The sequence below is a fragment of the Nonomuraea montanisoli genome (assembly GCF_013363975.1).
Lineage (GTDB): Bacteria > Actinomycetota > Actinomycetes > Streptosporangiales > Streptosporangiaceae > Nonomuraea > Nonomuraea montanisoli.
Genome location: NZ_JABWGN010000010.1, coordinates 342,951 through 398,257, shown reverse-complemented (window position 1 = coordinate 398,257; position 55,307 = coordinate 342,951). Strand labels below are relative to the sequence as shown.

The window sequence follows — 55,307 nt, the reverse complement described above, 5'->3', positions numbered from 1 at the left end:
CCCTGATCAAGGTCCTCGCCGGAGCCCACCGGCCCGACGAGGGCACGATCGAGCTGAACGGCGTCCCGGCCGCGCCCGCCGGCCCCGTGGACGCCATCCGGCTCGGCATCGCCACCATCTACCAGGAGCTCGACCTCGTCGACGGGCTCACCGTGGCCGACAACATCTTCCTCGGCCACGAGCACGCCCGCCTCGGCTTCACCGACCGGCGCGCCGCCAACCGGGCGGCCGGCGAGGTGCTGACCCGGCTCGGCCACCCCGAGATCCGGCCGTCCACCGAGGTCGGGCGGCTGCCCCCGGCGGCCAAGCAGATCGTGTCCATGGCCCGCGCCCTCTCGCGCGAGGCCCGCCTCATCGTCATGGACGAGCCGTCCGCCGCGCTCGCCCACGACGAGGTGGCCAACCTGTTCCGGATCATCCGCGACCTCACCGCCCGCGGTGTCGCCGTCGTCTACATCTCCCACCGCATGGAGGAGATCCGCGAGATCGGCGACCGCGTCACCGTCCTGAAGGACGGCCGCACCATCGCGGTCGGCCTGCCCGCCCGCGACACGCCCACCTCCGAGATCGTCTCCCTGATGACCGGCCGCGACGTCGAGTACGTCTTCCCGCCCCGCGCCGCCCGGCCGCCCGGCGAGGAGGTGCTGCGGGTGGAGGACCTGTCCTCGCCGGGCGCCTTCGCGGGCGTGTCGTTCTCGGTGCGCGCGGGCGAGATCGTCGGGCTCGCCGGGCTGGTCGGCTCCGGCCGCTCGGAGATCCTGGAGGCGGTCTACGGTGCCCGCCGCGCCACCGGCCAGGTGCTGGTGGGCGGCCGTCCGGTCCGCCGCGCCGGCCTCCTCCGGTCCGTACGGCGGGACGGCCCCCTGCGGGCGCTGCGCCGCGGCGGCGTCGTCGAGTCCGTACGGCTCGGCATGGGCCTGGCCCCCGAGGAGCGCAAGGCCCAGGCCCTGCTGCTCGACCAGAGCGTCACCGCCAACATCACGCTGGGCGGGTTATCCGGCTTCGCCAGGCTCGGCTGGCTGGACCGGGCCCGCGAGCGCGCCGAGGCCACCCGGCTGGCCGAGGCGCTCGACATCCGCCCCCGCGACCCCGAGCGCCCGGTCAAGACGCTGTCCGGCGGCAACCAGCAGAAGGCCGTGCTCGCCCGCTGGCTGCTCGGCGGGCGCCGGCTGCTGCTGCTCGACGAGCCCACCCGTGGCGTGGACGTGGGCGCCCGCGCCGAGCTGTACACCGTCATCCGCCGCCTGGCCGAGGACGGCATCGGCGTGCTGCTCGTCTCCAGCGAGGTGCCCGAGGTGCTCGGCCTGGCCGACCGCGTCCTCGTGCTGCGCGAGGGGACCGTCATCCACCAGGGCGACGCCCGCGACCTCGACGAGCACCGCGTCCTCGACATGATCATGAATGGGAGGGCCGCCTGATGGCCGAAGCAGGAAGAACGGTCGCGGAGGCCCCCGCGACGACGGCCGCCCCCCGCTCCTTCGAGCTGCGGCACCTGGGCCTGTTCGTGGCGCTCGCGCTGCTCGTGGGCGTCGGCCTCCTCACCCGGCCCGCCGCCTTCGCCACCGCCGACAACCTGGTCAGCATCCTGTCGCTGGCCGCCACGATCGGCGTCATCACCGTCGGCGCCACGTTCGTCATCATCGGCGGCGGCATCGACCTGTCCGTGGGCGCCGTCATGGCGCTGGCCTCGGTCTGGGCGACGACCGTGGCCACGCAGGAGTTCGGGCCGGTCGTCATGGCGATCTGCGCGATCCTCGTCGGCACGGGCGCCGGGCTGGTCAACGGGCTGCTCGTCGCGTACGGGCGGCTGGTGCCGTTCATCGCCACGCTCGCCATGCTCGTCGCGGCGCGCGGCCTCGCCCAGCGCATGTCCGACCGCAGGACCCAGCTCGTCCGGACGGACAACCAGGCCATCGTGGACCTCGCCACCACCCGGGTGCTCGGCGTGCCGCTGCTCGTCTACGTCTTCGCCCTCGTCGTCGTCCTCGGCTGGATCCTGCTCAACCGCACCACGTTCGGGCGGCGGACGTACGCGGTGGGCGGCAACCCCGAGGCGGCCCGCCTGGCCGGCATCGACGTGCGGCGGCACACCATGCTCCTGTACGCGCTGTCCGGCCTGTGCTGCGGCATCGCCGCGATCCTCATCATGGCCCGCACCACCACCGGCTCCTCCACGCACGGCGACCTGTACGAGCTGGACGCCATCGCGGCCGTCATCATCGGCGGGACGCTGCTGACCGGCGGGCGCGGCACGATCGTGGGCTCCATCCTCGGCCTTCTGATCTTCACCATCATCACCAACCTGTTCATCCTCAACGGCCTCAACACCAGCGACCAGCTCATCGCCAAGGGCCTGATCATCGTCGTCGCCGTCCTGCTCCAGCGACGGAACCTGAAGGAGAGAACGCCATGACCGACAAAGTCGCGCGCCGCGGATTCCTCGTCGGCGGACTCGGCGGAGCCGCCCTGTTAGCGGCCGGCTGCACCAGCAACGAGCCGTCGGCCGCCCCCGCCGCCAGCGCCGCACCCGTGCCCGCCCCGTCGGCCGGCGGCAACGACCAGCCCGGCACCAAGGTCACCATCGGCTTCTCCGCCCCCGCCGCCGACCACGGCTGGATCGCCGCCATCGCCAAGAACGCCGAGGCCGCCGCCAAGCAGTACACCGACGTCGACTTCAAGCCCGTCGAGCCCACCAACGACATCAACCAGCAGATCTCCGCCGTCGAGTCGCTCATCGCGGCCAAGGTCGCGGCGCTGGTGATCCTGCCCAACGACGGCCAGCAGCTCAACCAGATCGCCCTTCAGGCCACCCAGGCCGGCATCCCCGTCGTCAACCTCGACCGCGTCTTCCCCGACAAGCTGGCCTACCGCACCTGGATCGGCGGCGACAACTACGGCATGGGCGTCGCCGCCGGCCACTACATCGGCAAGAAGCTCAAGGACAAGGGCGTCACGAACCCGGTCATCGTGGAGATCCAGGGCATCGCCACCCTCCCGCTGACCCAGGACCGCAGCAAGGGGTTCGCCGACGCGCTCAAGACGTACGGCTTCAGCGTGACCGCCAAGCAGGACGCCAAGTTCACCGTCGAGACCGGCAACCAGGTGGCGACCAGCCTGCTCCAGGCGCACAAGAAGATCGACGCAATGTGGAACCACGACGACGACCAGGGCATCGGCGTGCTCGCCGCCATCAAGGAGGCGGGACGCAAGGAGTTCTTCATGGTCGGCGGCGCCGGCTCGCTCAACGCCATGAAGGAGATCCAGTCCGGCTCGTCCGTGCTGGAGGCGACGGTCACGTACAGCCCCACGATGGCCTCCTCGGCGATCAAACTCGCCCGGCTCATCGCCCAGGGGAAGGGCATGAGTGACCTCGTGGAGAACCAAGTTCCGCAGTCCATCACGCTCGCGTCGGAGACCATTACCAAGGACAACGTCGAGAAATACCTGCCACTCGGCTTCGAGTCCTGATCGGGGGCTGCATGTCAGAAAAGATCGGCATCGGCGTGGGCATGGTCGGCCACGCCTTCATGGGCCGCGTCCACTCCCAGGCCTGGCGGAGCGTCGGGGCCTTCTTCGACCTGCCGCTCGCGCCGCGCATGGCGGTGCTGGCGGGCCGGTCGAGGGAGCGCACCTCCGCCGCCGCGGCCCAGCTCGGCTGGGCCGACGTCGAGACCGACTGGAGGAAGCTGGTGGAGCGCGACGACGTGCAGATCGTCGACATCTGCACGCCCGGCGACTCCCACGCCGAGATCGCCATCGCCGCGCTGGAGGCGGGCAAGCACGTCATCTGCGAGAAGCCGCTGGCCAACACCGTCGCCGAGGCCGAGGCCATGGTCCGCGCGGCGGCCGCGGCGCCCGGCAGGAACATGGTCGCCTTCAACTACCGCCGGGTGCCCGCCATCGCCCTGGCCCGGCGGTACGTGGAGGAGGGCCGGCTCGGCGAGATCCGGCACGTGCGGGCGCAGTACCTCCAGGACTGGATCGTGGACCCGGGCTTCCCGCTGGTGTGGCGGCTGCAGAAGGACAAGGCGGGCTCCGGCGCGCTCGGCGACATCGGCGCGCACATCATCGACACCGCCGAGTACGTCACCGGCCAGCGCGTGGTGGGCGTCTCGGCGCTCACGGAGACGTTCGTGAAGGAGCGTCCCCTGGCCGAGGACTCGGCCGGCCTGGCCGCCACCACAGGAGGGGCCGCCACGGGGGCCGTGACCGTGGACGACGCCGCCCTGTTCATCGGCCGGCTCTCCGGCGGCGCGCTCGCCTCGTTCGAGGCCACCCGCTTCGCCACCGGCCGCAAGAACGCGCTGCGCATCGAGCTCAACGGCTCGCTCGGCAGCCTCGCCTTCGACTTCGAGGCCATGAACGAGCTGTGGGTCAGCGAGGGCGACTCCGGCTTCGCCCGGATCCTCGTCACCGAGCCCGGACATCCGTACGCGGGAGCCTGGTGGCCGCCCGGCCACGGCCTCGGCTACGAGCACACCTTCACCCACGAGATCAAGGACTTCCTGGAGGCGATCGCCGAGGACCGCGATCCCGCCCCGTCGTTCGCCGACGGTCTGCGGGTGCAGCAGGTCCTGGCCGCGGTCGAGCGGAGCGCGGCCGACGCCAGCCGCTACACAGTCGTGCAGGACGCATCAGTCGTGGAGGACGCATCATGAGACCGGTCACGTTGTTCACGGGCCAGTGGGCCGACCTGCCGTTCGAGGAGGTGTGCCGGCTCGCCGCCGAATGGGGTTACGACGGCCTGGAGATCGCCTGCTCGGGCGACCACTTCGACGTCGCCCAGGCGGTGTCCGACCCGTCGTACGTGGAGCAGAAACGCGCCCAGCTCGACAAGCACGGCCTCAAGGTGTGGACCATCTCCAACCACCTCGTCGGCCAGGCCGTCTGCGACCACCCCATCGACGAGCGGCACAAGGCCATCCTGCCCGCCCGCATCTGGGGCTCCGGCGACCCGGAGTCGGTGCGGCGGGCGGCGGCCGAGGACATGAAGAACACCGCGCGCGCCGCCGCCCTGCTCGGCGTCGACACCGTGGTCGGCTTCACCGGCTCGTCGATCTGGCACACGGTCGCCATGTTCCCGCCGGTGCCCGCCTCCATGATCGACGCGGGCTACCAGGACTTCGCCGACCGCTGGAACCCCATCCTCGACGTCTTCGACGAGGTCGGCGTACGGTTCGCGCACGAGATCCACCCCAGCGAGATCGCCTACGACTACGTGACGACGCAGCGCACCCTGCAGGCCATCGGCCACCGTCCCGCGTTCGGCCTCAACTGGGACCCGTCCCACATGGTCTGGCAGGACCTCGACCCGGTGGCGTTCATCCTCGACTTCGCCGACCGCATCTACCACGTGGACTGCAAGGACACCCGAGTCCGGGTCGGCGACGGCCGCCGCGGCCGCCTGTCCTCGCACCTGCCGTGGGCGGACCTGCGGCGCGGCTGGGACTTCGTCTCGACGGGCCGCGGCGACGTGCCGTGGGAGGACTGCTTCCGGGCGCTCAACTCGATCGGCTACTCCGGGCCCATCTCCATCGAGTGGGAGGACGCGGGCATGGACCGCCTGGACGGGGCCAGGGAGGCGCTGGGCTACATCCGCCGGCTCAACTCCATCACCCCGCCGGTGACCTCGTTCGACGCCGCCTTCTCCACCACCTGACGCTCCGGCGTTTTCGGGGGCCGCATCCTTCAGGGGCCCAAGGGCAAGGTCCTCACGGAAGGGGCGCGCTGCGCGCGGAATCATGCTCGGGCGTGCCCCCCAGGGGGCTCCGCCCCCTTCGACCCCCTCAAAGGCATGGTCCTCGCTGACGCTCGGGCGCTCTTCCTGCGGGGCTTCGCCCTTGAGGCGAGGGGCTCCCGCCCCTCGCGCACCCCGGCCCGGGCCGGAAAGGGACTCGCTCCACAACGGACCGGGCACTGCCGGAGAGCTTTGGGGGCCAAGTCCGAGATCTCATCGACTGCTGTGATCGAGGAGGGTCGTGACCTCTTGCCGGGCGTCGCGCCCCGCGCGTCCCTTGAGGGTGGTTCGTATCCTTACTGGTAGAGCGGCTGCGTGAAAGGTTACGGCTTATCCTTTCATCGACGGGGCGTCCATGAAAGGTTTGCTCCTATGGCTCACTACCTTGAGGCCTCCTGGCCGGTGGCGTGGGAAGCTCCCAGCAAACGCGATCGACGCGGCGGCGCCTACCGGCCCTACCTTCCCGATCCCCTGACGGGACACGCCCTGACAGTGGCGCCGGATGTCGCAGAGCAAGCCGCACAAGCCGAGACGCTCGTGCGGCGGTTGGTCGCGCACCCAGTGGGCCATGGCGTGGACGGTCTCGCGCGTTTTCTTCTCAGGTCTGAGGCCATCGCGTCGTCCAGGATCGAGGGATTGCAGGCTTCGCCGCAGCAAGTCGCCCTCGCGGAACTGGCGGCCCGGGAGGCAGGCGTTTCCCATGGGTTCACCGCGACTGCGGCGCTGGTCGCCAACAACGTCACGGCCCTTCGCCGTGCGGTGACGGACTTGGTCGCCGCCGAGGCGGTCACCCTCGCGGACGTCATCGGCCTGCACAAGGCATTGTTGCCGGACGAGCGCTACCACGGCCTGCGAGAGGTGCAGAACTGGGTCGGAGGAGGTCATTGGCATCCGTTGGATGCGGAGTTCGTTCCGCCTCCGCCCGCACATGTTCGCCCGCTGATGGACGATCTCGTCACCTACATGAACGGCGCCCAGCATGCGCCTCTCCTGCAGGCCGCGCTGGTGCACGCGCAATTCGAGACGATCCCTCCATTCACGGATGGCAACGGACGGGTGGGTCGTGCGCTGATCCACACGGTGCTCACACGGCGAGGCTTGACACCCAGCGCGATTCTCCCGATCAGCCTCGTCCTGCTCACCCGATGCGATGCCTATGTGGCGGGTCTCACGACTTTTCGCCATGCAGGAGACGCAGGCTCGCCGGAGGCAGAGTCGGGCGTCAACGACTGGCTCCGAGTCTTCTTCGCCGCGTCCATCACAGCGGTGGAGCAAGCCGAGAGATTCGCCGACGAGCTGAAGGAACTCCATGGCGAGTGGCTGGAGCGCCATCGTGCCTTCAGGGAAGGGGAAGGGCTCCGAGCGGTGCCCCGAACGGGCTCGGCGGTCGCCCGTCTGCTGGATCTCCTCCCCGCCGTACCGTTGGTGACGGCCCGCACAGTGCAATCGCTGCTGGATGTCACCCATCCGGCTGCCCGACAGGCGCTGGAGGAACTGGCCGGGGCGCGTATCCTGTTCCCCAAACAAGTGGAGCGGAACACCACCGGCTATCTCGCTCGGGAGATCTTCGACCTTCTGACGCTGACCGAACGCCGCTTGGCCAGCACGCGCTGGGACACCCGCGAGACCCCGCCACGACGAGTCGTACCGGCTCGTCCGCAACGGTGACCGGTCCCTCCGTCATGCTGCCGGCGACCTGAGTTGAAAAGCTCCGCGGATCGAGGTCATGCGGCCGTATCGCTGATCACCAGCTCGTCCGCCATGACGACCATGCGCGTCTCACCCCGATCGAGTGCTGGCCGGATCCCGACCTCCAGCTCGATCGGCTGATCGACGATGCGCTGAACCCCGCGGACCGACTGGCCGAGAAATCGACTCATCGGGAAGCCCTGCGCGCGGGACCGATGATGACCAGGCCGTACTCCTCCATGTCGTAGGAGTCGCGTGGCTGAGATGTCGGTGGGCGCCCGTACCATCGCAGCCACGCGGTGATCACACCGGCGATGGCCGGTTCCGGCCGACCGAAGGGCGCTCGCTCATGACCGACGTCTACACCGTCTCCATCGACGCCGTGGATGGAGCGACGTTCCGCGGGCGCGTGCACATCGTCAGCCCCGACGTCGTCTCCGTCTCGCACGAGGCCCACCACTTCGCCCCCTGAGGGGAGAGGGCCGTGAGGCGTCGTGATGAGAGGGCGGCCCGATCGGAGGCTCACGAGGTTCGACGACGACCCCGAAAGGACGGATCTTGATGGACGAGGCGCGCGATCGCACGCCCGCACACAGCCTGCCGCGAGAAGCGGTGGACATCGACGAGGCCGTCGACTTCTTCGCCTCCTACCTGGACGCCGAGTACGCCGAGCGCCTGGCCGTCCTCTTCGAACCGGACGACGTCCTGCGGAGCCGGCGGGAGATCAGCGAATCGTTCATGCATGAGTTGCCCGGTACCAGCATGCGCTCCGTCCTGGGCCGTGCTCCGACGTCCGCGGAGGAGTTGGCGCGGATAGCGCGTTCCGCGGCACGGTCCGTTCAGCGCGCCCACCGGGTCCTGTTCCTGGTCGAGGAGTACGACAACCCCTCGTTCGGGCAACTGTTCGCGGGGTACGTCAGCGGCGCGACCCCCTCGCGCATCGGTTCCTTCGGATTGCTCCTGTACGCGACGGTGATCAACGGCCGGTTGAAGATCATCGGCGACCGTGCCAAGGACTACGACGCATCCGAGTGGACGCACGGCCAAGGAGCCGAGATCGGCACCCCGGGCACACCGCGGCGCGTGCGCCCCCTCGTCGAGCCGGAGCATCCGGATCACCGGCGGTACCGGGCCACCGTGCGCGACGGGGCTCCCTGACCGGGCGCCGGCTACTCGTCCGCGGGTCCGAGCAGGTCGCGTACCTGCTCGGCCTGCCACGGCACGTCCTCCGCGGGCCAGTTCGCGCTCAGCCTTCCGAGCAGGTCGCGATGCTCCTCGAACGTCTCCTCACCGCACAGCCCCCAGGCGGCGGCCGCCTGGATCTCCACCTCGGGACACTCCGTCACGCGCACCAGCACAGGAGCCGCGTTCGAGCCGGGCGACGCCTCCAGCGCCCTGATGGCGGCCAGGCGGTCACCGAGCCGCACGTCGCGGTCGCAGGCGACGTTCCCCAGCGCCTCCACGAGCCGGGGATCGGCCTCCTCCGCGTCCTCGAACACCGACGACACCGCCTCCATGGCGCAGTCGCGGATCCAGTCGCTCGCGGCCCCCTCGAGGACGTCCGCGAGTGCTTCCAGGACGTCCGGGAGGAGTGCGGCCCTGCTCGCCCCGGCGAAGCGCAGGGCGCTCAACGCGCTCAGATGGTTGGCCCCGACATCGGCGTCGGGGGTGAGCTCGGCCGGCGACGGGGGCTGCCGCAGCGCCTCCCCGACGCGGTCGAGGACGAGCGACGCCTCGGCGTTCCTGGCCTCCTCGCCGAAGTGGTGCTCGATGCCGGCCGGGTTCCACCAGTGGTCCAGCGCGATCCCCACGGCCACCTGGTCGCCGCTGCCGAGCAGCGTGCGCAGGGCGCGGTGGCAGGCCTCCTGGGAGGTGGGGGCCCGCAGCTCCCGGTGGGCGCGGTGCAGGCCGGGGTCCGCGAGCCGGAGCGGTGCCCAGTAGGCGCTGTGCAGCGCGCCGAGCACCAGACCGACGACGTCGCTGCCCCAAGGACGCGCGGGCGAGCGCTCTCCCCAGCTCTCGGCCACCTCCACGAGCAGGTCGCGGTACCTGCCGAGGCCGCCCGTCCGGACCAGGTAGTAGGTCGCGTATGCCTGCGCTCTCGCGTCGTCGCCGCGTACCAGCCGCAGCAGCACGTCATCGGCCTGCGCCCCGAGCCCGTCGGCCAGGACGCGGATCGCCTTCTCCTTCACCGGGGAGAAGCGGGGCCAGGGACCGGACAGCAGGTCGCTCAGGGCGTCGACGATCCGCTGGTCCTTCACCTCCGCCTCGTCGAGCACGCCGTACGCCATCCAGATGGCCTTGTCGAGCACGCGATCCGTGGCCGCCCGCGTGAGGAGGTCTGCGACCAGGTCCGCGTCCGACGGTGTGGCGTGCTGTGCGCTGATCAGGTTCAGGGCGCTCACGTGGTTGGCGCCCGCGCCGCACTCCGGGGACAGCTCGGCGGGGGAGGGCGGCTGCCGCAACACCTCGCGGGCGCGGGCCAGCACCTCGGGCAGGTGGCGCTCGGCGGACTCCTCGTCACTGAGAACCCGGCGCAGGCCCTCCCCGTGCTCGTAGTGGTCGAGCGCGATCCCCACGGCGACCGGGTCGTCGCTGCGGAGCAACGTGAGGAACGCCTGGAGGCACGACTCGTCGTCGGCCGGGAACATCAGCTCCCGGTGCGCGCCGCGCAGCTCCGGGTCAGCCGGTTCGGCGTCGGTCCAGTGGAGGCTGTGGAAGCCCGCGAGCTGTTCGCGCACGATGCTCGTGTCGCGTCCCGCGTCCTCCGGCCAGGACGCCACGAGCCGCTCGACCCGTTCACGGTGGGTGCGGATCCGGCCCGGCATGGTGAGCCGGAGCGCGGCGCTGATCTGCAGATCCAGCTCGGCCGACTCGCTCGCGCGGACGAGCGCGTCCTCGACGTCAGGGGTGTCGGCGCGGTCCAGGGCCGAGAGGGCGCCGCGCCGCTCGTCCACGTCCCGGCTCTCGTCGAGGACGATGTCGATGAGCACGGTCAGCAGCCGCCGGTTCGGCTCGGGCTCGCCCAGCAGGGCGGCCGCGGCCGCGGACAGGCCCGTCTCCAGCACGTCCGGGTCCGTGGCGCCGTCGAGGGCGTCGGCGATCAGGTCCGCGTCCTCGTGCTCGGCGAGGTTCCGCATCACGTTCAGGGCGCTCACCCGGGTGCCCGGCCCCGCGGGGCGGCTGAGCAGACCGCGCGCGACGGAGAGCACCTCGCCGGCGAACGGTTCGAGCGGGTTGTCCCCGCCGAAGCGCGTGAGCGCCTCCTGGTGCTGGTAGTCGTCCAGGGCCGCGCACACGGCGGTGGGGTGCTCGCTGCGCAGCAGGACGGCGAACGCGCGATGGTACGCCTCGGGCCCGCTGGGCGTCGTCAGCTCGGCGAGCATGTCGTCGAGCTCGTCATCATTCAAGGTCATTTGCCGACAGGCTTCCAGAACGTCCCGGCCCGCGCCTCCCTTTTGCCTTGTGTTTGCCTTGTGCGGGACGCCGCCCGCTGCCGCGGGTGAGGGGGCGTACTGCGGGAGACTGGGGGAGTGACCACCGAGAGCGCCCGTCCGGATCCGCCGGCGACCAGTCCCTCCATCGTGCTGCTCACGCTGGCGCACCGCGTCGAGTCCGAGCTGGGCGCCGCGCTCTCGCCACTCGGGCTGACGGTCAGCCGGCTCGGGTTGCTCGGGCACATCGCGGGGGTGCCCGGGGCGTCGTTCAGTGACCTGGCGCGGATGTCGGGCATCACCGTGCAGAGCGTGCACACGGCGGTGAAGGCGCTGGCGGGGGCCGGGCTCGTACGGGACCGCAAGGCCAGGGCGGGATCGGCGTCGACGCTGGAGCTCACGCCGGAGGGCGCGCGGCTGATGGGGGAGGCGATGAAGGCGGTGGAGGACGTGGACGAGCGGCTGTTCGGACCGGACGCGGACCCGATCCAGCGGCGGATCGCCGACACCGTACGGGCCGCCTTCACCGGGCTCTCCCCGAGCCCGCCGGACGGCACGACTGGCCGCACGCCGGACGGCTCGACGGGCTGATGGACGCCGACCAGGCGCGCCGGCTCTTCGGCGGGCAGCGCGTCGCCCGCCTGGCCACCGTGGACGCCGCCGGCGCGCCGCATCTGGTGCCCGTCACCTTCGCCCTGACCGGAGACCGGGTGGTCATCGCGGTGGACCACAAGCCCAAGACCACGACCCACCTGAAGCGGCTGCGCAACATCCGGGCGAACCCCCGGGTCGCCCTCCTCGCCGACCACTACGACGACGACTGGACGCGGCTGTGGTGGGTGCGCGCCGACGGCACGGCCCGCGTCCTCGCCCCGGACACCGCCACGAGCGGACCGGCGATGGACGCGCTGGTGGAGAAGTACGAGCAGTACCGGCGTACGCGACCCGCCGGACCCGTCGTCCTCGTGGACGTGACGCGCTGGTCCGGCTGGCGCTCGTCGTGAACGTCAACGGACGTCACCAAGCGCATGCGAACGAACACTCTGGGTGAGGTAAAGTGGCGAGGTGGCTTACGAATCCCCCGCCGGCCCGCTCACCCCGGGCGGCTTCGACACCCAGCGCGACGTCGCCGCAGGCCTGCCGCTGTTCCTCGTCGAGCAGTGGCGCGCCTCCGACCGCACCGACGGTGAGGCACGCCGCCTGCTGAGCCGCCACGAGACGCGCGGATACTCCGTGGTGTCCGACTCGGCGGGGCTCACCCGGCTCAGCCAGCGGCTCGGGCTGCTGGAGGTGCTGGCGCTCATCGACCGGCCGAAGCGGATCCTGCACGCGTGCGCCAGGGCCGCCGGCGGGCGTGCGGTGGGGGTGTGGGCCGCCGACAACGCGCAACTGTTCCATCCGGAGACGGTGGAGGCGTCCACGCTGCTGTCCGCCCTGCTGACGGCGCAGGACGAGATCCGGCGCCACTGCGAGGTCCGCATCGGGATCGGCGCGCACCTCGGGTCCTACTACGAGCTGGCGGGCGGGCTGTACGGGGCGGAGGCCGACGCGGTCGAGGAGTTCGCCGAGAACGACACCGAGGGCGGGGAGATCGCGGTGACGCAGGCCGTGGTGGACCGGCTGCCGCACGGGCATCCCTTCACGCTGCGGCCCAAGGACGGGGTCGGCGGCCTGGTCGGGCCCGTCCACCAGGTGCTCGACGGCCCCCGCCTCGACATCGCGGGGCTGGGCGAGGCGTGGGCGGCCGAGGGGTGGCCGGGCGAGTCGGGCGTCACCGGCCAGGAGCACTACCCGATCCCGTACGCCGGCGCCTTCTACGCCGACCTGCTGCTGCTCGACGCCCGCCCCGGCGACGCCGAGCTGGCCGGGCGGCTCGCCGCCGAGCACCTGCGCGAGCGCACCGTCGTCCTGGTCGAGCGGAGCGCCGCCCCGGCCGACACGCCGGAGCTGGAGCTGCTGAGAGGGCTGTCGCTGTCGGCGGCGATGCGCGACGTGGGCCTGCGCCTCCTGCCGTCCGAGGGCGCCGTCGAGATCAAGGTCGCCGGGCCGCTGGGCATCTACCTCTTCGAGGAGCCGGCCCCGGCCGTGCGCTTCGCGCTGGGGATGCGCACGGGGTTGGCCGAGCGGGAGATCGTGGGCCGGATCGGGGTGGCCGCCGGGCCGGTGCTCGCCGGCCGCACCCCCGGCGGCGGCTGGGACGTCGCCGGGGCTCCGGTCAACCTCGCCTCCAAGATGGCCCAGGACCTCGGCACGCCCGGCCGTGTCCACTTGAGCGAGGTCGTGCGCGACGCCCTGGGCGACCACGCTGACCTGGCGGGGTTCGAGGCGATGCGGCGCACGGTGTCGGGGGTGGAGATGACGTATTACGTGGGTTGAGGTCTACGCCGGGTTGAGGTCTACGCCGGGGTGAGGTGCGCGCCGGGGTGAGGTGCGCGCCGGGGTGAGGTCTACGTCGGGTTGAGGTGCGCGCCGGGGTGAGTCCGCGCGGGTTGAGGGGTGCGTGGGGTTGAGCTCCTGCGCAGGTGCGGTGTGCGTGGCTTGAGGACTGCCTGGGTTGAGGTCTGGGCGGGTCAGGGCTGGGGGCGGGGGCTGCGTCTGGAGACGAAGATGCAGAAGGGGTGTCCAGCCGGGTCGGCGTACACGCGCAACGGCTCCTCGGGGTCGTCCACGCAGTCCTGCAGCAGCCGGCCGCCGAGCCTCAGCACGCGTGCATGCTGGATCCGCAGGTCCTCGACCGACGTCACGGTCAGGTCCAGGTGCAACTGCTGGGGCACCGGGCCCTTCGGCCAGGTCGCTTCCGGCAGCTCGTCGACCTGCTGGAAGGCCAGCTGCGGAGCGCCGTCCGGCGCCCGCAGCACCAGCCAGTCGCGGCCCCGCTCGTCGTCGCCGCCCGCTTCGGGCGGCTCGTCACCAGGCCGGTAGACCAGACCCAGCAGAGACCGGTAGAACTCCGCCGACGCCCTGGCGTCGGTGCAGTCGAGCACCACCTGACACAGCCTGGGCCTGCTGTCCTGATCGGCCACTCGAACGCCTCCCCCCGTGCTCGCTTCCGCATCCGCCGACAGGGCCTCTGCTCACAGGGGCTGGGATCAAACGCGAGGAGAGTGTTCGACGATCAGGACGCGGTGACAGGCGTCCATCGGCTCCGGACGATCCTCAGGGGTGAGCCGCTTCGCGTGGCGGAGCAGTGGCCGCCTTGCGCTGGCCGGTGACCCAGGCGGTGATCACAAAGGCGGCCAGGGCCGCGCCCACCATGACGATCGCCTGGATCATGTCGTCGTGAGACGCGGACCACAACACCCACGGGAGAACGAACATCAGCACAACGGGCAGGAGGACGGGGGTGAGCAGCGCGACACTCCTGCGTCCCAGCGGGGATCGTGCGGCCATCCCGCAGATGATCGCCGTCAGACCGAGTGCAACCACCTCCAAAGCCAGCCACGACACGTCTACGGCCAGCCGGACCCTCATGGCCGTGGTGGCCACCAGAGCGACGGCGTACCAGCTCAGGATCCTGCGCCCGCCGACCAGTCGCACTCCGCGCTGCGGGTGGGCTGTCCCCGTCAACAGCACGGCCACGGTCAGGTACGGGAGCAGGGCCAGCACCACGGGGAGAGTCTCGCTGAAGCTCCAGTGGCCCGAACCCGGGATGATCATGTCCGCGCACAGCCAGATGGTCCATGCCCACGCCAGGACGGCCGCGGTCCACCTGCGACCGCGCCAGGCCAGCACCCAGGTCGCGATGGAGAGCGACAGCCCGAGGAGCTGTTCGATGAGCCGGCCCGGACCGAGAGGCATCGCCGGCCCCGTTCCGACATGCAGCTCGATCTGGTGGATCACTCCGGGGAGCCGCAGGGCGATCAGCGCCAGCGGGCCGAGGGCCGCGGCGACGCGTGCCGCATCACGCCACCACAGCAAGGACTGCCGGCTGATGGGCCGGCGTAAGCGGAGGGCGGCCGCCCCGATGAGCAGATCGGTCACGTCGCGAGGGTGCGGGCGGCGGCGGCCGGGCTCCGCCGTCTCCATGAGCACGCCGAGCATCTCCTCCTCGTGCCTGGCGCGATGATCGCGAGGGTAGAGGCGGAGAAGGCGGCGGTAGCGTCGTTCGAGCTCGCTCACGCGATGCCTCCGGCCTGGCGGGTACGCAGCCGGGTGACCGCTGTCCGCGCGTTGCGCTGCAGGCGCGCCGCTTCTTCGGCCAGGCGCAGACCGCCTTCCCCGGTGAGCCGGTAGTAGCGGCGGAGCCGTCCGTCGACGATCTCCTCCCGGTCTTCCGCGATCAGTCCTTCGGACTGCAGCCGGTCCAGGGCGGCGTACAGGGTGCCGGCTCTCAGCCGGACCTCACCCTGGGAGATGCGTTCGACGTCGGTGATGATGCCGTAGCCGTGCTGGGGCTCATGCGCCAGCGAGGTCAGGATGAGGAACGAAGGTTCCTGCAAGCCACGTGACTTGGACATAGGATCTTTATATACCGATGGTCGGCATATGCGAAGCCTTCGCCGTGCAGCTACTGGATCTTCGCTGTGGGGGTGGGCGTCGTGGTGAGCCGGGCGCGGGACAGCGCGCGGTATCGGACGAGTCGGAAGGCGGCCGTCGTGAGGCCCGCCGCGGCCGCCACCGCCAAGGTGATCGTCAGCGGCGCCGGGAAGTACGTGAGCTGCGCCCATGTGATCGTCCTGCCGTTCGACAGGAACGAGACCAGGTCCGGGTACGCCGCCAGCAGGGCCGAAGGCAGCAGCACCGGCACCAGCCGCAGCCCCACCCGCCACGTCCTCCGCGGCCCCTCGGGAGTCCTGGCCCGCTTCGACGTCATGGGCTCCTGGGTAGTCCTGGCCCGCTTCGACGTCCTCGTGGTGAGCCGTCGGGTCGCCCAGCGGCGGGAGCGGGCCGCACCCAAGGCCCCGAGTCCGGCCGCCACCAGTGCGATCACCCCCAGCACCAGCTCGAACAGCTGCCTGTCGCCCCCCGGCACCTCCGGCGCCGTGCCCTCGCTCAGGTCGGCGAGCCCGCCGGCGATGGAGAACGTGGCGTCCGCCAGGGCGGCGCTGTTCGCCATGACCGCGAAGCCGTACCCCGTCTCGGGGACGATCGTCTCGACGGCCGTGTAGGTGAACAGGTTGCCCGAGTGCGTGAGCCGCCTGGTCTCGTCGTCGATGCCCCAGCCCATGCCGTAGTCGCTCACCTTGCTCGGGGTGTGCATGGCGGCCAGGCTCGCCGGGCCGACGAGACGGCGGCCCCCGCCGTTCTGGGCGATCAGCCAGCGGCCCATGTCGGCGGCCGTGGTGATGACGCCGCCGCTGCCGCTGCCGTCCAGGAACGCGGGCAGCTCGGGGCGCGGCAGCCACAGGCCGTACACCGAGTTGTAGCCGTCGGCCGGCCGGACCTCCAGGTCGCTGACGGCGCTGGAGCGCATGCCGAGCGGCCCGAAGACCCGCTCCCTCATGAAGTCGCCGAACGCGCGGCCGCCGGCCGCCTCCACCAGGCGGGCCGCCAGGTTGTAGTTGACGTTGCAGTACTCCCAGCGGGTGCCGGGCGTCGCGCGCAGCGTGGCGTCACCGAGCTTGGCGACGTACTCCTTGAGCGAGCCGCCGGTGTCCAGCGCGCGGATGTCGGTCGTGGTGTCGGACAGGCCGGACGTCTGGTTCAGCAGGTGCCGTACGGTGATCGTCCGGGCGCGCGGGTCGGCCATGCGCAGTTCCGGCAGTTGCTCGACCACGGGTCTGTCGAGGGCGAGCTTGCCCTCCTCCACGAGGATCATCACGGCCATGGCGGTGAACGACTTGGTCACCGAGGCCACCCGCATGGGCGTGGCGGCGCTGACCGGCCTGCCCTCGGAGTCGTGGCCGTAGCCGGCGGCGTGGACGACCCGGTCGCCGTGGGTCACGACGACGGACAGGCCGGGCACGCCCGTGGCGTCGAGGGCGCGGTTGACGTACGCGTCGATGGCGGCGGGGGAGAGCTCGGGTGCCTCCGCCGTCCATGTCGTCGCTGTGGACGCCGCCGGCGCGGACGGGACGGCCAGGCCCGTCATCAGGGCGAGGGAAAGGATCTTCACTGGTGGCGCTCCGTTCGAGGTGTCACCCCGGAGAACCTAGAGATCGCGACCGGTCCCGACATCGGCCGTCCGGCCAGCCGCGCCCCTGACGAAAGTCAACCCTCGACCCGGGCGCGCGGTCCCGGGCACCCCGCGCCGGAGCGCCTGTCGTGACTGAGCGTTTGACTCGATAACGCATTGCTCTGTGAGATAGGTCATAGTCCCCTATTTTCGGCCTGTCCGGATATGTCGCGTGATATTCATGTGACCTGAGCGCGATCATGCTCTCTTTCGCAGAACGGGGAACCATGCACTCACGCACACGCGGGGGCGCCTAGCACACGGGGTAGGCCGGCGCCGCGCGCCGGCAGCACGGGGTCAACAAGGCTGAGGGCGCGTCTGACCAGGCGCCGCCCGTCGATGCCGCCTGTCCAGATTTACGGCGATTTATCAAATCTTAAATCACAAAATCTGAACAATTCATCACCATTCGTCATCTGTACTACTGAGGATGAGAATTGCGTATTTCGCTTACGGGGAAGCTCGCTCTCGGTCTGCTCACCGCGGCCGTACTCACCAGTGGCACCGCGTTGGAGGCCGCCGCCGCCGCCACGCCGACGCCGCCCTCCGACACGGCGCAGAGCGCTGAGGCCGCCGAGGCCGCCATGGACACCGCCTCCCAGCAGGCGGCCAGCACCGGCCAGGCCGTGGCCGTCCCGGCTCTGACCAACGAGAACAGCACCACCGTCGCCAACCCCGACGGCACCTTCACCGAGAACATCAGCTCCGGCGTCGCCCAGATCAAGCAGGGCGACAAGTGGGTGCCGATCGACACCTCCCTCGTCCAGAGCGGCGCGGTGTTCAAGCCGCGCGTCTCCCGCGCCAACGTCGAGGTCTCCGCCGGCGGCGACGCGCCGCTCGCCAAGATCGTGGACGACGCCGGCCGGGAGTTCGCGGTCAAGTGGCCGACCGCGCTGCCCAAGCCGTCCGTCAACGGCAACGTCGCGACGTTCGCCAACGCCGCCGGCCCCGGCGCGGACCTCGTCGTCACCGTGCTGCCCACGGGCTTCCGCCACGACGTGGTGCTGCGCGCGAAGCCGACCGGCCCCCTGGAGCTGCGCATCCCCGTGCAGACCGAGGGCGTCGACCTCACCGAGGACGCGAACGGCCGGCTTCTGCTGACGAGCACCGCCGGTGACGGCAAGGTTGTCGCCTCCGGCGCGCGGCCGGTCATGTGGGACTCCAGCGGTCACGGCAAGCCGCGCGGCGACGCCCTGAAGGAGATCGACTCCACGGTCGAGACCCAGAACGGTGTCAAGGTGCTCGTGCTCAAGCCTGACGCCGGCTTCCTGGCCGACCCCAAGCGGCAGTACCCGGTCACGGTCTTCCCGTCGATCACGCTTCCGCAGGTCGAGACCGACTCGGACGTGGCCAGCACCTGGGCCTCCCACCCCGGCGACCCGATGATCATCGCGGGCACCATGCCGTGGGAGAACGGCCAGGGCGGCGACGTCATGCGCAGCTACGTCAAGTTCAACACGTCCAAGATCAAGGGCAAGAAGGTCATCCTGGCCAGCCTCGGCATGTGGAACCTGGAGACCAACGCCTGCGGCGTCGCCGTCGGTTCCGGCCTCACCGCCGAGCGGGTCACCAGCCCCTGGGACGAGCACGACTTGAACTGGGACAACAAGCCCACGACGACCAGCGAGGGCGCCTCCACGACCCGCGTCGGCCGCGGCCGCACCTGGACCGCGCCGTGCGCCATGGGCGCCGGTTTCCTGGCCTGGCCCGTGACGAACATCGCCAAGGCGTGGGCCGCGGGCGCCCCCGACTACGGCATCCAGCTCCGCGGCGCCGACGAGAAGGAGGCCACCAACTGGCGGGCCTTCGCGGCCTCGGAGAACCAGGACAAGGGCGTCAAGCCCCCGACCCTCGCGATCATCTACACCCGCCGCTGACCGTTCCCCCGCAGCACACCTCGCCGCTGACCTTCCCTCGCAGCGCACCTTGCTGCCGAGCACATGGCGCGAACCTGCCGACCCACCCCTTCCGCAGCGGAGCGCCCGGCGACGGTGTGCGACCCGGCCCCCTCACGCGCGCGCGTGAGGGGGCCGGCCCTCATGAGCGTTCGCCCGCCTTGTCGACGATCGCGCCCCTGAGCTGGGCGTCCCAGCCGAGGATCTGACCCTTGCGCAGCTGACTGCCGTGGTCGTCGTGGTCCCGGGTCACGACGGTGCGGTAGCCGAGGTACGCGTACGTCCTCGGGTCGATGAAGATCTCGTCGCGCAGGTGGCCGCTGACCCGGTAGAGGGTCACCCCGGGCCGCCCGGCCAGGTCGGACGCGCCCTTCTCGTAACGGACGCCGGGGATCCTCGCCAGGGCGCCGTACATCGCGGCGCGGGTCCTGGCGGGCAGCACGGCGTCGCGCATGCCCTGGGCGAGGTACTGGAAGGCGTACATGTCCCGCTCGTCGCGGGTGAGCGGCTCGGGCGTGAACCGGTGGCCGCCCTGCGCCGGGCCGTCCTCCTGCTTCGCGGCCTCCTCGGCGTCGATCTGCTCGTACACGCGGTCCAGCAGCGCGCCGGGGTCATCCGGCAGCGAGAGCAGGTACGGGTACGTCACCTCGTACTCCGATCCCTCCTGCACCTCCAGCCGGCCGTGCTCCATGTAGGCGAAGCCCTTCTCGTCCAGGCGCCGCCAGCTCTCCCGGGTGTGCTTCACCTTCGGCGTGCCGAACAGCCCGGGGCCGCCGTCCACCTGCGTCTGGGCGGTGAGGCTCTTCAGGTAGGCCCACTGGCTCGGCCGGGGGGCGACGTCCGGCTCCGCCGCGGCCCGGGCCGCCGCGTTGCCGGCCAGGTCCCGCGCGTCGGCGACGGGACGCAGCCGCAGGGTCGTGGGGGACGGGGCGCCGGTCGGCGTCGCGCCCGTGCGCGGGGCCGCGCTCACCACGCCGGCCCGGCCGCCGTCCGTCTCGATGCCGTTCATCGTGGTCGCCACCAGGACGGCGGCCGCGGCCGCGCCGGCCAGGCCGAGCCCCCACACCGGCCGGGCGCGGCGGACGGCCGCGAACCGGGCCGGCCTGCGGGTCCGCGACAGGCGCATGTGCGCCGTCAGCCGGGAACGCGCCTCCGAGACGACCTCCGCGGCCGGATCCGGCATCGCGTCATGACGGTCGCGTAGCTGCCGCAGCTCATCCATGGTCGATTACCTCCCGTGCCGTGGGACCCAATGTGGTGCGGAGCCGGCGTCTGGCCCGGTTGATCCGGGAGCCCACCGTGCCGATCGGGATGTTCAGGGCGCGTGCCACCTCCGCGTAACTGAGCTGGGCGCAGGCGACGAGCAGCAGCGCGTCGCGGTCGCCCTTGGACAGCGCCGCCAGCCCACGTGCCAGCTCGGGGCTCAGCCGTTCGGCGGAGACCCGCTCCACTACGCGGTCGTCGTGACTGGCGACGTCGTCCGGGCCGGCGGCGCGGCTGAGCGCGCGGTACAGGCGGATCTCGCTGCGGCGGTGCCGGCCGATCAGGTTCGTGGCGATCCCGTACAGCCAGGCCCGCGCGTCGTCGAAGGCCAGGTCGTAGCGGTGCCGCTGGTCGAAGGCGGCGAGGAACGTCTCGGCGGCCACGTCGTCGGCCGGGCCCGGCCCGAGCCGGGCCGCCACGTAGCGGTGGATGACCGGGAAATACCGATCGAAGATCATCGAGAACCAGTCGGTCTCGCGCAACGACCGCTCGATGATCGACGCATCGGTCATCGCCTCACTCATGCGTAAGGCACGGGCAGGGGACGAGCTCATGCATTCGGCGCCTTTCTGAAGAAGTGATCAGCGCTGATTGCCCGAACCCGTCCATCCTCTTCACGCACTCGCGGAGCGGGCTACCGGTCGGTGGGCCGGAGCAGGAGGGTGACGAAGCCCAGCACGTCGCGGTAGCCGTCGAGCCACATGTCGCGGTGCTCGTCGGCGGCGGCCAGGGCCTCGTCCCCGTCCGGGCCGGGGTTGTCGAGGGCCCAGCGGGTGAGCGTGCCGGTCCAGGACCACTCGTACTCGTCCCACTCGTCGCGCGTGCTGGTGTGGGCGTAGACCGTGGCGTAGCCGGCGTCGCGCGCGCGGGCCACGGTGCCGGCCAGGCCGGCGTACTCGTCCGGGTCCGAGCCGAGCAGCTCCAGAAGCTCCTTGGACGGGGGCCGCTCCCAGAATCCCTCGCCGACCAGCGCGAGCCCGCCGGGACGCAGGTGGCGGCGCACGCCGTCGAGGGCGTCGGCGAGCGCGCCGAAGGCATGGGTGGCGCCCACGCACAGCACCAGGTCGTACGGCTGCGTGGCTTCGAAGGAGTCGGCCGGGACCTGGTGCAGCCGAAGCCGGTCGGACAGCCCCAGGCGGCCGGCGGACTCGGCGGCCGACGCCAGCGCCTCCTGCCCGATGTCCACGCCGTCCGCCGTCGCGTCGGGGTAGAGCTCCAGCGCCCGCAGGAGCCACGCGCCCTCCCCGCAGCCGAGGTCGAGGATGCGGGCGCCGGCGGGAAGCTTGGCGCGGGTGAGCAGGCGGTCGAGGTTCGCCGCGCTGACCGGGGACGCGATCGGGTGGTCGGCGTGGGCCAGGTGACTGATGAGCTGTCGGTGCATTGTCCGCACTATGCCGAAAGCGGCACCGGATCCGCCACGCAAAATTCCAGGTGGTGGGGGTCACGCGGGCCGGCGAAGGCTCTCGTAGTCGCGGAGCGTGATGTTCTCGGCGGCCTTGCGGGCCATGGTGGCGGCCATGTTCTTGCCCGGCAGGTACGGCATCAGCTTGTAGTAGCGATTGAGGAACGAGGCCAGCAAGCGGCTGCCCGGCACCATGAGCTTGGCGACGCCGTCGCCCATCTTCTGGCAGCCCGTCGCGTACCCGCGCATCTCCTGCTCGTAGCGGGCGAACGCGACGCGGTGGTCGCCCCCCGCGGCCGCCAGCTCGCCCGCCAGCACGTACGCGCCGACCAGCGCCAGGCCCGAGCCCATGCCGGACAGCGACGAGGGGCAGTAGGCGGCGTCGCCCACCAGCGCCACCCGGCCGCGCGTCCAGGCGTCCATGTGGACCTGGCCGACCGAGTCGAAGTAGAAGTCGGGTGCGCGCCGCATCTCGCCCACCAGCCGGTCGCTCTGCCAGCCGTTGCCGGTGAACTGCTCGGCGAGGATCTCCTGCTGCCGGGCGACGTCGCGGCGGTTGAGGTCCATGAGCGGCGAGGCGAAGTAGAAGACGGCCTTGGCCTCCGCGTTGTGGCGCGCGCTGTACAGGGCGACGAGCCGGCCCGCCGTACGGTAGGCGTGCCCGGTGTGGTCGAGCCCGAGGTGGTTGGCCGTGGTGAAGATCGCGCAGTAGAGGCCGAGGTGCTTGACGAACCGCTCCTCCGGGCCGAAGGTCAGGCGGCGGGTGTTGGAGTGCAGCCCGTCGGCGCCGACCACCAGGTCGAACCGGCGTGGCGCGCCGCGCTCGAAGGTGACGTTTACGCCGTCGGCGTCCTCGTGGAGCGAGGTGATGGAGTCGCCGAAGACGTACTCGGTGAAGTCCTTGGTGGTGTCGTAGAGGATGCGCCCGAGGTCGCCGCGGAGGATCTCGACGTCGCCCGCGAACAGGTCGGCGGGCATTTTCGCCTGCTGCTTGCCGGCCGCGTTGACGTACGACATGGAGCCCATGCCGGTCTTGGCGCGTTCGACGGCGTCGAGGATGCCCATGCGGCGCAGCACGGTCAGGTGGGCCTCGCCGCGGAAGTCGACGGCGTAGCCGCCGTCACGCAGGGCGGGGGCGCGCTCCACGATCGTGGGGACGAAGCCGTGACGGTGGAGCCAGTAGGCGAGCGCGGGGCCGGCGATGGAGGAGCCGGAGATGAGGACGGTGCGGTTCTTCATGACGCACAGCCTCGGCCGGGGCGCTCACCGCGGGCTCACCGCCGGCTCACCGCCCGCACCACCGGTTCGGGCAGGCCCATCATGCGCAGCGTCTCCGGGGTGGCGGGCGCGACCGTGGCCGCCGACGCCGCCGCCTCACGGTAGCGCGCCTCGGCTCCGGCCCGGTCGCCGCGCGCCTCGGCGACCTGGCCCAGCCCGGCCAGCGCGCGCACCCGGTGGCCGACGCTCTTGATCCAGTGCGGGTCGAGCCGTTCCAGAGCCTCCTGGTACAGCCGTTCGGCCTCCGCGAGGTCGTGCTCCGCCAGGGCCACGTCGCCCAGCCCGCGCAGGGCCGCCGCGAGATAGGTCGAGCCGCCGGCGCGGTGCGCGAGCCGGGCGGCCCGCTCGTAGTCGGCGCGCGCCGCCGCCAGGTCGTCCCCGGCCAGGTGGTCGCCGCGGTTGACCAGCAGGTCGGCGCTGTCCTCCAGCGCGCCGAGCTCCTCGGTGAGGGCCAGCGCCTCGTCGGTCAGCGCGACGGCCTTCGCCCGGTCGCCGACCGCGCCCGCCAGGCCGGCGACCGAGTCCAGGGCCAGCGCCGTGCCCCATCGGTCGCCGAGCGCGCGGTACGCCTCGGCCGCCGCGCGGAACTCCTGCTCGGCGCCCGCGGTGTCGCCCTCGCCGAGCAGCGCGAAGCCGTGCACGTACCGGGCGGCCGCCCTCGCCCACGGATCGGGGCAGTCGCGCTGCGACCAGACCAGCGTGTACGCGGCGCGCGGATCGGTGTCGACGGCGCTGCGCATCATCCACAGCAGCAGGGTGGCCGGGTGACGGCCCGCCCGGTCGCCCTGCCACGCGGCGGCCAGCGCCTTCTCGGCCGCCGCGCGATGCCGCTGCCACACCGGCCGCCCGTCGATCCCGGACGCCGCCAGCAGCACGGCCGTCGCGTACTCCTCACCCGGCAGGTCCCGCGCCGGGTGATCCGGGAGGTCCCGCGGCGGGACGGCCATGGCGTCGAGCAGCGCGATCGCCTGGGGCGCGACGGCCGCGGACGTGCCTCTCAGCCACAGGTACGTCGAGGCGGCGGCGAGCAGCTCCAGAGCCGTCCGCGTCTCACCGGTCTCGACGCTCCAGCGCAGCGCGGCGAGGAGGTCGGCGTGCTCGGCCGCGAGCCTCGGCAGCCACTCCAGTTGCTCGGCCCGCCGCAGGTGAGGGTCGGCGGCCCGCATCAGGTCGAGCAGGCGCCGGGCGTGGGCCCGGCGCACGGTCTCGCCTTCGCCCGCCTCGGCGAGCCGTTCGGCGGCGTACGCGCGGATCGTCTCCAGCATCCGGAAGCGCCCGCCCACGGCCTCCACGAGCGACTTGTCGGCCAGCGACTCCAGCGTCTCGCCGTCGGCCCCGCACACCCGCAGCGCCGACTCCGCCGTCGCGCCGCCGGCGAAGACCGCGAAGCGCCGCGCGGCCCGCCGTTCCGGCTCGGACAGCAGCTCCCAGCTCCAGGCGACCACCGAGCGCAGCGTCCGGTGCCGCCCGGCGGCCGTGCGGCTGCCGCGCGCCGCCACGCCGAGCCGGTCGTCCAGCCGTCCCGCGAGGTCCTCGACGTCCAGGGTGCGCAGCCGCGCCGCCGCCAGCTCGATGGCCAGCGGCAGGTCGTCGAGCGCCGCGCAGATCCGCCGTACCGTCCGCGGATCGGCGGTGAACCCGCGTCGCACGGCCGTGGCGCGGTCGGTGAAGAGCCGCACGGCCGCGTCGCCGTCGAGGCCGCGCACCTGCCAGAGGTTCTCGCCGATGACGCCGAGCGGCTCGCGGCTCGTGGCCAGGACCCGCAGCCGTGGACAGGTCGCCAGCAGCCGGGCCGCCAGCGCGGCGGCCTCCTCGACGACGTGCTCGCAGTTGTCCAGGACGAGCAGGAGCACCCGGTCCGACAGCGCCGAGCTGAGGCGTTCGACCGGGCCCTGCCCGTCGCCCTCGATGACCAGCCCGTTCTCGCGCAGGCCGAGCGCGGCCAGCACCGCCCGCGGCAGGTCGAGGCCGTCGCGCAGCGCGGCCAGTTCCACGAAGCACACGGTGTCGTCGGCGACCGCGGCGACCTCGACGGACAGCCGGGTCTTGCCCACACCGCCGGGGCCGATCAGCGTGACCAGCCGGGCCACGCGCAGCAGCCCGGCGACCTCGCTCACCTCCGCGGCACGGCCGACGAAGCTCGTGAGCTGGGCCGGCGGGGCGGCGGGCGAGGCGGGCCGGGGCGCGCTCAACGCCTCCCGGTGCAGCCCGGCCAGCTCGGCCGAGGGGTCGGCGCCCAGCTCCTCGGCCAGGTGCCGCCGGGTCTCCTCGAACACCTCCAGCGCCGCAGCCTGCCCGTCCTCGGCGAACAGCGCCCGCATGAGCAGCGCCGCCAGCCGTTCGCGCAGCGGATGGCGGCCGACCAGCTCGCGCAGCTCCGGCACGACCGACCGGTGCCCACCCAGGCGCAGCTCGCCCTCGATCCGGTCCTCGACCGCCCCGAGCCGCCGCTCCTCCAGCCGCGCGGCGGCGGCCTGGGCCGTCGGGCTCTCGGCGAGGTCGGCCAGCGCCGGTCCCCGCCACAGCTCCAGCGCCTCGCGCAGCAGCGTGACCGCGCGGCCGGGGTCGCCCTCGCGCAGCGCGGACCGGCCCTCGGCGGCCAGCCGCTCGAACCGGTAGCCGTCCACGTCGTCGTCGTCCCGGACCACGATCCGGTAGCCCGTCGCGGCCCGTTCGATCGCCGCTCCGTCGCCCACGGCCGAGCGCAGCCGGGACACCTGGGAGTGCAGCGCGTGAGCCGACGTGCCCGCGTTCGGGTCGATCTCGTCGGCGAGCCGCTCGGCGGGGACCGCCTCGCCGGGACGGATCAGCAGCAGAGCCAGCAGCGCCCGCCGCGCCGGGCCGCCCAGGGAAACCTCGGTCCCGTCGTCGTGCCACGCCCGGGTCTGGCCGAGGATTCCGAACCGCATGCGGCTGATTATGCCGGGGGGCCGGCCACCTCCCGCCGGGGGTCCCGACGGCTCAGGCGGCCTTGATGGTGGTGCCCTGGGCGGAGGTGAGGCGCCAGGTGCCGGGGGAATCGGCCACGTAGACGTGCGTGTAGCGGCTGCCGGCGCTGAAGGCCGTCCCGTCGGGCTGAGTGAAGTTCATGCCGGTACGCCCCACCACGATCCCGACGTCCCCCACGCGGCGCACGACAGCCTCCTCCGGGAACGACTCGATCGCCGGGAACTGCACGGCGCCGGAGGAGATGGCGTCGAGGAGGACGTCACGGCCCACGACGGCGCCGTCGTCCACGCTCACCAGGACGAAGTCGTCCGTGAGGAGGCCGTCCAGGACCTTCGCGTCCGCGGCGGTCAGCGCCTCGAAGAAGCGCTGGTCGTGGTCGAGCAGGGACTGGCGGTCTGCGCTCATGGGGGTTTCCGTTCCTCGGGTGGTGTCGAGCGGCCCGAGCGTAGACCTTGTCGCCAGTGTCAAGGTCAACCCCGCCGGTCAGGAGCGGACGACGGGCGGGACGGCCCCCCGATCGGCGAGCTCTGGCACCCCTCCGGCCAGTCTCGCCCAGGCCGTCCCGACCGTGGCCGTCCTACCAGCGACTGGCCCTACCAGCGACTGGCGGCGGCGCGGTGGATCAGCTGTGCGTCGTGGGGCTGCTCTTCGCCAGGTGGCGGTCGATGATCTGGTCGAGCTGCGCGACGGCGGGCTCCCAGTCACGGGGCAGCGTGTGGCAGCGGACGGCGTGGTGCCCCCGGTAGCGCAGGGTGTAGGTGAAGTGGTCCGCGACGTCGCAGCCGTCCGTGGAGGAGTTCCACGTGGAGATGGCGCCGAGCCTGCGCCGCAGCAGGCTGAGCTCGTCGGCCGTGAGCTGGAAGTCGGCGGTGACCGCGGCGGAGGCGGCCCGCGCCTGGCCGTCCCGGTCGATCGAAATGCTTCGCTGAATTCCGGCGAACCCGCCCGACTTTTCATAGCCGATCATTTCCTGGGAATGACGGGCCTTGGGCTGCGCCTGCGTTGCGGCCTGCGCGGTCGTGGCCGGCAGGACCGTGATGGCCGCGAAAATGGCCGCGACGGCCAGGTGCTTGAACATGAATATATCCTTCTCCTCGATCGGGAAACGTTTCGGAGTCCCCACGGCGAATTGTGGGCATCGTTGTTCCGGGGCATCCCGGGAGGTCCTATTCTCGCAGGCGCGCGCTAATCTGCTGTTCACGTGACGGCCATGTGAGAATGAGGATCGGGATGCCCCGTGTTCACGAAAGGACCGGGGATCAGGAGGCGAAGAGGACGCCTCCGGTGGCCCGCACCGCCGTGCAGAGGTTCGGATACGTCCGGGCGAATTCGTGGAACTGCCTGTTCCAGACGCCGGTGGCGGTCACGCGCACGGGGGCGTATTCCCTGGTGCACATGCCGGGGTCCTCGGGGATGCGCTCCACCGCGCCGTTCGCGCGACGGAGCTGGTCGCAGGCCGGCGTCGGGTTGGCGTGCGCGCCTCCGTCCGGGCCGCACAGCAGGGTGGCGGCCGGGACGGGCGCGGGATCCCCGCCGGTCACGGGGGTGACTCGGAGAACGTAGACGCCGACGGGGTCGGGCGCGGTCGAGGTGGTCGCCAGGGCGGGGCCGGCGGCGAACAGCGGCACCATTCCGGCCAGGGCGGCCGTGGCGAGCCAGGCCCCGCGACGGTCGGAGTTTCGCTGCGATCGCATGGTGATACCTCCTTGTATCTCTGCCGCGATCAGCGGTTTCGGTGTGGCGAGGCGCTATTGGTGCGCGCCTCGCCATACGGAGAAAAACGCAGGGACCGGATGCCGGTAGGCGCTCCTAAATCCTTGCGCCACGAGATGTTAGGACGATAACAACTGCGGGGGCAAGTCGCCGGTCGAGCGCCGTGCGCGACTCGTTGACCATTCAAGGAAAAACGCGGTTTCATAAAGCTCGACAGGTGACCGTAAAGAGTGTGGGATGTGCGAGTGGACGCCTCGCTCTACCGCTCGTCGAGCGGGTGATCTCATGCGCCGGCGCCGAAGGCTGATGTCCGGATTGTGCGTCGTTTTGCGGAGGACCTATTTCATTCAGTGACAAAGCTCACATTGCGGCCTTATCGCGGCCTGCATTCCTGATCCGCGTCGGCCACGGGCTGGACCACGTCCCAATGCTCGACGATCAGCCCGTCCTCCAGCCGCCAGATGTCCACGACGGCGGTGGCCTGGCCGCCGGACTCGGTCATGAGGTAGTGCATGACGACGTACGGCCCGTCGGCGACGACCCGCTTGAGCTCCAGCCGGGCACTGGCCACCGGCGCGCGCGTGATGAAGTCGACGAAGGCGTCCCGGCCGGACGGGTTGCCGGGGCTGTGCTCGACGAAGTCCTCGTGCAGCAGCGTCCGCAGGACGCCGATGTCGCCCCGGGCGAAGCGCTCGAAGCCGTCGGTCACGAGCCGGCGGTTGCGTTCGGTCTCTTGGTCGGTTGTCATGCCGGCCACGGTGGCAGCCGCGGCCGGGAGCCGTCGATGACATGGGATGTAAGGGGGCGTCCTCTTCTGCGCGGCCGCTCGGGGAGCGGCGCAGTCGCGCACCGATGTTCAAGCGTCGCCGCGACCGGCTCCGAAAGGATGAGGCACGACCTGCCGGCCAGGAAAGGACGACGATGACGGACCAGCCGCACGGGCACACTTTCGAGATCCTCCACCGTGACCCCCAGACCACGGCGAGCATCAGGATGACGGTCGCGATCGCCCGTCTGTCGGAGGCTCAGGGCGAAGGGTTCTCGGAACTGTGGAAGTACACCCAGCAGCCCGGCGTGAGCGTGGAGGGGCAGCCCTTCGTCAGGTACCACACCTTCGAGGAGGGCGAGACGGACGTGGAGGTCGGCGTGCCCGTGGCCGGACGTCCTGTCGGCGCGGGACGGGTCGCCTCCGCCGAGCTGCCGGGCGGCACGGCCGTCGCCACGTGGCACCTCGGATCGCACGACAGTCTGGGCGACACCTACGCCCTGCTGGACGCGTGGCTGAAGGAGCACGACCGTGAGCCGGACGGCGCGGCGTGGGAGGTCTACCACTGGTTCGACCTCAGCGCACAACCCGATCCGTCGAGCTGGCCCGCCCCCGTGACCTGGCGCACCCAGCTGATCCAGCCGATTCGCTGACGCCGGCCGCGTCCGCGCCTCCCGCCGCGAGAGTGCCTGGTCCATGTGTTGCGGAATCGCGATGATTCCGACGACGGTGAAGGCGATCGGGCGGCGAGTCTGGATGTCATGCGGCGACAGGAGCTCGGCAAGGATCCCGGCTTGGGCATGTCCGTCCATGACATCCGCGGCGGAGGGCAGGTCAAGGGCTGGTCGCCGTGGGCTCCGGACATCGGCGACGCCGTGGTGCTGATGCGGATGGGGGGCTTCCGCCGGCACGCTTCAGGGCAGGACTCCTTCCTCGACGCGGCCGGCGGCTACCTGACCAGAGAAGGGCTGGAGGAGCGCTTCGCCTATCCGTCGGCGAGCGAGATCCGCTACACCTGGATCATGCTGACCCCTGACGCCCACGACGAATACGTCGCGGGCGTCCAGGGCGCTCCGGGCTGGATGCTGGCGATCACCGCCCTGCTCGACCTGCGCCATCGCGAGCTGCTGTCCGCCTGCAGGAGAGGCGCTGACCGCCTGGAGGTGGGTGAACGGTTGCAGAGCCTGCTGGCGGCTCTCCCACCGCGGACCGAGCGGCCCGGCCCCGGTGCGCCGCCGACGACGCGGGTGATCCACCGCCGCATGACCATCGCCGTGCAGGAGGCGCTCTCCTGCGGTCACCTCAACGACAGCGTCGTGGACCTGGCCCGGCTGGTCGGCGCCTCGCCCAAGCATGTCGGAAGGATCTTCCGCCATGTCACCGGCCGCACGATCAGCGAGTATCGCAACGAACTGAGGGTGCGGGCCGTGCTGGAGCACATGGCCGACGGCGGCGCCCAGCTCGCCGAGCTGGCCACCATGTACGGCTTCGCCGATCACGCGCACCTGACCCGGACGGTCCGCAAGCATCTCGCCGAGACGCCCAGCGCCCTGCGCGCACGCCTCGACCGCCGTGGCCTCTGACCGTCGCGTGACCCGCTGACCACCGCGCCGACCACTCACGGACTCGCCCCGCTCATCGCCGACGACCATCTCTCCGGGACACGTCGAAGGCCAGGTGCATCCCCACGGGGTCATCCACCGTCATGAAGTCCAGGGTGAGCTGCTCGTTCACCCGCACGGGAGGCGAAGTGCCCGTTGCGGCCCGCCGGCGGCAGCTCCCGCAGATCCATGATGGCCGGGAACCTTGGCGCGTCCCGAGCGTTCTACCGTTCGAGCCGACCTGAGGAGGCCCGTGTTGGACGACCTGGTCACCTACTTCCCGTTGCTGTTCGTGGCGTTCGGAGTGCTGATCCTGCTGTTTTCGATCAAGGGGATGGTGGACGGCAGGCGGTTCGCCCAGCGGGCGGAGCGGGTGCCGGGCGTGGTCAGCGACGTCCGGACCACGTTCACGGGGCAGGGGGAGCACCTGAGGGCGAGACGCCGGCCGGTCCTGACCTTCACGACCCTGGACGGGCAGGAGATCACCACCGAGGCGCGGACCACCTCCGACCTGGGCGTCGGCAACGCCACCGATGTGCTCTACGACCCGCAGGACCCGACCAGGGCCGTGCCCGCGGGGAACATCGGGGGCGGCCCCGGCGGGATCGTCGTCGGGCTCATCGCGGTCATCGTGGGCCTGGCCTTCTTCGCCGGTGTGTCGGGCGCCTTCGCCGGCGTCGGCGGCGGCGCCGGTGACGGCCGTGTCGGTCACGGCGGTTCCGGAACCCAGTGCGAGATGCAGAAGCCCGACGGCACCGTCGAACCCATGGAGTGCCCGCCCGGCCTCTTCGACGACGAGTGAGCTCCGACGAGCGCTCATGACTTCATGACATGGGATGTAATGGCGTCGCCGGCGGTGGCCGCGATAGGACATCGTTCATGTCAGCAGATCCGCCCGTGGGGGAGCTCCTGCGGGAGTGGCGCAGGCGCCGGCGGCTGAGCCAGCTCGACCTGGCCATCCAGGCGGGCGTCTCCAGCCGGCACGTCAGCTTCGTCGAGACCGGCCGGACGATGCCCAGCCGTCCGATGGTGCTGCGCCTGGCCGAGCACCTGGGGGTCCCGCTGCGGGAGCGCAACCGGCTGCTCGTCGCCGCGGGGTACGCACCGATCTTCCAGAACCGCCCCCTCGACTCCGCCGACATGGCCGCGGCCCGCGAGGCCCTTGAGGGCATCCTGCGGGGACACGAGCCGAACCCGGCACTCGTCGTCGATCGCCGCTGGAACCTGCTCCTCGCCAACTCCGCGGCGGATGTCTTCCTGGACGGCGTCGCCCCCGCCCTGCTGGAGCCGCCGGTCAACATGATGCGGCTCGGCCTGCACCCGGACGGGTTCGCTCCGCGGGTGGTCAACCTGGAGCAGGTGCGGAGCTACTTCCTGCCCCGGCTGGCGCGCCAGGCCATGCGTACGGGGGATCCGTACCTGAGCGAGCTGCACGAGGAACTGGTCGCGTACGGCCCGCCGGGCGATGCCGCGCCGCCGGACCCGGCGGAGATCGCTCTCCCCATCCGCGTCCGGCATCGGGGGGCCGAGCTGGCCTTCATCAACACGATCACCACGTTCGGCGCGGCCTTCGACATCACGCTGGAGGAGGTGGCGGTGGAGGCGTACCTGCCCGCCGACCCGGCCACCGCCCGCGCTCTCCGAAGCGGCGACGACGGAGCGCCGGCGACCGGCGACCGGCGAACGTGGCGGTGACCTGCTGAGGGCGATCACCCCAGGGCGGAGGCTCGGACGGACAGGTGCGCTCAGGTGAACCGGTCGACGTCCAGGCGCACGCCGGTCAACGCCTCGACGGTCGCCAGCGCGGTCTGCCAGTCGGGATAGGGCACCTCGGGCGTCACGCCCGCCTCGTCGTCGGCCCTGATCCGTGCCCCCAGCGCACGCAGGGCGCCCAGATGGTCGTCCAGTGCGGCGGGGTCCGGGCCGAAGCACTCCGGGCCGCCGGGAGACGAGACTTGCTGCACCGACGTGACGAGAGCCCCGTCGGCCGCGTAGAAGAGGTCGTGAGTGTTGTTGACCAGCCACCAGAAGCCCCACGCCTGCGCGTTCTCGGTGAGGCGGGTCCACAGCTCGTCCTCGTCCGAGGGGCAGGTGTTCGCCGACAGCACGATCACGCCGTGATCGCTCTGTTCCAGGAGGACGTGCTGGTCCCACAGGTCCAGCATCGTGCGGGAGACCGCCGCACCGGGGTCGGCGCCCAGCCGACGGGCCACATCGGCGACCGTGAGCGGCTCGCCACGTCCGCGCACCACCATCCAGAAGATCGCGGATCTTCCCCATGCGGAGACGACAGGGTAGCGACCGATCACGACACTTCCTGATCACTCGTGATCATGTCCGAATGTGGCCGGTCTCGGGCTGGGAGGCTGCCTACGCTGCCTGGCATGACCTCAGAACGAAGCCGCGAGCTGGTGCAGCAAGCGTGGCGATCATTCTCGACCCGGGACAAGGACCTGATCGGGGCGTTCTTCACCCAGGACGCGGAGTGGCTGGCCCCGCCCGGGAACGCGACCGCCGTGGCGCTCGGCGGATCTCCTCACATGGTGGGCAGGGACGCCATCGTCCACTTCCTCACCGTTGACTTCCCGCGCATGTTCGTCGCCGACGTGGCCCTGGACTTCCACGGCTTCTACGCCGACGGCGACGTGGTCGTGGTGGAGGTGACCATGCGGGCCACGCTGGCGGACGGCAAGCCCTACCGCAACGACTACTGCTTCGTCTTCGAGCTGCGGGACGGGTTGATCCATCAGGTGCGCGAATACATGGACACCGCCGCAGGGCATCGCATGGTGTTCGGAGACGCGTGATGGAAATGCCCGCGCGAGACCAGCACTGACCCGCGACGGCGGTCGGCCGTGGACAGCCCCTGCTCGCGATGTGACGTGTATCACCTGGGGACCCTGTCAGGAAACGGCGGGTCATCCGGTTCAAGTGACGAATCCGAACCGGACGGCAAGGGAGCCGACGATGAGAGTGCTGGTGGCAGGAGCGACCGGAGCGATGGGCAAGGAACTGGTGCCCCGTCTGGTCGATGCGGGACACGAGGTGTTCGCCATGGTCCGCAGCGAATCCGGCAAGGCCAGGGCATCACAGCTCGGTGCAGTACCGGTCATCGCCGATGCGCTCGATCGCGCCCAGGTCGAGGCGGCCGTGCGCCAGGCGGCCCCGGAGGTGATCGTTCACCAGCTCACCGCCATCGGGCACATCGACACCCGCCATTTCGAACGCAGCTTCGCCGCCACCGACCGGCTGCGGATCGAGGGCACCGACAACCTGCTCGCGGCCGCACGCGCCACAGGGGTACGACGGTTCGTCGCCGCGAGCAACGGCGCGTTCACGTACACCCGGACCGGCGGGCCGGTCAAGAACGAACAAGACCCCCTGGATCGCTCGCCGGTCAGCCAGATGGCCTCCATGATTGCCGCGGTCGAGCACCTGGAGAAGGCCGTGCTGGGCGCCGCCTGGACCGAGGGGATCGTGCTGCGCTACGGCGCGTTCTACGGACCCGGCACCTCCATGGCGCCGGGCTCCGCGCAGCTTGAGATGATCCGCAAGCGCAAGTTCCCGGTCGTCGGCGACGGCGGCGGGGTGTGGTCGTTCATCCACATCGCCGACGCCGCCGAAGCCACGGTCGCGGCGGTGGAGAACGGCGGCCGCGGGGTCTACAACATCGTCGACGACGACCCCGCCCCGGTCGCCGAATGGCTGCCGGAACTGGCGGCGATGCTGGGGGCCAAGAAGCCGATGCGTGTACCGCGGTTCATCGGACGGCTGGCCGCCGGAGAGGCCGGCGTCGTGCTCATGACCGAACTGCGCGGCGCATCCAACGCCAAGGCCAAGCGCGAACTGGGCTGGCAGCCGGCACACCCGACCTGGCGTCAAGGGCTTCGGGTGGGGATGTGACGTGCTGAGCGTCGCTCTTCCTGCCTCGGTCGGCACTCCTGGTCGTTCCCGTCTCTCCCGGAGGTCCCGGTCTGGGCCGGGGTACCCCCTCTCAGGAGGATCTTGCTCAGTCGGGCTGGTCGAGCCAGAGGTGCCGTCCTGGCGGCGTTCCTGCCGTGAATCCATGGTGATCAAGGGGGCGAGAGCGGCGAGCATCAGCATCGCCCCGTCATGGCGTCCGGTCAGGTTCAGCAGCGTGCGAGGGGCGAAGCGGGTGGTGCTGGTCCGGCCTCCGCGTTCCTCGCCGGGGCGAGCCGGCAGCTCCGAGCGCGCCGTCTCCCGTGGGCAGGGTAGGCGAGAAATCGGCCGCGGCCTCATAGCGCCGACGCGGCGAGAGGTCATGTGCACGGCGAGCTGGGCGAACACCCCGGTGGCCCAAGTGGCACGGACCTGAGATGCGGGCCAAGTCCCTGCGAATCGGCACGTAAAACATCCACATCTAACCGGGCGGTCCGCCCTCCCGATCTGCAGTCTGTCCAGACTAAGCTCGCCCGGTGATGAGGACCTTCGCCTTCGACATCGGCGAAACGATCGTGCGCGACGACCGCTACTGGAACTCCTGGGCAGACTGGCTCAACATCCCCAGGCACACCCTGTCCGCGCTCGTCGGAGCGGTGGTCGCGAAAGGCCGCGACAACGCCGACGCCGTGCGCCTCCTGCGCCCCGACATCGACCTCGCCGCCGAGTACGCCGCCCGAGAGGCCGCCGGCCGCGGCGAGCACCTCGACGACTCCGACCTCTATCCCGACGTCCGACCGGTCCTCACAGCACTCCGCGAGGCCGGCCACCAGGTGCTGATCGCCGGAAACCAGACCCAGCGCGCCGCCGAACTTCTTCGCGCTCTCGACCTCCCCGCGGACGGGATCGCCACTTCAGGGGAGTGGGGCGTGGCCAAGCCCGATCCCGAGTTCTTCGCCCGGCTCGTGGACCTCGCCGGCGCGGCCGCGAGCGACATCGTCTACGTCGGCGACCACCCGGCCAACGACGTCCTGCCGGCCAAGGCCGCCGGCCTGCGGACCGCGCACCTCCGCCGCGGCCCCTGGGGACACCTGTGGGCGGACGACCCGGTGGCGGCTCCTGCGGACTGGCGCATCACCTCCCTGACCGAGCTCTTGACCCTCCCGATCGAGTAGCCGGGCGTTCTACCAAGGGCAGGGCAGCACTGCGACGGTACGGCTACAGTCCGAAGTGACCGCCTCGAATTCGGAGCGCTCATGCCCGCAGACCCTCGCAGTGGCATCGGAAGGCGCATCGCCTACTACCGACGAGTCGCGCGCCTGTCCCAGCAGCAGCTCGCGGCCGCCTCGAACGTCCACCTGGGCACGATCCGCAAGATCGAACGCGGCGTCCGCGGCGTCGGCGACGGCGTCTTGGAGGCGGTCGCCGACGCCCTGAGGATCGACCCATCGCTCCTCCTGGCCGACCGTGCCCATGCCAACTCGCGCATCCAGCAGGCGCTGCCTGTGATCTCGGCCGCCATCTCTGCCTACGACCTTCCCGACGACGGCCCGATCCGGTCCCTGCCGGAGTTGCGCTCCGCCGTCGACGAAGCCGTGCGCTGGCGCTTGGCCGCGCAGTACGTGCATATCGTCAGCCGCGTGCCAGACCTCCTCGGTGAACTGTTCCGCGCCATGCAGGCCGCACCAGCCGAGCATCGCTCGCAGATCGCCACACTGGTCGTCCACGCATGCCGCGCCGCCGACGCCGTCGCCTACAAGGCCGGGGCCTACGACCTGTCCGCCCGGCTCATCGACCTCATGCGCTGGGCCTCGCCACAGACAGGTGACCCTCTGGTGAGCGCCAGCGTGGCGTACGTGCGCTGCGAGACCTTCTTCGCGGCAGGTATCCACCACCGCGGCCTGCAGGTGTTGGAGAGCGCCATCGACGCCGCGCCGGCACACGATCACGCCACTGCCACCGCGGCCCGCGGCGCCCTGCACATGCGAGCAGCCGTCATCGCCGGCCGGGCCGGCGACGCAGACGCGGCTTACACCCACCTGGCCGAGGCCCGGATTCTTGGCGACCGCGTGTCCGAAGGGGTCTTCTACGGGACAGCGTTCGGCCCGTCCTCGGTGCGCATCCATGAGGTGTCCGTCGCGGTGAGCCTCGGTGCGGGCCATGTCGATCGGGCCCTGGAGCTGGCCCGCGATTGGGCGCCACCAGCAGACCTGCCCGACGAGCGTCGCAGTGGCTTCTACATCGAACTCGCGCGCGCCCAGCTGTGGGTGGGCTTGCCAGACGACGCCTTCGAGAGCCTGAAGGTCGCCAGGAAGATCGCGCCACAGCACACCCGCGACCACCGGTGGGTCCGCGAGGACGCCGCTACGCTACGCAGGCTCAAGCGCGCCGATGCAGAGACTCTGACCGCTTTCGCCGAATGGTGCAGCGCCACCTGACCCAGGTAACCCTCATGGGGTTACTTCTGGCATTGCGCAAAGCCCACCATCTGTCTGTCGGAACCTGACAGACAGATGGGATCGGCTCAATGCCGGAGGCAGCGACGTCCCACGGGGCAGCACAAGTTCCCGTGCCAGAAACGATCAGCATCGCTGGCCTGCACGGCCTGGCCTGCATGTTCTGCGGCGCCGTCAGCCCACCCATGACTGACCATAGCGCTGGCGGGACCACACTGGCCCCCGTCCGAGAGGCGACATGGGAACTTCTCCGCATCCCCGAAGCCGCCGGACACGCTCGCGCCCTCACCCGCGAAGCGCTCTCCTCCTGGGGGCTGGGCACCGAGGTCGACGACGTCATGTTGATCGTCTCCGAGCTCGTCACGAACGCGGTCGTCCACGCCGAGGCGCCGATCGAGCTGCGCCTCATCGTCAGTGACCAGATGCTCAGGGGCGAGGTCGTCGACCACAGCCTGAGCAGCCCCCGACCGGTCGCCGCCGCCCTGGACCAGGAGCACGGTCGCGGCCTGGCCATCGTGGACGAGTACTCCGAGTCCTGGGGCGTCGCCCCTGAGCCCACGGGCAAGGCCGTCTGGTTTCTGAGGAGTCTGAGGGACCTGTCATGACAGGCCCCGCTCAGGTCGCCCTCACTGGTTCGTATGCCGGACGCCAGCTCGCGGTGCTACGCAGCACATATCCCGGATGGGAGATCCAGCGCGTCATCATCACGGCCAACGAAGCCGAGTTCACGGCCAAGCTACGCCGGCCGATCACCGCGGCGATGGCGGCCGCCGGAGTCGAGGCGCAGATCACCGAGCCAGACGCCGCGTCTCTGGCATCCGCGCTCTCCCAGCAGGCGGCGCTGATCCACAACTGCAGGGCCTTCTACACCCGGCCCGACTGAGCGCCCGGGCAGCCACTGTCCACCCAGTGGCCGTCCCGCAGAGACGAAGCCCGACGTTGACCTTCTGCTGTCGGCCATCCCCGCCGACAGGGGCCCGGCGCGGCGGCGGCCTTCCCAGGCGTCCGCCGCGCCAACCCGCACCTTGAAAGGCACCACCTCACGCCACGAAGGGGCCACATCGTGACCATCGCCGAAGCCATCTCCCCGCCCAACCTCGACTTCCTCTGGCTGGAAATCACCGGGCGCTGCCAGCTGGAGTGCACCCACTGCTACGCCGAATCCGGACCCGGCAAGACCCACGGCACCATGACCGTCCGCGACTGGACGAACGTCATCGACCAAGCCGCCGACGCGGGTGTGTGCATGGTGCAGTTCATCGGCGGCGAGCCCACCCTCCACCCCGACCTGCCGGTGCTCATCGACTACGCCCTGGCCGCCGAGATCGAGGTCGAGATCTACTCCAACCTCGTTCACGTCCCCGACCGGCTGTGGGCGACCTTCCGCCAGCCCGGCGTCCGCCTCGCCACGTCCTACTACAGCGACGACCCGGCTCAGCACATGACGATCACTCGACGAAACACTCTGCCTCGCACCGAGGCCAACATCGAGCGCGCCGTCGAGCTCGGTATCCCGCTGCGAGTCGGCATCATCGACCTCGGCGACGGCCAGTGCATCGAGCAGGCGCGTTCCCAGCTCGCCGACCTGGGCGTCACCAACATGGGCATCGACCGCATGCGGCTTCTCGGCCGGCCAGCGCAGCGCGCGTGCAATGCCTCAGAGCTGTGCGGACGCTGCGGCGACGGCATCGCCGCCGTCCTCCCCGACGGCACGCTCAGCCCCTGCCCGCTCAGCCGCTGGCTCGCCGCCGGCAACGTCACCACCACCCCGCTCACCGAGCTGGCGCCGCGCGTTCAGCGACTCGCCGCCACCCACATCTCGCCCGCTCTGCCGGAAGCCTGCAAGCCCCCATGCGAGCCGCAGTGCAACCCGGGATGCAACCCTGGCGTCAACGCCCCTGGCGGCGGCGGCGGCTGCCAGCCCAAGATGTCGTGCAACCCGAACCAGCCCTGCAAGCCCAACAACCCGTGCCAGCCTGACGTCACCCCGAAGAAGTGACCGTGAAGAGCTTCCCGCACCACGTCCAGGACCGCATCGCGCGCCTGTCCAGCTACCTCACCGACGCCGGAGTCTTGCTCAGGCGCGATACCGACAGCGCACACTGGCACACCGCCCTGCGTCAGGTTCGCCGGCATCTGTTCGTCCCAGGCCGCGCCTGGGCAGAGCCGATGGACTCCAGGCCCGAGCACCTGATCGACCTCGACGCCGACGCCGACGCATGGTGGGACGCCGTCTACACCAACTGCGCGATCATCACCCAGCGTGGAGACGGCAGCGTCGACGTCGGCGACACCCGCGCCCCGGCCAGTTCCTCGCTGTCGTGCCCGCACGTGTCGATGGAGTTCCTGCGACTGCTGGCCGTGGAGAACCATCATCACGTGCTGGAGATCGGCACCGGCACCGGCTGGACCGCCGCCATGCTGGCCTGGCGACTGGGCGAGGACCAGGTCGTCACCATGGAGGTAGATCCCGGTGTCGCCGCTGCGGCCGGCAACAACCTCAGCAAAGCAGGACTGCACTCGACCGTGCTGGTCGGTGACGGTGCGCTCGGCGCCCCGGACCACGCACCGTACGACCGACTGCACGTCACCTGCGGGGTGCGCGAGATCCCATGGGCATGGGTCGCGCAGACCCGGCCCGGCGGAGTCATCGTCGCGCCCTACATGCCGGCGCATGGCCAGTGGGGCGAGCAGTTGCACCTCGACATCCTCGACGACGGCACCGCCGTCGGCCGGTTCGTCGGCGGCGCCAGCTTCATGATGATGCGCTCCCAACGACGCCCCAGCCAGTGGCCCGCATACTCCGACGAGGGCGCCTGCGACGACACATTGCTCGATCCTCGCGCGCCCTACCAGGCTCTTGCCCAGGGCTTCGGACTGGCGCTGGCGGCACACGCGCCCACGCTGACGATCACCTCAGCCGGGTGGGAGCAGTGGGGGCCTGCCGAACGAGTCTGGACGCTTCGACTGCGCGACCTGAAGGACACCCGGGCCTGGGCGCTGGCAAGCATTTCTCCTGGAAAGTCTTCGGCCGAGGTGCTCCAGGGGGGCGGCCGAGAGCTGTGGGAGGAGTTCGAGCAGGCGTACATGGAGTGGTTGCGCCAGGGACGTCCTGGTCGGAGCCGCTATCGGTTCACTGTCACGCCCACCGGCCAGGCCGTCTGGCTGGACCAGTGGACCGTGGGCACACTGGTTGGCCGAGGGCGCATGTGAGAGCTGTCACGACAGTGGGTGCCGTCGCGCTGCTTGACGAAGATCCCCTGGCGCTGACGGTCTCGACGAGATCCTCGTTCTTCAGTACTTGGACCGCCTCGGCAGGGTGTCGGGCAGCCCGCACTTTTCCTCGGGTTGGACCAGACTGGGGAGCCGGTCTGGGCCGGGGTGCGCGAGGGGCGGGAGCCCCTCGCCTCCGGGGCGAAGCCCCGGAGGCAAGAGCGCCCGAGCGTCAGCGAGGACCATGCCTTTGAGGGGGTCGAAGGGGGCGGAGCCCCCTGGGGGCACGCCCGAGCGTGATTCCGCGCGTAGCGCGCCCCTTCCGTGAGGACCTTGCCTTTGAGCCCTTAGAGCCCCAAAGCCGTCAGTCCATGATGACGACCTGGCGCAGCACCTCGCCGCCCTTCAGCGCCGCCACCGCGTCGTTCAGGTCCGCCAGCCGGATGCGGGCGCTGATCATGGAGTCGAGGTCGAGCTGTCCCGCCTTGTACAGGGTGGCGAAGTACGGGAAGTCATGCCGGACGTCCGCCTCGCCGTACACGCTGGACAGCAGCCTCTTGCCCTCGAACAGCAGACTGAACGCGGAGATCGACACCATGTCGTCCGCCGCGCCCGCCCCCACCACGACCACGTCGCCGCCCTGCCGGGCGAGCTGCCAGGCGGCCTGGATGGTGGCGCCCTTGCCGACCGCCTCGAAGGCGTAGTCGAAGCCCTGGCCGCCGGTCAGCTCGCCGAGCGCGCCCGCGACGCCGTCGGGCGTGACGGTGTGGGTGGCGCCGACCTTCCTGGCCAGCTCGTGCTTGGACTCCAGCGGGTCGACCGCGAGGATGGTCCTGGCGCCGGAGAGGCGGGCGCCCTGGATGACCGACAGGCCGACGCCGCCGCAGCCGATGACCGCGACCGTCGAGCCGGGACGGACCCGGGCGGTGTTGACGGCGGCGCCGACGCCGGTGGTGATGCCGCAGCCGATGAGGGCCGCCGCCTCCCAGGGCACGTCCGCGTCGATCTTGATCGCGCCCTGCCAGGGGATGACGACCTCCTCGGCCCAGGTGCCGCAGCCGGCCATGCCGAAGGCCATGGTGTCGCCTCCGAAGCGGAAGTTGCCCTTGCTGAAGGCCTCGATGGTGTACTTCATGCACAGGTGCGGCTGGCCCCCCACGCACAGCCGGCACTCCTGACAGGCGGGGCGCCAGCTGATGATGACGTGGTCGCCCGGCTGGACGGTGGTGACGTGGTCGCCGACCTCCAGCACCTCGCCCGCGCCCTCGTGCCCGGGGACGAGCGGCACGGGTTGCGGCAGCACGCCGGACATGGCCGACAGGTCCGAGTGGCAGACGCCCGTGGCCCTGACCCGGACCCGTACCTCGGTGGGGCCGACGGGAGCCAGCGTGACGTCGTCACGGATGTCGAGCTTGTCGTCGCCTACGGCGTGCAGGAGCGCGGCGCGCATGGGGGGTTCCTCCTCGGGGCTGTCCTGGCGGAACGGCTTCGGGGCTGTCCTGGCGGAACGGCTATTCCTCCAGGGAGAGTGCGGCTTTCGGGCAGGACCGGACGGCGTGGCGTACGCGGTCGCGCATCTCGGGTGGCGGTTCGGGCAGCAGGATGTGGAGCTGGTCGTCGTCGTCCACATCGAAAACCTCGGGCGCGAGCCCCATGCACACGGCATTGGCCTCGCAGACCATCTCGTCGACCTTGACTTTCACGTGAGCCTCCTGTGATCCCATGAGACCACCTTGGTGCGCTCCACGACGAATCCGACCCGCTTGCGGCCGGTGTGCTCGACATAGGGCAGCAGGTGCTCGTCGGCCACGCCCGGATTCATCCCGCGCACGACCCGCAGGCCGATGTCGAGGACGGCCGCCCGCTCGTCCACCCGCTCGGCCTTGCCGTAGAGCGTGACGCCGCGCAGTTGGTCGTAGTCGTCACCGGTCTCGATCAGGCACGTCACACGCGGGTCGCGTTCCAGGTTGCGGGTCTTCTGCGCCTTGGCGTAGGTCCAGAAGCAGATGCGCCCACGCTCGTCGAGCGCGTAGAACATGGTGACCAGGTGCGGTGTGCCGTCGGGGTTGATGGTCGCGAGCTGCAGCTTGCGGGCCGATGCGAGGAAGGCGTCGACCTCGTCGCCGGACATCGCGATACGAGCGCGCTGATTCACGTGCCAAGTAGAACAGGTTGCAGAATGCCGGGGCAAGAGGTCACCGGAACCTTGTTCGGTCTTGGGGAGGGATGTCGGTTAGGGTGCGGTTCATGATGATGCCGCCCGATCTTCTGGACGCCGCCGAGAACGCCAAGGGCTTCATGCCGCCGGACGAGGGGCTGGCGCTGTTCGAGACGGCTCTGCGGTACGGCAAGCGCGGACCCATCTGCGAGATCGGTACATACTGCGGCAAGTCGGCCATCTACCTCGGCGCGGCGGCCCGGCAGGCGGAGACCGTGGTCGTCACCGTGGACCACCATCGCGGCTCGGAGGAGATCCAGCCCGGCTGGGAGCACCACGATCCCACGCTGGTGGACCCGCGCTTCGGCAGGATGGACTCCCTGCCCGTCTTCCGGGCCACGATCGCCGCCGCCGGGCTGGAGGACGAGGTGATCGCCGTCGTGGGAGCCTCCGAGCGGGTGGCCCGGCTGTGGCGTACGCCGCTCGGCATGCTGTTCATCGACGGGGGCCACTCGGAGGAGCCGGTGACCCGCGACTACGAGGGCTGGGCGCCGCACGTCGTCGAGGGCGGGGCGCTGGTGTTCCACGACGTCTATCCCGATCCGGCCGACGGCGGTCAGGCGCCGTACCGGGTGTATCTGCGGGCGCTGGAGTCGGGGGCGTTCGAGGAGGTCGACGTACGCGGGTCGCTGCGGGTGCTCGAACGGGTCCGCCCCGGCGTCTGAGGGCCCGTCAGACGCGGCGGTGGCGGTGGGACCAGGCCCGCCGGGTCTCCGCCTGCCAGGCGAGGTAGTCGTCGTGCGTACGGGCGTCATGGCCGAGCGCCAGCAGCGCCCGGTCCGCCCAGGAGGCCGCCTCCTCGGGCTCGGCCCCCGCCAGGATCGGCGCGGCCAGCACCGCCGGGCCGAGCAGGGCCCCTTCACGCACCACGGCCATCGACGCGAACGCGCACCCCTGCGCCAGGCGGGACCGGTACCCGTCGGCGCCCGCCCGCTCGGCCAGCAGCGCCAGCTCCTCGCCGGTGGCGCCGCCCGTGCGCGTGGCGGCGTAGGCGACCCCGGCCCACAGGTCGCCCCGCCGTCCCGCCGGGAACCCGGCGACGCGGTCGGCGGCCGACTCGGCCGAGGCCCGCTCGTGGTGCCACAGCAGCCGGCCGAGCCCCTGGTCGAACGTCGCGCACCGGGCCCGCGTCAGCAGCCCCGGCATGGCCCGCTCGTGCAGCAGCCGGACGCCCGCCTCCAGGCCCCGCTGGAACCCGTACCCGTCCACGGCCAGCCAGCGCAGCAGCGGGTGGCCCCGGCACGCCCCGCGCATGGGCGGCAGGCGCAGCAGCGCGTACCCGCGCCCGGCGCCGAGGTGGACGGCGTGGTGGTGGCGCGCGGCCGGTCCGGAGAGCAGCTCGCGCAGGCGCCGTCCGCGCGACAGCGTGAGCAGGTCGAGCACCGCGCTCGCGGCCCCCGCGCCCTCGCAGGCGAACGTCCACCGCTCCCGGGGCAGTCCGTCGAGCAGCGCCGGGAGAGCTCCGAGGTCGCGGGACAGGGCGGCGTTGAAGCCGGAGACGTACGCGCTCTCGGCCTCCCCGACCCCGCGCCGGCCGGGGTCGGCGGCCCAGGGGCCGGCGACGACCTCGTCGGCGTCGCGGGCCAGGAGCCTGCGCCAGCCGGCGGCCGGAGGCGCGGGCGTCGCGTCGATCCCGTCATGGTGCAAGAACGCAGTCATGCCCGTGTCGCCCACGCTTCCCCCGAAGACGCCTCGTACGGCCACTCCCGACGCTAGTGACCTGGTTGCGCCCGCCAGGTACGGCGCTCCGGCCTCACCGGCAAAGAAACCGCAAAAGCCCTTGCGAACGGGGGATCACGCGCGGGCGGGAGTGCAGCCGCACCGGTCCGGGTCGGACGGCGGCACGGGCGGCGCGCTCACGTCGCGGAACAGCCCCGCGCCCGCCGAGAGCCCCTCCAGCGCGTCCGCCGCCAGCACCACCGCGGCCGCCGTGTAGCCGGACCGCTCGTGCGGGAAGTGCTTGCGGTTGGCGAACTGCCAGCCGGTCCAGTACGACCCGTCCTCGTGCCGTAGATGCTGGATGTCGGTGAACAGGCGCCGCGCCCGTTCCCGGTCGCCCAGCGCGTCGAGCGCCAGCACCAGCTCGCAGGTCTCCGCGCCCGTGACCCACGGCTCGTCCGACACGCACCGGATCCCGAGGCCGGGCACCACGAACGTCGCCCACTCGCGTTCCATCAGCTCGGCCGCCTGCGCGCCGCGCACCGCCCCGCCCAGCACCGGGTAGTACCAGTCCATCGAGAAGCGGCTCTTGTCGGCGAACGCCTCCGGGTGGGCCGCCAGGACGTGCGCCAGCCGGTCGGCGGCCAGCTCCCAGTGCGGCTGCGGGTCGCCGAGGCGCTCGGCCAGCAGCACGCCGCAGCGCAGCGCCTGGTGGATGGACGAGCAGCCGGTGAGCAGCGCGTACGTCGAGGCCCGCCCCTGGGCGTCCCGCTCCCAGACGATCTCGCCGCGCGCGGTCTGCAGCCCCGCGACGTAGTCGAGCGCGGCCTTGACCATGGGCCAGCGCCGCTCGGTGACCTCCCGGTCGCCGGTCACCAGGTGGTGGTGCCACAGGCCGGCGGCCACGTACGCGGCGTGGTTGCTCTCGCCGCCCCGCTCGACGGCGGCGCCGCCGACCAGCTTCATCGGCCACGAACCGTCGTCGCGCTGGTGCCGCTCCAGCCACTCCCAGCCGCGCCGCACCGGCTCCTCCAGCCCGGCGACCGCCATGGCCATGAGGCACTCGACGTGGTTCCAGGCGTCCACGTGTCCCTCGGGCCACGGCACGCCGCCGTCCTCCTGCTGGATCGCCGCGATGCTCAAGGCCGTACGGACGACCTCCTCGCGGCCGATCACGCCGCGGGCTTCCTGACGTAGAGGACCACGCTCTTGCCGATGAGCGGGTTGAGCAGGGCCTCGGCGACGCGGGTCGCGGCGGGGCGCTTCATGATGTCCCACACGAGCAGCTCGTGGTACGCCTTGGCCAGCGGGTGGTCGTCGTTGTTGACGCCGACCGCGCACTTGATCCACCAGTACGGCGCGTGCAGGCCGTGGGCGTGGTGGTGGGGGCCGATGACGAAGCCGATGGACTTCAGCTTGGCCGACAGCTCGGCCAGCGTGTAGATGCGCACGTGGCCGCCCGGGGCGGTGTGGTAGTCCTCGTCCAGCGCCCAGCAGATCCGCTCGGGCAGGAAGCTCGGCACCGTGACCGCGGCCGTGCCGCCCGGCTTGAGCACCCGGAAGATCTCCCGCATCGCGGCCATGTCGTCGGGGATGTGCTCCAGCACCTCGGCGGCGATGACCCGGTCGAAGCTGCCCTCCTCGAACGGCATGTCCAGCGCCGTCCCCTGGACGGTCTGGCCGGTGGCGCCCTCCGGCACCTCGCCGGCCTTGTCCATCGCCGCGAACATGCCGGCCACGCCGTCCAGCTCGGCCTGGTCCATGTCGAAGGCGACCACGTCCGCGCCGCGGCGCAGCACCTCGAAGGCGTGCCGGCCCCCGCCGCAGCCCAGGTCGAGCACGCGGGTGCCGGGCCCGACGGGCAGCCGGTCGAAGTCCACGGTCAGCACTTGATCCGTCTCCTTGTGGTCGGGGAAAAGGGGCTTCTCGGCCGATGGCGGGTCAGCGGGTGCGGCGGTGGGCCGCGATGGCCTCGTGGTACGCCTCGACGGTCCGCTTGGCGACGACGTGCCAGGTGTAGCGCTCCATGACCCGGTCGTATCCGGCGCGGCCCACGCGCTCGCGCTCCTCGGGCGAGTCGTGCAGGCGCCGCAGCACCGCGGCCAGCTCCTCCGGGTCGCCGGGCGCGACCTGGACCGCCGCGTCGCCGACCACCTCGGGCAGCGCACCGGTACGGCTGGCGACCAGCGGCGTGGCGCAGGCCATGTGCTCGACCGCGGGCAGCGAGAACCCCTCGTACAGGGAGGGCACGACCGAGATCTCGGAGGTGGCGATCAGCTCGCCCAGCTCGTCGTCGGAGATGCCGTGGACGAAACGGACCCGGTCCTGCAGCGACAGCTCCTGGACGAGCTGCTCGGTGGGCCCGCCGGGGGTGGGCCTGCTGACCACGGTGAGGTTCACGTCGCGTTCGGTGGCGAGCTTGGCGACGGCGCGCAGCAGCGTGGCGACGCCCTTCATGGGGGAGTCGGCGCTGGCCACGGCCACGATCGAGCCCTTGCGCCGCGGCTTGTCCGGGCGCGGGTGGAAGTAGCGGGTGTCGACGCCGAGGGGGATCAGGCGCATGTTGGCCTGCGGGACGTTGAAGTCGCGGTGGATGTCGGCCAGCGACGACTCGCTGACGGTGAGGATGGGGCTCAGCCGGGGCGCGACGCGGGCCTGCATCTTGACGAACCCGTACCACCGGCGCAGCGACAGCTTCTTGGCGCCCTGCGCGGCCTCCAGCTCGATGCGCCGGTCCACGCTGATGGGGTGGTGGATGGTGCCGACCACGGGGAACAGCTTCTGGATGCCCAGCAGGCCGTACCCGAGGGTCTGGTTGTCCTGGACGACGTCGAAGTCGCCGAGGCGCTTCTTCAGCTCGCGGTAGGCGCGCAGGGTGAACGTCAGCGGCTCGGGGAAGCCGGCCGTCCACATGGTGCCGACTTCCAGCCAGTCGATCCAGTCGCGGTACTCGTGCAGCTTGGGAGTCCTGAACGGGTCCTCGTCGCGGTAGAGGTCCAGGCTCGGCACCTCGTTGAGGATCACGCCCTCGTCGAGCTCCGGGTACGGCTGGCCGGAGAACACCTCCACGTGGTGCCCGAGGGCGACCAGCTCGCGGCTCAGGTGGCGCAGGTAGACGCCCTGCCCCCCACAGGTCGGCTTGCTGCGGTAGGACAGCAGCGCGATCCGCAACGGACACCCCTTTCTCCGCCGGTAGGCACGCTGTGTCCGGCGTGTACCGTGAAAGATGACCTTAGTCCGAAAAGGCTACCATTCGGTAGGTCGTCTGGAATTGTTCCTCATCTCTTCCGCAGGGCGCGCGAACTGCGACGTTGGCATGCCCGAGCGCGGTTCGGTGGAACGTGTTCTAGGCGGATTGATGCTGTGACAAGGCCTTAGCTGTACATTCCCGTCCCAAGCAGACGCGGTAGTGATAGGGGAGGACCCGTTGGCCAGGCGCGCTTTGATCACCGGCATCACCGGCCAGGACGGCTCCTACCTCGCGGAGCACCTGCTCCGCGAGGGCTACGAGGTCTGGGGGCTGGCCCGCGGACAGGCCAACCCGCGCGTGTCGCGGATGCGCAAGCTGCTCGCCGACGTGCAGGTGGTGCGCGGCGACCTCCTCGACCAGGGGTCGCTCATCTCGGCTGTGGAACGCGTCCAGCCTGACGAGGTCTACAACCTGGGGGCCATCTCCTTCGTGCCCATGTCGTGGGAGCAGGCCGAGCTGACCGCCGAGGTCACCGGGATGGGCGTGCTGCGCATGCTGGAGGCCATCAGGGTGTGCTCCGGGGTGTCGCGCGGCGGCACGGCCGCCGGCGGCCAGATCCGCTTCTACCAGGCGTCGTCGTCGGAGATGTTCGGCCAGGTCAGCGAGACGCCGCAGAACGAGCGCACCGGTTTCCACCCGCGCTCGCCGTACGGGGTGGCCAAGGCGTACGGGCACTTCCTCACCCAGAACTACCGCGAGTCGTACGGCATGTTCGCGGTGTCCGGGATCCTGTTCAACCACGAGTCGCCGCGCCGCGGCGCCGAGTTCGTCACCCGCAAGGTGTCGCTGGGCGTGGCCCGCATCAAGCTCGGCCTGGCGGACGAGCTGCGCCTCGGCAACCTGGAGGCGCGGCGCGACTGGGGATTCGCGGGCGACTACGTGCGCGCCATGCACCTCATGCTCCAGGCCGCCACGCCCGAGGACTACGTGATCGGCACCGGCCGCATGAAGTCGGTCAGGGAGCTGGCCGAGGCCGCCTTCGCCGCTGCCGGGCTCGACTGGGAGCGGTACGTCGTCACCGACCAGGCCCTGCACCGCCCCGCCGAGGTGGACCTGCTGTGCGCCGACCCGAAGAAGGCGCGGGTGCAGCTCGGCTGGGAGCCCACCGTGTCGTTCGACGAGCTGGTCGCGCTGATGGTCGAGTCGGACCTGCGCCTGCTGTCGGACGGCGGCGACCCTGACCAGGACAGTTCCTGGCCCTGATCTCCGGCCCGCCTGGATGCGGGCCTTCGGTGCGGGCCATTGACAAAATTGTCTTTTACGTAAAACAATGTTTTTGCGATGAGAGACGTCCTGTACCTGGAAGAGATCGAGCAGGCCGAGGCCCTGCTCAAGCCGCAGCGCGTCGAGGTGCTGCGGCAGCTCGCCGAGCCGCGCACCTGCTCCGAGGTCGCCGAGCGGCTCGGCCAGACGCCCCAGCGCGTCTACTACCACGTCAAGCGGCTGGTCGAGGCCGGCCTCGTCGACCTGGTGGCGGAGCGCAAGGTGCGCGGCGTCAACGAGGGCATCTACCAGGCCGGCGCCCGCGCGTACTGGCTGTCGCCTCGCCTGGTCGGCCGGATCGGCCTGCGCCGGGCGCGCGACGAGCTGAGCCTCGGCTACCTCCTCGACCTCATGGAGGAGGTGCAGGCCGACATCGCGGGTCTCGACCGCGCGGCCTCGGAGCTGCCGTCGATCGGCCTGTCGGGGGAGATCCGCGTACGGCCGGAGGACCGCCGGCAGTTCCTGGACGACCTGCAGACCACGCTGCGGGAGCTGTTCACGAGGTACGGCGGGGCCGAGGGCGACGCCTTCAAGCTCGCCGTCGCCTGCTACCCCGTTCAATCCGACCCGAAGTCCGACCCGAAGTCCGATCTGGAGGAGGAGCGCCATGACTGAGCCGGTGACCCTGCGTGCCCGCGTGCAGGCCCCCGTCAAGGAGGTGCGGCACGCGCTGACCGACCCCGCTGCCATGCGGATCTGGCTGGCCGAGCACGCCGAGGTCGAGCTGCCCGGCCGCTACGCCTTCTGGGGCCGGCACACCCCCGAGGGCGACGCGCCGCGCCAGCGGCTCCTGCACGCCGACGACCGCACGGTCCGCTTCACCTGGACGCTCGGCGGGGTGGAGGCCACCACCGAGTTCGCGGTCGAGGAGGACGGTGACGACGCCACGATCGTGTCGGTGTCGCAGAGCGACTACGACCACCAGGAGGCGATCGCGAACACGAGCATCCGCGGCGTCCTGCAGACGTACTGGTGCCTGGCCCTGGCGAACCTGGCCGAGCACCTGGAGGGCCGCGAGCTCACCCCGAAGATCGACTTCTCCGCGCCGGACATGCGCGCGGAGGTGGTCGTCGACGCGGCGCCGGATGCCGTGTTCGACTCGCTGGTCGACTCGGAGAAGGCGACGCGCTGGTTCGGCTACCCCATCGCGATCGAGCCGCGCGTGGGCGGGCGCTTCGCGATGGGCGGCTTCGACAACCCGAACCCGGCCGTGATCGTCGACCTGGAGCCGGGGCGGCGGCTGTCCGTGGACTGGGGTCCCGTCGGCGTCGGCACCTGGAAGCTGGAGGGCTCCGGCGGGCGGACGCGGCTGACGCTGGTGCAGAGCGGCTTCGAGGGCGAGCTGCCGCCGTACGGGGCGTGGGGCGGGATCCTGGCGGGGCTGTCGGAGCTGCGCCGCTTCCACGAGATCCCGGACTGGCGGCCCATCTGGGTCGGGTAGCGGGCTATCTCCGAAGGTCCTCGTCCGGGGCCAGGCGGGCGAGGACGGTCTCGGCGATCGTGCCGAGGACGTCGATCTGCTCAGGGGAGAGCAGGTCGATGAGGTGCCGCCGCACCGACGCGACGTGCCCGGGGGCGGCCTCCTGGATCGTGCGCAGCCCCTGCTCGGTGAGCACGATCACCGAGCCCCGGGCGTCCGTCTCGCACCCTTCGCGGGCGACGAGCCCCCGCTGCTCCATCCGCCCGATGTGCCGGGACAACCGGCTCTTCGACCAGAGCATCCGGTCGGCCAGCTCGGTCAGCCGCCGCCGATGTCCCTCGGACGAGGTCAGCGCCGACAGCACGTCGTAGTCGGGCGCCGACAGGCCCGACTCGCGGGTCAGGTCCTGGTTCACCTGGGCGTCGAGCAGCAGGCGCATCCGCCGGTATCCGATCCAGGCGCGGAACTCGTCGTCGTCCAGCCATCGGGGCTCGGGCATGCCCACACCCTAACCCATGTCGTTGACGTGTAAACAACTGTGACTTAGGTTTACATGTAAACGAGTTGGGAGGCGTCATGGGCATGTTCGGACTCGGGATCTCCACCTCCGCGGCGGCGGAGGCGGACCCGGTGGGCGACGCGCGGGCGGCCGAGGAACTGGGGTTCGACTTCGTCTCGGCCTCGGACCATCCGTGCGGCAGCGCGCCGACGTACGAGGTGTGGACGATGCTGACCTGGGTCGCGGCGGCCACGTCGCGCGTCCGGGTGGCCACGCGGGTGCTGGGCGTGCCGTACCGGTCGCCGGCGATGGTGGCCAAGATGGCCGAGACCCTGCACCGCTTCTCCGGGGGCCGGCTGATCCTCGGGCTCGGGGGCGGCTACTCGGACGAGGAGTTCCGGGCGTTCGGGCTCGGGGTGCCGTCGCCGCGCGAGAAGGTGGCCGGGATGGAGGAGGCCGTCCGGATCGTCCGGGGGCTGTGGTCGCGGCGGTCGTTCACGTTCGAGGGCAGCCGCTACCAGACGTTCGAGGCCGACCTGGAGCCCAAGCCGGAGCGGCCGATCCCGATCTGGCTGGGGACGTACGGCAGGCGGGCGCTGGAGGTCACGGGCCGGTTGGCCGACGGGTGGATCCCGTCGTACGGGTTCGCGTCGCCGGAGCAGGTGACCGGCCTGCGCGCGCAGGTCCTGGCCTCGGCCGCGGCATGCGGGCGCGAGGTCGAGTGCGTGTACAACGTGCCGGTGCGGATCGGGGCCGCGCGGGAGGCCGGGGACGCCGGTGGCGGGGTCGTGGCGGGGAGCGCCGAGGAGGTGACGGAGCGGCTGGGGGAGTTGTGCGGGCTCGGGTTCGGGTCGATGAACCTCATGCCGGTGGGGGCGGACTTCCGGGACCAGGCGGAACTGCTGGCCCAGAAGGTGGTGCCGCACTTGAGGTAGGTGGGGCGTGCGCCTGAGGCAGGTGGGCACCTTGACGGAAATGTCGGTCTATAGCTGCACAATCCCTTCATGACTGTGGAGAGTGTCGTCCTCACCGGCGCCGCCGGCAATGTCGGCTCCGTGCTGCGCGAACCGCTGCGGGAGCGCCTGCGCCGGCTGGTGTCCGTGGACCGCGTGCCGCTGACCGCCGAGGGACCGAACGAGGAGGTCCGGCAGACCGAGCTGGGCGGTGTCGAGGACGTGATGGGGGTCGTCGAGGGGGCCGACGCGATCGTGCACCTGGCCGGCGTGCCGGACGAGGCGCCGCTCGCCGATCTCCTGGAGGCCAACGTCGTGGGTGCCCACCACGTGCTGGAAGCGGCGCGACGCACCGGGGTCAGGCGCGTGGTGCTGGCGAGCAGCAACCGGCTGACCGGCTGCTACCCGTCCACGGAGACGGTCTCGCCCGAGACGCCGCCGCGCCCCGACGGGCTGTACGGGGTCAGCAAGGTCGCTCTCGAAGCCCTGGGCCGGCTGTACGCCGACAAGTTCGGGCTGGAGGTGGTGTGCCTGCGGATCGGCAGCCTGGAGCCCGTCCCGAGCGAGCCGCGGCACCTGGCCACGTGGCTGAGCCCGTACGACTGTGCCGGGTTCGTCTGGGCGGCGCTGACCCGGCCCGGCGTCACCTTCACCGCCGCGTACGCGGTCTCGGCGAACACCCGCCGTTTCTGGGACCTGGACGACCGGCTCGGCTACCGGCCCCGCGACGACGCCGAGGACTACGCGGACCGGATCCCAGGGGTGGCGGAGTACTTCGCCGGTGAGCCGCTCCAGGGCGGCGAGTACGCGACGGCCGACTACACCCTCCGCCACGGGCTCGGCGAGTCCCCTTCCCGTCGGTAGGCGTCTCGGTGGGCTGTGGACAGGCTCTCGTCGTCCCCAGAACGGCATTCGGCGCCCGGGCGCGGCCCCGCCCCTCGCCATCCTGGGCCCGTGAACCAGAGCAGCGACAGCGGCGACGCGGGTCCCTTCGACATCGGCGCCGCCCCGGCCCCTGAAGGCACCCTCGGCGGATCCGCGGGGGACTCCCCACGCGGCCCAGGCGGATCCGGGCCCGCACGGGGAACCCCGGATGGCCGGCCGGCACCGGCCGCTCCGGATGGTCAGCCCGCACCGGCCGTCCCGGATGGCCTGCCCGCATCGGCCGCTCCGGGTGGCCGGGCCGCGTCGGCGCATCATCCGCCTGCCTCCTCAGGCGGCCGGGCCGCGTCGGCGCGCCAGCCGCCTGCCTCCTCGGGCGGCCGGACCGTGTCGGCGGGCCAGCCGCCTGGCGCCTTGGGAGGCTGCGGCGCATCGGTGCACCAGCCGGCTGCCGCCTCGGGTGGCCGCGGTGGACCCGTGCCCACCTCGCCCCCCAGCACACTGCTCGGGCGGGCGCGGGCCGTGACCCGGGCGGTGCGGCAGGCCGTCGCCTGCCGTCAGACCGCCGCGCACGTGTGGGGGCTGAAGGCGCTCAGCCCTGGCGCGGCCGACGCCGACTGGCCGGTCGAGCTGGTCGCCCCCGGCCACCTGACGCTGCCCGGCTGCGTGACCCACGTCGCCACGCTGCCTCCGGAGGACGTGACCGAGCACCGGGGCGTGCGCGTCACCACCCCCGGGCGCACGGCCCTCGACTGCGCCCGCTGGCTGCCGCGTCTGGAGGCGGTGGCCGCCCTCGACCAGTTCGCGCGGCGCGGGGTGGACCTGGAGGAGCTGTGGCGCCGGGCGCCCTCATGGCACGTGCGCGACACGCTCGCCCTGGCCGACCGCGGCGCGGGCTCGCCGCCGGAGAGCTGGCTGCGGGTCATCCTCGTGGACGGCGGCCTGCCCCGTCCCGCCACCCAGATCCGCGTGCCCCTGCCGGGTGACCGCCACGCGTACCTCGACCTGGGCTGGAAGGCGTACCGGCTGGCGGTCGAGTACGACGGCCAGGAGCACCACTCGTCGGCGGCCGACCAGTGCCGCGACGACACCCGCCGCGCGGAGCTGCGCCGGCAGGGGTGGCGCGTCATCCCGGTGCGCAAGGACGTGGTCCCGGGTCAGACGGCCGCCCTGCTGGAGCACGTCGCCAACGCCCTCATCGAGTGCGGCTGGCGCCCCACGCCGCGCCAGACGACCCGCGTCCTGTCCCGCATCCGCGCCGCCCGCCGCCGTCACCGCTTACCCGGCGCCGTCGGGGAGATATTTTTGACCTTCAGTTCCAGTAAGGCTACGGTGGCCGTATGGCACGCACCAAGGAGTTCGACCCGGACGCCGCCGTGGACAAGGCCATGGAGATGTTCTGGGCCAACGGCTACGCCGCCACCACGCCGCAGCAGCTCGTCGAGGCCCTCGGCATCGGCCGTGGCAGCCTGTACAACGCGTTCACCAGCAAGCGGGCGTTGTACGAGCGGGCGCTCAGGCGCTACTACGAGCGGGAGACGACCCGGCTGCTCCAGGTGCTGGACGGGCCCGGACCGGCGCGGGAGCGGCTGCGCACCGCCCTCGAACTCCTGGTCGCCGCGGCCGTGGACGGGCGGGAGCGGCGCGGGTGCATGGTCACCAACGCCGCCGTCGAGCTGGCGGACCGCGACGAGGTGATCGCCCACCTGGTGCGCCGCACCTTCGAGCGGCAGGAGGCGGCGTTCCGGAGCACCATCGAGGAGGGGCAGCGTGACGGCGACATCAGCGCCGACCGGGACGCGGCGGCGCTGGCCGCGTTCTTCCTGACCACCATCAACGGCATCCAGGTGCTGGCCAAGGCCGACCCCGACCCGCGCCGCCTCTCGCGGTTGGCGGAGACGGCCCTGTCCGTCCTCTGAGCCGTCCGAGTCGCCGGCCTGGGTTTCTCCCAGGTGCTCAGGGGCTTTTGCGTGCCCGTTTTTTGTAACTAGAGTTCAAGAAAGGTGTCCGACCATGGATCTGCAGCTCAAGGACAAGACCGTCGTCGTCACCGGTGCTAGCAAGGGCATCGGTCTCGCCGTCGTGCGGGCGTTCGCCGCCGAGGGCGCCCGGGTGATCGCCGCCGCCCGCACCATGACCGCGGAGCAGGCCGACGTGGTCACCGTGCGGGCGGATCTCACCACCCCCGAGGGTGTGCGCACCCTCGCTGAGGCGGCCGGGGACGCGGACGTCCTCGTGAACAACCTGGGCGGGGTCATGGACGCCAGCATGCGGGCCGGCGGCTTCCTGGACATCGACGACGAGACCTGGCTCGCCACCTTCCAGCTCAACCTCTTCGCCACCGTGCGCGTCACCCGCTCCCTGCTGCCCGGGCTGCTCCGGCGGCGCGGGGTCGTGGTGAACGTGTCCTCCATCGGCGCCCGGGCCGCGTTCAAGCCGATCGACTACGGCACCGCCAAGGCCGCCCTGACGAACCTGACCAAGGGGCTCGCCGAGGAGTTCGGCGGGCAGGGGCTACGGGCCCTGACCGTGAGCCCGGGGCCGACGCGCACCCGCAACTGGGGCGACCCCGACGGCTTCGCCGGTGAGCTGGCCCGGGCGGCCGGGGTGGAGCTCGACGAGTTCCTGGCCCGCGTGCCCGGCCAGATGGGCATCACCACCGGACGGCTCACCGAGCCCGAGGAGACCGCCGCCCTGGTGGCCTTCCTCGCGTCCCCGGTGTCCGGCAACCTCACCGGCGCCGACTACCTCGCCGACGGAGGAGTGATCAAGACCGTCTGAGCGGCTCCACGGGAGCGCGTCAGTTCACCCTGACCGGCAGCTCCTTGATGCCGTTGATGAAGTTCGAGCGCAGCCGCCGCGCCTCGCCGGTGCGGCGCAGGCGCGGGTAGCGGCGGGCGAGCTGCTCGAACAGCACCTTGAGCTCCAGCTTGGCCAGGTGGTTGCCCAGGCAGAAGTGGGCGCCCCCGCCGCCGAAGCCGATGTGCGGGTTCGGGTCGCGGCCGATGTCGAAGACGTCCGGGTCGGGGAAGACCGAGGAGTCCCGGTTGGCCGAGGAGTAGAACACGACGACCTTGTCGTTCTCCTTGATCTCCTTGTCGCCGAGCGTGACGTCCTGGGTGGCCGTGCGGCGGAACAGGTTGACCGGGGACACCCAGCGGACGATCTCGTCGGCGGCCGTGCGCGCCATCGACGGGTCGGCGACCAGGCGCTCCCACTGCTCCGGGTGGTCGGACAGGGCCAGCATGCCGCCCGAGGCGGCGTTGCGGGTCGTCTCGTTGCCCGCCACGACGAGCAGCAGCACGAACAGGTCGAACTCGTTCTCGTCGAGCGTCTGGCCGTGCTCGTCCGGCTGGATGAGCCTGGTGACGATGTCGTCCCTGGGGTTCGCGCGGCGCTGGGCGGCCAGTTCGTTGGCGTACGCGTAGAGCTCCATGGCCGCGGCCCCGCCCTCGCCGCCGGGCGTGTCCGCGTAGTCGGGGTCCTGGGCGCCGATCATCCGGTTCGACCAGGAGAAGAGCTTGTCGCGGTCGGACACGGGCGCGCCGAGCAGCTCGCAGATGACGTACAGGGGCAGCGGGGCGGCGACCTCGGTGACGAAGTCCACCTCGCCCGAGCACTTGTCCAGCAGGTCGTCGCAGATGTCGCGGATGTGCTGCTCCAACGCCCCGATCGTGCGCGGCGTGAAGCCCCGGTTGACCAGCGAGCGCCGGCGCGTGTGCTCCGGCGGGTCCTGGTTGAGCATCATCATC

Annotated in this window: 57 protein-coding genes and 1 pseudogene (2 of these 58 cut by a window edge); 33 read left to right on the top strand and 25 right to left on the bottom strand. The window is 71.5% G+C overall.

Translation table 11 applies throughout. The annotated features are described in order from the left end of the window. From HTZ77_RS27175 to HTZ77_RS27150, 6 genes are all read left to right on the top strand, one after another. On the top strand, positions 1-1,418 hold the 3' portion of the coding sequence (locus HTZ77_RS27175; RefSeq protein WP_175592504.1) for a sugar ABC transporter ATP-binding protein. Its footprint begins 124 nt before the window's first position; 1,418 of the gene's 1,542 nt are visible here — the last part of the coding sequence; its start codon lies beyond the left edge, outside the window; the stop codon is at positions 1,416-1,418. After that, entirely contained in the window at positions 1,418-2,413 is a 996-nt protein-coding gene (locus tag HTZ77_RS27170; protein WP_235995184.1) for an ABC transporter permease, read from the top strand. The genes HTZ77_RS27175 and HTZ77_RS27170 overlap by 1 nt, the downstream gene beginning before the upstream one ends. Next, on the top strand, positions 2,410-3,468 hold the full coding sequence (locus tag HTZ77_RS27165) for a substrate-binding domain-containing protein (protein WP_175592503.1): 1,059 nt from the start codon (positions 2,410-2,412) through the stop codon (positions 3,466-3,468). The genes HTZ77_RS27170 and HTZ77_RS27165 overlap by 4 nt, the downstream gene beginning before the upstream one ends. A gap of 11 nt (positions 3,469-3,479) precedes the next feature. Continuing rightward, on the top strand, positions 3,480-4,658 hold the full coding sequence (locus HTZ77_RS27160) for a Gfo/Idh/MocA family protein (protein WP_175592502.1): 1,179 nt from the start codon (positions 3,480-3,482) through the stop codon (positions 4,656-4,658). Further along, positions 4,652-5,659, top strand: a complete 1,008-nt coding sequence (locus HTZ77_RS27155; RefSeq protein WP_175592614.1) for a sugar phosphate isomerase/epimerase family protein — start codon at positions 4,652-4,654, stop codon at positions 5,657-5,659. The genes HTZ77_RS27160 and HTZ77_RS27155 overlap by 7 nt, the downstream gene beginning before the upstream one ends. A gap of 450 nt (positions 5,660-6,109) precedes the next feature. Further along, on the top strand, positions 6,110-7,405 hold the full coding sequence (locus tag HTZ77_RS27150; protein WP_175592501.1) for a Fic family protein: 1,296 nt from the start codon (positions 6,110-6,112) through the stop codon (positions 7,403-7,405). 56 nt (positions 7,406-7,461) lie between these two features. Here HTZ77_RS27150 and HTZ77_RS27145 read toward each other — a convergent pair whose 3' ends face one another. Further along, positions 7,462-7,617 carry a hypothetical protein gene (locus HTZ77_RS27145; RefSeq protein WP_175592500.1) on the bottom strand — a complete coding sequence of 52 codons (156 nt, stop codon included), beginning with the start codon at positions 7,615-7,617 and terminating at the stop codon, positions 7,462-7,464. Positions 7,618-7,775: 158 nt separating this feature from the next. On the opposite strand from HTZ77_RS27145, the gene HTZ77_RS47675 reads away from it, so the two are divergent. Next, entirely contained in the window at positions 7,776-7,898 is a 123-nt protein-coding gene (locus HTZ77_RS47675) for a hypothetical protein (protein WP_268960129.1), read from the top strand. Between the two features lie 89 nt (positions 7,899-7,987). Next, positions 7,988-8,584 carry a hypothetical protein gene (locus HTZ77_RS27140; RefSeq protein WP_175592499.1) on the top strand — a complete coding sequence of 199 codons (597 nt, stop codon included), beginning with the start codon at positions 7,988-7,990 and terminating at the stop codon, positions 8,582-8,584. Between the two features lie 11 nt (positions 8,585-8,595). Here HTZ77_RS27140 and HTZ77_RS27135 read toward each other — a convergent pair whose 3' ends face one another. Next, entirely contained in the window at positions 8,596-10,842 is a 2,247-nt protein-coding gene (locus HTZ77_RS27135) for a hypothetical protein (RefSeq protein ID WP_175592498.1), read from the bottom strand. 117 nt (positions 10,843-10,959) lie between these two features. On the opposite strand from HTZ77_RS27135, the gene HTZ77_RS27130 reads away from it, so the two are divergent. The 3 genes from HTZ77_RS27130 to HTZ77_RS48385 all read left to right on the top strand — a co-directional run bounded on the left by HTZ77_RS27130 (position 10,960) and on the right by HTZ77_RS48385 (position 13,236). Beyond that, positions 10,960-11,451, top strand: coding sequence for a MarR family winged helix-turn-helix transcriptional regulator (locus HTZ77_RS27130; protein ID WP_175592497.1), 492 nt, complete (start codon positions 10,960-10,962; stop codon positions 11,449-11,451). Beyond that, the gene (locus HTZ77_RS27125; protein ID WP_175592496.1) at positions 11,451-11,864 is read left to right on the top strand and encodes a TIGR03668 family PPOX class F420-dependent oxidoreductase; all 414 of its coding nucleotides are present in this window, start codon (positions 11,451-11,453) and stop codon (positions 11,862-11,864) included. The genes HTZ77_RS27130 and HTZ77_RS27125 overlap by 1 nt, the downstream gene beginning before the upstream one ends. A gap of 61 nt (positions 11,865-11,925) precedes the next feature. Further along, the gene (locus tag HTZ77_RS48385; RefSeq protein WP_175592495.1) at positions 11,926-13,236 is read left to right on the top strand and encodes an adenylate/guanylate cyclase domain-containing protein; all 1,311 of its coding nucleotides are present in this window, start codon (positions 11,926-11,928) and stop codon (positions 13,234-13,236) included. 194 nt (positions 13,237-13,430) lie between these two features. On the opposite strand, the gene HTZ77_RS27115 is transcribed toward HTZ77_RS48385, so the two are convergent. The 4 genes from HTZ77_RS27115 to HTZ77_RS27100 form a co-directional block, all read right to left on the bottom strand. Next, positions 13,431-13,883, bottom strand: coding sequence for a VOC family protein (locus HTZ77_RS27115; RefSeq protein ID WP_175592494.1), 453 nt, complete (start codon positions 13,881-13,883; stop codon positions 13,431-13,433). 133 nt (positions 13,884-14,016) lie between these two features. Next, positions 14,017-14,979 (bottom strand): hypothetical protein, encoded by a 963-nt coding sequence (locus HTZ77_RS27110; protein WP_175592493.1) that lies wholly within the window; start codon positions 14,977-14,979, stop codon positions 14,017-14,019. Beyond that, entirely contained in the window at positions 14,976-15,317 is a 342-nt protein-coding gene (locus HTZ77_RS27105; protein WP_175592492.1) for a PadR family transcriptional regulator, read from the bottom strand. The genes HTZ77_RS27110 and HTZ77_RS27105 overlap by 4 nt, the downstream gene beginning before the upstream one ends. Before the next feature lie 50 nt (positions 15,318-15,367). Beyond that, positions 15,368-16,915, bottom strand: a complete 1,548-nt coding sequence (locus HTZ77_RS27100; RefSeq protein ID WP_328808786.1) for a serine hydrolase domain-containing protein — start codon at positions 16,913-16,915, stop codon at positions 15,368-15,370. Between the two features lie 497 nt (positions 16,916-17,412). Here HTZ77_RS27100 and HTZ77_RS27095 point away from each other — a divergent pair, with 497 nt between their 5' ends. Continuing rightward, entirely contained in the window at positions 17,413-18,852 is a 1,440-nt protein-coding gene (locus HTZ77_RS27095) for a DNRLRE domain-containing protein (protein ID WP_175592491.1), read from the top strand. Between the two features lie 160 nt (positions 18,853-19,012). On the opposite strand, the gene HTZ77_RS27090 is transcribed toward HTZ77_RS27095, so the two are convergent. The 9 genes from HTZ77_RS27090 to HTZ77_RS27050 all read right to left on the bottom strand — a co-directional run bounded on the left by HTZ77_RS27090 (position 19,013) and on the right by HTZ77_RS27050 (position 28,223). Next, a complete protein-coding gene (locus HTZ77_RS27090) occupies positions 19,013-20,092 on the bottom strand; it encodes a CU044_5270 family protein (protein WP_175592490.1) in 1,080 nt (359 codons plus the stop codon). Next, positions 20,085-20,645 (bottom strand): RNA polymerase sigma factor, encoded by a 561-nt coding sequence (locus tag HTZ77_RS27085; protein ID WP_235995183.1) that lies wholly within the window; start codon positions 20,643-20,645, stop codon positions 20,085-20,087. The genes HTZ77_RS27090 and HTZ77_RS27085 overlap by 8 nt, the downstream gene beginning before the upstream one ends. 122 nt (positions 20,646-20,767) lie before the next feature. Continuing rightward, positions 20,768-21,514 carry an SAM-dependent methyltransferase gene (locus HTZ77_RS27080; protein WP_175592488.1) on the bottom strand — a complete coding sequence of 249 codons (747 nt, stop codon included), beginning with the start codon at positions 21,512-21,514 and terminating at the stop codon, positions 20,768-20,770. Between the two features lie 60 nt (positions 21,515-21,574). Next, positions 21,575-22,774, bottom strand: coding sequence for an FAD-dependent monooxygenase (locus HTZ77_RS27075; RefSeq protein ID WP_175592487.1), 1,200 nt, complete (start codon positions 22,772-22,774; stop codon positions 21,575-21,577). A gap of 35 nt (positions 22,775-22,809) precedes the next feature. Further along, positions 22,810-25,722, bottom strand: a complete 2,913-nt coding sequence (locus tag HTZ77_RS27070; protein ID WP_175592486.1) for an ATP-binding protein — start codon at positions 25,720-25,722, stop codon at positions 22,810-22,812. A 52-nt stretch (positions 25,723-25,774) separates the two neighbouring features. Beyond that, positions 25,775-26,167 carry a YybH family protein gene (locus HTZ77_RS27065; protein WP_175592485.1) on the bottom strand — a complete coding sequence of 131 codons (393 nt, stop codon included), beginning with the start codon at positions 26,165-26,167 and terminating at the stop codon, positions 25,775-25,777. 217 nt (positions 26,168-26,384) lie between these two features. Beyond that, entirely contained in the window at positions 26,385-26,840 is a 456-nt protein-coding gene (locus HTZ77_RS27060) for a hypothetical protein (protein ID WP_175592484.1), read from the bottom strand. Positions 26,841-27,021: 181 nt separating this feature from the next. Next, on the bottom strand, positions 27,022-27,456 hold the full coding sequence (locus HTZ77_RS27055; RefSeq protein WP_175592483.1) for an SSI family serine proteinase inhibitor: 435 nt from the start codon (positions 27,454-27,456) through the stop codon (positions 27,022-27,024). Positions 27,457-27,848: 392 nt separating this feature from the next. Next, positions 27,849-28,223: a nuclear transport factor 2 family protein gene (locus tag HTZ77_RS27050; protein ID WP_175592482.1), complete on the bottom strand. Its 375-nt coding sequence runs from the start codon at positions 28,221-28,223 to the stop codon at positions 27,849-27,851. Between the two features lie 173 nt (positions 28,224-28,396). Here HTZ77_RS27050 and HTZ77_RS27045 point away from each other — a divergent pair, with 173 nt between their 5' ends. The 4 genes from HTZ77_RS27045 (at position 28,397) to HTZ77_RS27030 (ending at position 31,537) form a co-directional block, all read left to right on the top strand. Continuing rightward, the gene (locus HTZ77_RS27045; RefSeq protein WP_175592481.1) at positions 28,397-28,894 is read left to right on the top strand and encodes a GyrI-like domain-containing protein; all 498 of its coding nucleotides are present in this window, start codon (positions 28,397-28,399) and stop codon (positions 28,892-28,894) included. A 108-nt stretch (positions 28,895-29,002) separates the two neighbouring features. Beyond that, complete coding sequence (locus tag HTZ77_RS27040; protein ID WP_175592480.1) at positions 29,003-29,824, top strand: helix-turn-helix domain-containing protein; 822 nt, start codon at positions 29,003-29,005, stop codon at positions 29,822-29,824. Between the two features lie 271 nt (positions 29,825-30,095). After that, positions 30,096-30,644, top strand: coding sequence for a DUF3592 domain-containing protein (locus HTZ77_RS27035; RefSeq protein WP_175592479.1), 549 nt, complete (start codon positions 30,096-30,098; stop codon positions 30,642-30,644). A 77-nt stretch (positions 30,645-30,721) separates the two neighbouring features. Continuing rightward, entirely contained in the window at positions 30,722-31,537 is an 816-nt protein-coding gene (locus HTZ77_RS27030) for a helix-turn-helix transcriptional regulator (RefSeq protein ID WP_175592478.1), read from the top strand. Between the two features lie 50 nt (positions 31,538-31,587). Here HTZ77_RS27030 and HTZ77_RS27025 read toward each other — a convergent pair whose 3' ends face one another. Continuing rightward, positions 31,588-32,151 (bottom strand): hypothetical protein, encoded by a 564-nt coding sequence (locus HTZ77_RS27025; RefSeq protein WP_175592477.1) that lies wholly within the window; start codon positions 32,149-32,151, stop codon positions 31,588-31,590. A gap of 75 nt (positions 32,152-32,226) precedes the next feature. Here HTZ77_RS27025 and HTZ77_RS27020 point away from each other — a divergent pair, with 75 nt between their 5' ends. The 8 genes from HTZ77_RS27020 to HTZ77_RS26985 all read left to right on the top strand — a co-directional run bounded on the left by HTZ77_RS27020 (position 32,227) and on the right by HTZ77_RS26985 (position 39,411). Beyond that, positions 32,227-32,649, top strand: coding sequence for a nuclear transport factor 2 family protein (locus tag HTZ77_RS27020; RefSeq protein WP_175592476.1), 423 nt, complete (start codon positions 32,227-32,229; stop codon positions 32,647-32,649). A gap of 160 nt (positions 32,650-32,809) precedes the next feature. Beyond that, a complete protein-coding gene (locus HTZ77_RS27015) occupies positions 32,810-33,745 on the top strand; it encodes an NAD-dependent epimerase/dehydratase family protein (RefSeq protein WP_175592475.1) in 936 nt (311 codons plus the stop codon). A 536-nt stretch (positions 33,746-34,281) separates the two neighbouring features. Beyond that, entirely contained in the window at positions 34,282-34,917 is a 636-nt protein-coding gene (locus HTZ77_RS27010; RefSeq protein ID WP_175592612.1) for an HAD family hydrolase, read from the top strand. Positions 34,918-34,998: 81 nt separating this feature from the next. Next, positions 34,999-36,180, top strand: coding sequence for a helix-turn-helix domain-containing protein (locus tag HTZ77_RS27005; protein ID WP_175592474.1), 1,182 nt, complete (start codon positions 34,999-35,001; stop codon positions 36,178-36,180). A gap of 89 nt (positions 36,181-36,269) precedes the next feature. Then, complete coding sequence (locus HTZ77_RS27000; RefSeq protein WP_328808785.1) at positions 36,270-36,803, top strand: ATP-binding protein; 534 nt, start codon at positions 36,270-36,272, stop codon at positions 36,801-36,803. After that, positions 36,800-37,081: a hypothetical protein gene (locus HTZ77_RS26995; RefSeq protein WP_175592472.1), complete on the top strand. Its 282-nt coding sequence runs from the start codon at positions 36,800-36,802 to the stop codon at positions 37,079-37,081. The genes HTZ77_RS27000 and HTZ77_RS26995 overlap by 4 nt, the downstream gene beginning before the upstream one ends. 180 nt (positions 37,082-37,261) lie before the next feature. Next, positions 37,262-38,197: a radical SAM protein gene (locus HTZ77_RS26990; protein ID WP_328808784.1), complete on the top strand. Its 936-nt coding sequence runs from the start codon at positions 37,262-37,264 to the stop codon at positions 38,195-38,197. 2 nt (positions 38,198-38,199) lie between these two features. Beyond that, entirely contained in the window at positions 38,200-39,411 is a 1,212-nt protein-coding gene (locus HTZ77_RS26985) for a methyltransferase domain-containing protein (protein ID WP_175592471.1), read from the top strand. Positions 39,412-39,775: 364 nt separating this feature from the next. On the opposite strand, the gene HTZ77_RS26980 is transcribed toward HTZ77_RS26985, so the two are convergent. The 3 genes from HTZ77_RS26980 to HTZ77_RS26970 form a co-directional block, all read right to left on the bottom strand. Further along, positions 39,776-40,861 (bottom strand): Zn-dependent alcohol dehydrogenase, encoded by a 1,086-nt coding sequence (locus HTZ77_RS26980; protein WP_175592470.1) that lies wholly within the window; start codon positions 40,859-40,861, stop codon positions 39,776-39,778. A gap of 61 nt (positions 40,862-40,922) precedes the next feature. Continuing rightward, positions 40,923-41,114 carry a ferredoxin gene (locus tag HTZ77_RS26975; protein WP_175592469.1) on the bottom strand — a complete coding sequence of 64 codons (192 nt, stop codon included), beginning with the start codon at positions 41,112-41,114 and terminating at the stop codon, positions 40,923-40,925. Then, positions 41,111-41,566 carry a pyridoxamine 5'-phosphate oxidase family protein gene (locus HTZ77_RS26970; protein WP_175592468.1) on the bottom strand — a complete coding sequence of 152 codons (456 nt, stop codon included), beginning with the start codon at positions 41,564-41,566 and terminating at the stop codon, positions 41,111-41,113. The genes HTZ77_RS26975 and HTZ77_RS26970 overlap by 4 nt, the downstream gene beginning before the upstream one ends. A gap of 92 nt (positions 41,567-41,658) precedes the next feature. Between HTZ77_RS26970 and HTZ77_RS26965 the strand changes: the two genes are divergently transcribed. Further along, entirely contained in the window at positions 41,659-42,294 is a 636-nt protein-coding gene (locus HTZ77_RS26965) for a class I SAM-dependent methyltransferase (RefSeq protein WP_205303550.1), read from the top strand. A 7-nt stretch (positions 42,295-42,301) separates the two neighbouring features. Here the strand turns inward: HTZ77_RS26965 and HTZ77_RS26960 are convergent, their stop codons facing one another. From HTZ77_RS26960 to HTZ77_RS26945, 4 genes are all read right to left on the bottom strand, one after another. After that, the gene (locus tag HTZ77_RS26960) at positions 42,302-43,288 is read right to left on the bottom strand and encodes a DUF1702 family protein (protein ID WP_175592467.1); all 987 of its coding nucleotides are present in this window, start codon (positions 43,286-43,288) and stop codon (positions 42,302-42,304) included. Between the two features lie 135 nt (positions 43,289-43,423). Further along, the gene (locus tag HTZ77_RS26955) at positions 43,424-44,464 is read right to left on the bottom strand and encodes a prenyltransferase (protein ID WP_175592466.1); all 1,041 of its coding nucleotides are present in this window, start codon (positions 44,462-44,464) and stop codon (positions 43,424-43,426) included. Next, entirely contained in the window at positions 44,461-45,177 is a 717-nt protein-coding gene (locus HTZ77_RS26950) for a class I SAM-dependent methyltransferase (protein WP_175592465.1), read from the bottom strand. Before HTZ77_RS26950 ends, HTZ77_RS26955 begins: the two co-directional genes overlap by 4 nt. A gap of 52 nt (positions 45,178-45,229) precedes the next feature. Next, positions 45,230-46,459, bottom strand: coding sequence for a glycosyltransferase family 4 protein (locus HTZ77_RS26945; RefSeq protein WP_175592464.1), 1,230 nt, complete (start codon positions 46,457-46,459; stop codon positions 45,230-45,232). Positions 46,460-46,715: 256 nt separating this feature from the next. On the opposite strand from HTZ77_RS26945, the gene HTZ77_RS26940 reads away from it, so the two are divergent. The 3 genes from HTZ77_RS26940 to HTZ77_RS26930 all read left to right on the top strand — a co-directional run bounded on the left by HTZ77_RS26940 (position 46,716) and on the right by HTZ77_RS26930 (position 49,242). Beyond that, a complete protein-coding gene (locus HTZ77_RS26940) occupies positions 46,716-47,741 on the top strand; it encodes a GDP-mannose 4,6-dehydratase (protein WP_175592463.1) in 1,026 nt (341 codons plus the stop codon). A gap of 78 nt (positions 47,742-47,819) precedes the next feature. Next, a complete protein-coding gene (locus tag HTZ77_RS26935; protein ID WP_175592462.1) occupies positions 47,820-48,416 on the top strand; it encodes a winged helix-turn-helix domain-containing protein in 597 nt (198 codons plus the stop codon). Beyond that, the gene (locus tag HTZ77_RS26930) at positions 48,409-49,242 is read left to right on the top strand and encodes an SRPBCC family protein (protein ID WP_175592461.1); all 834 of its coding nucleotides are present in this window, start codon (positions 48,409-48,411) and stop codon (positions 49,240-49,242) included. Before HTZ77_RS26935 ends, HTZ77_RS26930 begins: the two co-directional genes overlap by 8 nt. 4 nt (positions 49,243-49,246) lie before the next feature. Here the strand turns inward: HTZ77_RS26930 and HTZ77_RS26925 are convergent, their stop codons facing one another. Next, the gene (locus tag HTZ77_RS26925; protein ID WP_175592460.1) at positions 49,247-49,720 is read right to left on the bottom strand and encodes a MarR family winged helix-turn-helix transcriptional regulator; all 474 of its coding nucleotides are present in this window, start codon (positions 49,718-49,720) and stop codon (positions 49,247-49,249) included. A gap of 77 nt (positions 49,721-49,797) precedes the next feature. Between HTZ77_RS26925 and HTZ77_RS26920 the strand changes: the two genes are divergently transcribed. From HTZ77_RS26920 to HTZ77_RS26900, 5 genes and pseudogenes are all read left to right on the top strand, one after another. Then, entirely contained in the window at positions 49,798-50,655 is an 858-nt protein-coding gene (locus HTZ77_RS26920) for an LLM class flavin-dependent oxidoreductase (RefSeq protein ID WP_175592459.1), read from the top strand. 69 nt (positions 50,656-50,724) lie between these two features. Beyond that, entirely contained in the window at positions 50,725-51,537 is an 813-nt protein-coding gene (locus tag HTZ77_RS26915) for an NAD-dependent epimerase/dehydratase family protein (protein WP_175592458.1), read from the top strand. A 15-nt stretch (positions 51,538-51,552) separates the two neighbouring features. Next, positions 51,553-52,689 (top strand): annotated as a pseudogene (locus HTZ77_RS48795) (type IV toxin-antitoxin system AbiEi family antitoxin); the annotation flags it as partial. Positions 52,690-52,895: 206 nt separating this feature from the next. Then, entirely contained in the window at positions 52,896-53,474 is a 579-nt protein-coding gene (locus HTZ77_RS26905) for a TetR/AcrR family transcriptional regulator (RefSeq protein WP_175592457.1), read from the top strand. Between the two features lie 94 nt (positions 53,475-53,568). After that, entirely contained in the window at positions 53,569-54,336 is a 768-nt protein-coding gene (locus tag HTZ77_RS26900) for an SDR family oxidoreductase (RefSeq protein WP_175592456.1), read from the top strand. 19 nt (positions 54,337-54,355) lie between these two features. On the opposite strand, the gene HTZ77_RS48380 is transcribed toward HTZ77_RS26900, so the two are convergent. Beyond that, positions 54,356-55,307, bottom strand: partial view of a cytochrome P450 gene (locus HTZ77_RS48380; RefSeq protein WP_175592455.1) — the 3' portion only. 236 nt of this gene lie beyond the right edge of the window; only the last 952 of its 1,188 coding nucleotides appear in the window; its start codon lies off the right edge, out of view; it ends in the stop codon at positions 54,356-54,358.

Bases quoted from the DNA above. Each gene is read 5' to 3' on its own strand.
- HTZ77_RS26960 (WP_175592467.1), bottom strand. From the start codon at position 43,288: ATGACTGCGTTCTTGCACCATGACGGGATCGACGCGACGCCCGCGCCT.
- HTZ77_RS27160 (WP_175592502.1), top strand. From the start codon at position 3,480: ATGTCAGAAAAGATCGGCATCGGCGTGGGCATGGTCGGCCACGCCTTC.
- HTZ77_RS27085 (WP_235995183.1), bottom strand. From the start codon at position 20,645: ATGACCGATGCGTCGATCATCGAGCGGTCGTTGCGCGAGACCGACTGG.
- HTZ77_RS27010 (WP_175592612.1), top strand. From the start codon at position 34,282: ATGAGGACCTTCGCCTTCGACATCGGCGAAACGATCGTGCGCGACGAC.
- HTZ77_RS26915 (WP_175592458.1), top strand. From the start codon at position 50,725: ATGACTGTGGAGAGTGTCGTCCTCACCGGCGCCGCCGGCAATGTCGGC.
- HTZ77_RS26980 (WP_175592470.1), bottom strand. From the start codon at position 40,861: ATGCGCGCCGCGCTCCTGCACGCCGTAGGCGACGACAAGCTCGACATC.
- HTZ77_RS27020 (WP_175592476.1), top strand. From the start codon at position 32,227: ATGACCTCAGAACGAAGCCGCGAGCTGGTGCAGCAAGCGTGGCGATCA.
- HTZ77_RS27050 (WP_175592482.1), bottom strand. From the start codon at position 28,223: ATGACAACCGACCAAGAGACCGAACGCAACCGCCGGCTCGTGACCGAC.
- HTZ77_RS27015 (WP_175592475.1), top strand. From the start codon at position 32,810: ATGAGAGTGCTGGTGGCAGGAGCGACCGGAGCGATGGGCAAGGAACTG.
- HTZ77_RS27055 (WP_175592483.1), bottom strand. From the start codon at position 27,456: ATGCGATCGCAGCGAAACTCCGACCGTCGCGGGGCCTGGCTCGCCACG.
- HTZ77_RS27075 (WP_175592487.1), bottom strand. From the start codon at position 22,774: ATGAAGAACCGCACCGTCCTCATCTCCGGCTCCTCCATCGCCGGCCCC.
- HTZ77_RS26900 (WP_175592456.1), top strand. From the start codon at position 53,569: ATGGATCTGCAGCTCAAGGACAAGACCGTCGTCGTCACCGGTGCTAGC.
- HTZ77_RS27040 (WP_175592480.1), top strand. From the start codon at position 29,003: ATGCGGCGACAGGAGCTCGGCAAGGATCCCGGCTTGGGCATGTCCGTC.
- HTZ77_RS27145 (WP_175592500.1), bottom strand. From the start codon at position 7,617: ATGAGTCGATTTCTCGGCCAGTCGGTCCGCGGGGTTCAGCGCATCGTC.
- HTZ77_RS27045 (WP_175592481.1), top strand. From the start codon at position 28,397: ATGACGGACCAGCCGCACGGGCACACTTTCGAGATCCTCCACCGTGAC.
- HTZ77_RS26920 (WP_175592459.1), top strand. From the start codon at position 49,798: ATGGGCATGTTCGGACTCGGGATCTCCACCTCCGCGGCGGCGGAGGCG.
- HTZ77_RS27140 (WP_175592499.1), top strand. From the start codon at position 7,988: ATGGACGAGGCGCGCGATCGCACGCCCGCACACAGCCTGCCGCGAGAA.
- HTZ77_RS27080 (WP_175592488.1), bottom strand. From the start codon at position 21,514: ATGCACCGACAGCTCATCAGTCACCTGGCCCACGCCGACCACCCGATC.
- HTZ77_RS27165 (WP_175592503.1), top strand. From the start codon at position 2,410: ATGACCGACAAAGTCGCGCGCCGCGGATTCCTCGTCGGCGGACTCGGC.
- HTZ77_RS27135 (WP_175592498.1), bottom strand. From the start codon at position 10,842: ATGACCTTGAATGATGACGAGCTCGACGACATGCTCGCCGAGCTGACG.
- HTZ77_RS26935 (WP_175592462.1), top strand. From the start codon at position 47,820: ATGAGAGACGTCCTGTACCTGGAAGAGATCGAGCAGGCCGAGGCCCTG.
- HTZ77_RS26995 (WP_175592472.1), top strand. From the start codon at position 36,800: ATGACAGGCCCCGCTCAGGTCGCCCTCACTGGTTCGTATGCCGGACGC.
- HTZ77_RS27065 (WP_175592485.1), bottom strand. From the start codon at position 26,167: ATGAGCGCAGACCGCCAGTCCCTGCTCGACCACGACCAGCGCTTCTTC.
- HTZ77_RS27150 (WP_175592501.1), top strand. From the start codon at position 6,110: ATGGCTCACTACCTTGAGGCCTCCTGGCCGGTGGCGTGGGAAGCTCCC.
- HTZ77_RS26925 (WP_175592460.1), bottom strand. From the start codon at position 49,720: ATGCCCGAGCCCCGATGGCTGGACGACGACGAGTTCCGCGCCTGGATC.
- HTZ77_RS27090 (WP_175592490.1), bottom strand. From the start codon at position 20,092: ATGGATGAGCTGCGGCAGCTACGCGACCGTCATGACGCGATGCCGGAT.
- HTZ77_RS27000 (WP_328808785.1), top strand. From the start codon at position 36,270: ATGCCGGAGGCAGCGACGTCCCACGGGGCAGCACAAGTTCCCGTGCCA.
- HTZ77_RS26930 (WP_175592461.1), top strand. From the start codon at position 48,409: ATGACTGAGCCGGTGACCCTGCGTGCCCGCGTGCAGGCCCCCGTCAAG.
- HTZ77_RS27105 (WP_175592492.1), bottom strand. From the start codon at position 15,317: ATGTCCAAGTCACGTGGCTTGCAGGAACCTTCGTTCCTCATCCTGACC.
- HTZ77_RS27125 (WP_175592496.1), top strand. From the start codon at position 11,451: ATGGACGCCGACCAGGCGCGCCGGCTCTTCGGCGGGCAGCGCGTCGCC.
- HTZ77_RS27060 (WP_175592484.1), bottom strand. From the start codon at position 26,840: ATGTTCAAGCACCTGGCCGTCGCGGCCATTTTCGCGGCCATCACGGTC.
- HTZ77_RS27070 (WP_175592486.1), bottom strand. From the start codon at position 25,722: ATGCGGTTCGGAATCCTCGGCCAGACCCGGGCGTGGCACGACGACGGG.
- HTZ77_RS47675 (WP_268960129.1), top strand. From the start codon at position 7,776: ATGACCGACGTCTACACCGTCTCCATCGACGCCGTGGATGGAGCGACG.
- HTZ77_RS26965 (WP_205303550.1), top strand. From the start codon at position 41,659: ATGATGATGCCGCCCGATCTTCTGGACGCCGCCGAGAACGCCAAGGGC.
- HTZ77_RS27030 (WP_175592478.1), top strand. From the start codon at position 30,722: ATGTCAGCAGATCCGCCCGTGGGGGAGCTCCTGCGGGAGTGGCGCAGG.
- HTZ77_RS27170 (WP_235995184.1), top strand. From the start codon at position 1,418: ATGGCCGAAGCAGGAAGAACGGTCGCGGAGGCCCCCGCGACGACGGCC.
- HTZ77_RS27005 (WP_175592474.1), top strand. From the start codon at position 34,999: ATGCCCGCAGACCCTCGCAGTGGCATCGGAAGGCGCATCGCCTACTAC.
- HTZ77_RS26905 (WP_175592457.1), top strand. From the start codon at position 52,896: ATGGCACGCACCAAGGAGTTCGACCCGGACGCCGCCGTGGACAAGGCC.